The organism is Mycolicibacterium chlorophenolicum (assembly GCF_001044235.1).
Lineage (GTDB): Bacteria > Actinomycetota > Actinomycetes > Mycobacteriales > Mycobacteriaceae > Mycobacterium > Mycobacterium chlorophenolicum.
Genome location: NZ_JYNL01000010.1, coordinates 115,343 through 170,240, shown reverse-complemented (window position 1 = coordinate 170,240; position 54,898 = coordinate 115,343). Strand labels below are relative to the sequence as shown.

The 54,898-nt window shown below is 69.2% G+C and carries 62 protein-coding genes, 1 tRNA gene and 1 pseudogene (2 of these 64 cut by a window edge); 40 read left to right on the top strand and 24 right to left on the bottom strand.

Features of this window, described 5'->3' with window-relative positions:
* From scpB to MCHLDSM_RS06240, 6 genes are all read left to right on the top strand, one after another.
* A protein-coding gene (gene scpB, locus MCHLDSM_RS06265; protein WP_048469361.1) for an SMC-Scp complex subunit ScpB crosses the window boundary here: on the top strand, positions 1-62 show its end. Its footprint begins 610 nt before the window's first position; the window shows 62 of its 672 coding nt (coding positions 611-672); its start codon lies beyond the left edge, outside the window; the stop codon is at positions 60-62.
* A 2-nt stretch (positions 63-64) separates the two neighbouring features.
* Positions 65-808 (top strand): pseudouridine synthase, encoded by a 744-nt coding sequence (locus MCHLDSM_RS06260; protein WP_048469360.1) that lies wholly within the window; start codon positions 65-67, stop codon positions 806-808.
* Positions 805-1,491, top strand: a complete 687-nt coding sequence (gene cmk / locus MCHLDSM_RS06255) for a (d)CMP kinase (protein ID WP_048469359.1) — start codon at positions 805-807, stop codon at positions 1,489-1,491. The genes MCHLDSM_RS06260 and cmk overlap by 4 nt, the downstream gene beginning before the upstream one ends.
* A complete protein-coding gene (gene der, locus MCHLDSM_RS06250) occupies positions 1,488-2,897 on the top strand; it encodes a ribosome biogenesis GTPase Der (protein WP_048469358.1) in 1,410 nt (469 codons plus the stop codon). Before cmk ends, der begins: the two co-directional genes overlap by 4 nt.
* 25 nt (positions 2,898-2,922) lie before the next feature.
* Complete coding sequence (locus tag MCHLDSM_RS06245; protein ID WP_048469393.1) at positions 2,923-3,690, top strand: sulfite exporter TauE/SafE family protein; 768 nt, start codon at positions 2,923-2,925, stop codon at positions 3,688-3,690.
* A 211-nt stretch (positions 3,691-3,901) separates the two neighbouring features.
* Complete coding sequence (locus tag MCHLDSM_RS06240) at positions 3,902-4,828, top strand: sulfite exporter TauE/SafE family protein (RefSeq protein WP_048469357.1); 927 nt, start codon at positions 3,902-3,904, stop codon at positions 4,826-4,828.
* A 4-nt stretch (positions 4,829-4,832) separates the two neighbouring features.
* Here the strand turns inward: MCHLDSM_RS06240 and MCHLDSM_RS06235 are convergent, their stop codons facing one another.
* The gene (locus tag MCHLDSM_RS06235) at positions 4,833-6,314 is read right to left on the bottom strand and encodes a cryptochrome/photolyase family protein (protein ID WP_048469356.1); all 1,482 of its coding nucleotides are present in this window, start codon (positions 6,312-6,314) and stop codon (positions 4,833-4,835) included.
* A 104-nt stretch (positions 6,315-6,418) separates the two neighbouring features.
* Between MCHLDSM_RS06235 and MCHLDSM_RS06230 the strand changes: the two genes are divergently transcribed.
* Positions 6,419-6,492 (top strand) — tRNA-Pro (locus MCHLDSM_RS06230).
* 72 nt (positions 6,493-6,564) lie between these two features.
* On the opposite strand, the gene MCHLDSM_RS06225 is transcribed toward MCHLDSM_RS06230, so the two are convergent.
* Entirely contained in the window at positions 6,565-7,707 is a 1,143-nt protein-coding gene (locus tag MCHLDSM_RS06225) for a tyrosine-type recombinase/integrase (RefSeq protein WP_048469355.1), read from the bottom strand.
* Positions 7,708-8,067: 360 nt separating this feature from the next.
* Here MCHLDSM_RS06225 and MCHLDSM_RS38055 point away from each other — a divergent pair, with 360 nt between their 5' ends.
* The 14 genes from MCHLDSM_RS38055 to MCHLDSM_RS06175 all read left to right on the top strand — a co-directional run bounded on the left by MCHLDSM_RS38055 (position 8,068) and on the right by MCHLDSM_RS06175 (position 15,115).
* Positions 8,068-8,271 (top strand): helix-turn-helix domain-containing protein, encoded by a 204-nt coding sequence (locus MCHLDSM_RS38055; RefSeq protein WP_060937643.1) that lies wholly within the window; start codon positions 8,068-8,070, stop codon positions 8,269-8,271.
* Positions 8,268-8,462: a hypothetical protein gene (locus tag MCHLDSM_RS06220; protein WP_048469354.1), complete on the top strand. Its 195-nt coding sequence runs from the start codon at positions 8,268-8,270 to the stop codon at positions 8,460-8,462. The genes MCHLDSM_RS38055 and MCHLDSM_RS06220 overlap by 4 nt, the downstream gene beginning before the upstream one ends.
* A gap of 787 nt (positions 8,463-9,249) precedes the next feature.
* Entirely contained in the window at positions 9,250-9,465 is a 216-nt protein-coding gene (locus tag MCHLDSM_RS37685) for a hypothetical protein (protein WP_131722605.1), read from the top strand.
* A gap of 3 nt (positions 9,466-9,468) precedes the next feature.
* Entirely contained in the window at positions 9,469-9,795 is a 327-nt protein-coding gene (locus MCHLDSM_RS06215) for a hypothetical protein (protein WP_048469353.1), read from the top strand.
* The gene (locus tag MCHLDSM_RS06210; RefSeq protein ID WP_048469352.1) at positions 9,792-10,181 is read left to right on the top strand and encodes a helix-turn-helix domain-containing protein; all 390 of its coding nucleotides are present in this window, start codon (positions 9,792-9,794) and stop codon (positions 10,179-10,181) included. The genes MCHLDSM_RS06215 and MCHLDSM_RS06210 overlap by 4 nt, the downstream gene beginning before the upstream one ends.
* Before the next feature lie 32 nt (positions 10,182-10,213).
* Positions 10,214-10,528, top strand: coding sequence for a hypothetical protein (locus MCHLDSM_RS06205; RefSeq protein ID WP_131722604.1), 315 nt, complete (start codon positions 10,214-10,216; stop codon positions 10,526-10,528).
* Between the two features lie 13 nt (positions 10,529-10,541).
* Positions 10,542-11,306 carry a hypothetical protein gene (locus tag MCHLDSM_RS06200; protein WP_048469350.1) on the top strand — a complete coding sequence of 255 codons (765 nt, stop codon included), beginning with the start codon at positions 10,542-10,544 and terminating at the stop codon, positions 11,304-11,306.
* Positions 11,307-11,422: 116 nt separating this feature from the next.
* Entirely contained in the window at positions 11,423-11,557 is a 135-nt protein-coding gene (locus MCHLDSM_RS40060) for a hypothetical protein (protein ID WP_268781296.1), read from the top strand.
* A 4-nt stretch (positions 11,558-11,561) separates the two neighbouring features.
* Positions 11,562-11,840 (top strand): HNH endonuclease, encoded by a 279-nt coding sequence (locus MCHLDSM_RS06195; protein WP_048469349.1) that lies wholly within the window; start codon positions 11,562-11,564, stop codon positions 11,838-11,840.
* Positions 11,841-11,937: 97 nt separating this feature from the next.
* A complete protein-coding gene (locus MCHLDSM_RS39085) occupies positions 11,938-12,171 on the top strand; it encodes a hypothetical protein (protein ID WP_234713898.1) in 234 nt (77 codons plus the stop codon).
* Between the two features lie 41 nt (positions 12,172-12,212).
* A complete protein-coding gene (locus MCHLDSM_RS06190; protein WP_234713897.1) occupies positions 12,213-13,589 on the top strand; it encodes a terminase large subunit domain-containing protein in 1,377 nt (458 codons plus the stop codon).
* A gap of 32 nt (positions 13,590-13,621) precedes the next feature.
* Positions 13,622-14,599 carry a hypothetical protein gene (locus MCHLDSM_RS06185; protein ID WP_048469347.1) on the top strand — a complete coding sequence of 326 codons (978 nt, stop codon included), beginning with the start codon at positions 13,622-13,624 and terminating at the stop codon, positions 14,597-14,599.
* 100 nt (positions 14,600-14,699) lie between these two features.
* Positions 14,700-14,912, top strand: a complete 213-nt coding sequence (locus MCHLDSM_RS06180; protein ID WP_048469346.1) for a ribosome modulation factor — start codon at positions 14,700-14,702, stop codon at positions 14,910-14,912.
* Positions 14,913-14,914: 2 nt separating this feature from the next.
* Complete coding sequence (locus MCHLDSM_RS06175; protein ID WP_048469345.1) at positions 14,915-15,115, top strand: hypothetical protein; 201 nt, start codon at positions 14,915-14,917, stop codon at positions 15,113-15,115.
* Here MCHLDSM_RS06175 and MCHLDSM_RS06170 read toward each other — a convergent pair.
* The 3 genes from MCHLDSM_RS06170 to MCHLDSM_RS06160 all read right to left on the bottom strand — a co-directional run bounded on the left by MCHLDSM_RS06170 (position 15,112) and on the right by MCHLDSM_RS06160 (position 17,685).
* A complete protein-coding gene (locus MCHLDSM_RS06170; protein WP_201780360.1) occupies positions 15,112-16,002 on the bottom strand; it encodes a tyrosine-type recombinase/integrase in 891 nt (296 codons plus the stop codon). The genes MCHLDSM_RS06175 and MCHLDSM_RS06170 overlap by 4 nt on opposite strands.
* The gene (locus MCHLDSM_RS06165) at positions 15,999-16,358 is read right to left on the bottom strand and encodes a hypothetical protein (RefSeq protein ID WP_048469344.1); all 360 of its coding nucleotides are present in this window, start codon (positions 16,356-16,358) and stop codon (positions 15,999-16,001) included. The genes MCHLDSM_RS06170 and MCHLDSM_RS06165 overlap by 4 nt, the downstream gene beginning before the upstream one ends.
* A gap of 463 nt (positions 16,359-16,821) precedes the next feature.
* Positions 16,822-17,685, bottom strand: coding sequence for a DMT family transporter (locus MCHLDSM_RS06160; RefSeq protein ID WP_053082922.1), 864 nt, complete (start codon positions 17,683-17,685; stop codon positions 16,822-16,824).
* 163 nt (positions 17,686-17,848) lie between these two features.
* Here MCHLDSM_RS06160 and MCHLDSM_RS34935 point away from each other — a divergent pair, with 163 nt between their 5' ends.
* Together MCHLDSM_RS34935 and MCHLDSM_RS06150 are read left to right on the top strand one after the other, a co-directional pair.
* Complete coding sequence (locus MCHLDSM_RS34935) at positions 17,849-18,400, top strand: MarR family winged helix-turn-helix transcriptional regulator (protein WP_053082921.1); 552 nt, start codon at positions 17,849-17,851, stop codon at positions 18,398-18,400.
* Positions 18,401-18,686: 286 nt separating this feature from the next.
* Entirely contained in the window at positions 18,687-18,929 is a 243-nt protein-coding gene (locus MCHLDSM_RS06150) for a helix-turn-helix domain-containing protein (protein ID WP_234713896.1), read from the top strand.
* Between the two features lie 28 nt (positions 18,930-18,957).
* Here MCHLDSM_RS06150 and MCHLDSM_RS06145 read toward each other — a convergent pair whose 3' ends face one another.
* A complete protein-coding gene (locus MCHLDSM_RS06145) occupies positions 18,958-19,215 on the bottom strand; it encodes a hypothetical protein (protein ID WP_048469342.1) in 258 nt (85 codons plus the stop codon).
* Positions 19,216-19,318: 103 nt separating this feature from the next.
* Positions 19,319-20,113 carry a bestrophin-like domain gene (locus MCHLDSM_RS06140; protein ID WP_048469341.1) on the bottom strand — a complete coding sequence of 265 codons (795 nt, stop codon included), beginning with the start codon at positions 20,111-20,113 and terminating at the stop codon, positions 19,319-19,321.
* 192 nt (positions 20,114-20,305) lie between these two features.
* On the opposite strand from MCHLDSM_RS06140, the gene MCHLDSM_RS06135 reads away from it, so the two are divergent.
* Positions 20,306-20,584 (top strand): hypothetical protein, encoded by a 279-nt coding sequence (locus tag MCHLDSM_RS06135; protein WP_048469340.1) that lies wholly within the window; start codon positions 20,306-20,308, stop codon positions 20,582-20,584.
* Here MCHLDSM_RS06135 and MCHLDSM_RS06130 read toward each other — a convergent pair.
* Entirely contained in the window at positions 20,581-21,495 is a 915-nt protein-coding gene (locus MCHLDSM_RS06130; RefSeq protein WP_048469389.1) for a DMT family transporter, read from the bottom strand. The genes MCHLDSM_RS06135 and MCHLDSM_RS06130 overlap by 4 nt on opposite strands.
* 112 nt (positions 21,496-21,607) lie before the next feature.
* Here MCHLDSM_RS06130 and MCHLDSM_RS06125 point away from each other — a divergent pair, with 112 nt between their 5' ends.
* Positions 21,608-23,467 carry an alkaline phosphatase family protein gene (locus MCHLDSM_RS06125; protein ID WP_048469339.1) on the top strand — a complete coding sequence of 620 codons (1,860 nt, stop codon included), beginning with the start codon at positions 21,608-21,610 and terminating at the stop codon, positions 23,465-23,467.
* Here MCHLDSM_RS06125 and MCHLDSM_RS06120 read toward each other — a convergent pair.
* Positions 23,464-24,108, bottom strand: coding sequence for a VldE C-terminal domain-containing protein (locus MCHLDSM_RS06120; RefSeq protein WP_109788758.1), 645 nt, complete (start codon positions 24,106-24,108; stop codon positions 23,464-23,466). The two genes, MCHLDSM_RS06125 and MCHLDSM_RS06120, sit on opposite strands and share 4 nt — an antisense overlap.
* A 223-nt stretch (positions 24,109-24,331) precedes the next feature.
* Here MCHLDSM_RS06120 and MCHLDSM_RS06115 point away from each other — a divergent pair, with 223 nt between their 5' ends.
* Positions 24,332-25,648 carry an amino acid permease gene (locus MCHLDSM_RS06115; protein WP_109788757.1) on the top strand — a complete coding sequence of 439 codons (1,317 nt, stop codon included), beginning with the start codon at positions 24,332-24,334 and terminating at the stop codon, positions 25,646-25,648.
* A gap of 1 nt (position 25,649) precedes the next feature.
* Here MCHLDSM_RS06115 and MCHLDSM_RS06110 read toward each other — a convergent pair whose 3' ends face one another.
* Complete coding sequence (locus MCHLDSM_RS06110; protein WP_048421586.1) at positions 25,650-25,979, bottom strand: cupin domain-containing protein; 330 nt, start codon at positions 25,977-25,979, stop codon at positions 25,650-25,652.
* Between the two features lie 216 nt (positions 25,980-26,195).
* Here MCHLDSM_RS06110 and MCHLDSM_RS06105 point away from each other — a divergent pair, with 216 nt between their 5' ends.
* The 5 genes from MCHLDSM_RS06105 to katG all read left to right on the top strand — a co-directional run bounded on the left by MCHLDSM_RS06105 (position 26,196) and on the right by katG (position 33,800).
* Positions 26,196-28,433 (top strand): NADP-dependent isocitrate dehydrogenase, encoded by a 2,238-nt coding sequence (locus MCHLDSM_RS06105; protein ID WP_048469337.1) that lies wholly within the window; start codon positions 26,196-26,198, stop codon positions 28,431-28,433.
* Between the two features lie 157 nt (positions 28,434-28,590).
* Complete coding sequence (locus tag MCHLDSM_RS06100; RefSeq protein WP_060937644.1) at positions 28,591-29,631, top strand: DUF7159 family protein; 1,041 nt, start codon at positions 28,591-28,593, stop codon at positions 29,629-29,631.
* Between the two features lie 58 nt (positions 29,632-29,689).
* Positions 29,690-30,994, top strand: a complete 1,305-nt coding sequence (locus tag MCHLDSM_RS06095) for an acyltransferase family protein (RefSeq protein WP_048469335.1) — start codon at positions 29,690-29,692, stop codon at positions 30,992-30,994.
* An 88-nt stretch (positions 30,995-31,082) separates the two neighbouring features.
* A complete protein-coding gene (locus MCHLDSM_RS06090) occupies positions 31,083-31,520 on the top strand; it encodes a Fur family transcriptional regulator (protein WP_048421572.1) in 438 nt (145 codons plus the stop codon).
* Between the two features lie 33 nt (positions 31,521-31,553).
* Positions 31,554-33,800 carry a catalase/peroxidase HPI gene (gene katG / locus MCHLDSM_RS06085; protein WP_048469334.1) on the top strand — a complete coding sequence of 749 codons (2,247 nt, stop codon included), beginning with the start codon at positions 31,554-31,556 and terminating at the stop codon, positions 33,798-33,800.
* A 1-nt stretch (position 33,801) separates the two neighbouring features.
* Here katG and MCHLDSM_RS06080 read toward each other — a convergent pair whose 3' ends face one another.
* Complete coding sequence (locus MCHLDSM_RS06080; RefSeq protein ID WP_201780359.1) at positions 33,802-34,554, bottom strand: STAS domain-containing protein; 753 nt, start codon at positions 34,552-34,554, stop codon at positions 33,802-33,804.
* 167 nt (positions 34,555-34,721) lie between these two features.
* Here MCHLDSM_RS06080 and MCHLDSM_RS06075 point away from each other — a divergent pair, with 167 nt between their 5' ends.
* Entirely contained in the window at positions 34,722-35,885 is a 1,164-nt protein-coding gene (locus tag MCHLDSM_RS06075) for a glycosyltransferase (RefSeq protein WP_048469333.1), read from the top strand.
* A gap of 8 nt (positions 35,886-35,893) precedes the next feature.
* Here MCHLDSM_RS06075 and phoU read toward each other — a convergent pair whose 3' ends face one another.
* Positions 35,894-36,559, bottom strand: coding sequence for a phosphate signaling complex protein PhoU (gene phoU / locus MCHLDSM_RS06070; protein ID WP_048469332.1), 666 nt, complete (start codon positions 36,557-36,559; stop codon positions 35,894-35,896).
* A 69-nt stretch (positions 36,560-36,628) separates the two neighbouring features.
* Positions 36,629-37,279 carry a UdgX family uracil-DNA binding protein gene (locus MCHLDSM_RS06065; protein WP_048469331.1) on the bottom strand — a complete coding sequence of 217 codons (651 nt, stop codon included), beginning with the start codon at positions 37,277-37,279 and terminating at the stop codon, positions 36,629-36,631.
* 174 nt (positions 37,280-37,453) lie between these two features.
* Here MCHLDSM_RS06065 and MCHLDSM_RS06060 point away from each other — a divergent pair, with 174 nt between their 5' ends.
* The gene (locus MCHLDSM_RS06060; RefSeq protein ID WP_048469330.1) at positions 37,454-39,796 is read left to right on the top strand and encodes a Tex family protein; all 2,343 of its coding nucleotides are present in this window, start codon (positions 37,454-37,456) and stop codon (positions 39,794-39,796) included.
* A gap of 5 nt (positions 39,797-39,801) precedes the next feature.
* Positions 39,802-40,446 carry a sensor domain-containing protein gene (locus tag MCHLDSM_RS06055; RefSeq protein WP_234713895.1) on the top strand — a complete coding sequence of 215 codons (645 nt, stop codon included), beginning with the start codon at positions 39,802-39,804 and terminating at the stop codon, positions 40,444-40,446.
* Here MCHLDSM_RS06055 and MCHLDSM_RS06050 read toward each other — a convergent pair whose 3' ends face one another.
* Positions 40,447-41,100, bottom strand: coding sequence for a VldE C-terminal domain-containing protein (locus MCHLDSM_RS06050; protein ID WP_048469329.1), 654 nt, complete (start codon positions 41,098-41,100; stop codon positions 40,447-40,449). It abuts the gene before it with no gap.
* A 230-nt stretch (positions 41,101-41,330) separates the two neighbouring features.
* On the opposite strand from MCHLDSM_RS06050, the gene MCHLDSM_RS34930 reads away from it, so the two are divergent.
* A complete protein-coding gene (locus MCHLDSM_RS34930; protein WP_131722603.1) occupies positions 41,331-42,317 on the top strand; it encodes a hypothetical protein in 987 nt (328 codons plus the stop codon).
* A 36-nt stretch (positions 42,318-42,353) separates the two neighbouring features.
* Positions 42,354-43,523 (top strand): acyl-CoA dehydrogenase family protein, encoded by a 1,170-nt coding sequence (locus MCHLDSM_RS06040; protein WP_048469328.1) that lies wholly within the window; start codon positions 42,354-42,356, stop codon positions 43,521-43,523.
* A gap of 10 nt (positions 43,524-43,533) precedes the next feature.
* Here the strand turns inward: MCHLDSM_RS06040 and MCHLDSM_RS06035 are convergent, their stop codons facing one another.
* Positions 43,534-44,811: an HNH endonuclease signature motif containing protein gene (locus MCHLDSM_RS06035; protein WP_048469327.1), complete on the bottom strand. Its 1,278-nt coding sequence runs from the start codon at positions 44,809-44,811 to the stop codon at positions 43,534-43,536.
* A 225-nt stretch (positions 44,812-45,036) separates the two neighbouring features.
* Here MCHLDSM_RS06035 and MCHLDSM_RS06030 point away from each other — a divergent pair, with 225 nt between their 5' ends.
* Positions 45,037-45,312: a DUF3303 domain-containing protein gene (locus MCHLDSM_RS06030; RefSeq protein ID WP_048469326.1), complete on the top strand. Its 276-nt coding sequence runs from the start codon at positions 45,037-45,039 to the stop codon at positions 45,310-45,312.
* Between the two features lie 7 nt (positions 45,313-45,319).
* Here MCHLDSM_RS06030 and MCHLDSM_RS06025 read toward each other — a convergent pair whose 3' ends face one another.
* The 5 genes from MCHLDSM_RS06025 to MCHLDSM_RS06005 all read right to left on the bottom strand — a co-directional run bounded on the left by MCHLDSM_RS06025 (position 45,320) and on the right by MCHLDSM_RS06005 (position 50,254).
* Complete coding sequence (locus tag MCHLDSM_RS06025) at positions 45,320-45,970, bottom strand: class I SAM-dependent methyltransferase (protein ID WP_082168759.1); 651 nt, start codon at positions 45,968-45,970, stop codon at positions 45,320-45,322.
* A gap of 2 nt (positions 45,971-45,972) precedes the next feature.
* Positions 45,973-46,320, bottom strand: a complete 348-nt coding sequence (locus tag MCHLDSM_RS06020) for a DUF732 domain-containing protein (RefSeq protein WP_048469325.1) — start codon at positions 46,318-46,320, stop codon at positions 45,973-45,975.
* Positions 46,317-49,217 carry an MMPL/RND family transporter gene (locus MCHLDSM_RS06015; protein ID WP_048469324.1) on the bottom strand — a complete coding sequence of 967 codons (2,901 nt, stop codon included), beginning with the start codon at positions 49,215-49,217 and terminating at the stop codon, positions 46,317-46,319. Before MCHLDSM_RS06015 ends, MCHLDSM_RS06020 begins: the two co-directional genes overlap by 4 nt.
* Entirely contained in the window at positions 49,214-49,642 is a 429-nt protein-coding gene (locus MCHLDSM_RS06010) for an MmpS family transport accessory protein (RefSeq protein ID WP_048469323.1), read from the bottom strand. The genes MCHLDSM_RS06015 and MCHLDSM_RS06010 overlap by 4 nt, the downstream gene beginning before the upstream one ends.
* A 207-nt stretch (positions 49,643-49,849) precedes the next feature.
* Positions 49,850-50,254, bottom strand: a complete 405-nt coding sequence (locus tag MCHLDSM_RS06005) for an Rv0313 family protein (RefSeq protein ID WP_048469322.1) — start codon at positions 50,252-50,254, stop codon at positions 49,850-49,852.
* Positions 50,255-50,361: 107 nt separating this feature from the next.
* Here MCHLDSM_RS06005 and MCHLDSM_RS06000 point away from each other — a divergent pair, with 107 nt between their 5' ends.
* Both MCHLDSM_RS06000 and MCHLDSM_RS05995 read left to right on the top strand, forming a co-directional pair.
* On the top strand, positions 50,362-51,168 hold the full coding sequence (locus tag MCHLDSM_RS06000; protein WP_048469321.1) for a nuclear transport factor 2 family protein: 807 nt from the start codon (positions 50,362-50,364) through the stop codon (positions 51,166-51,168).
* A gap of 59 nt (positions 51,169-51,227) precedes the next feature.
* Complete coding sequence (locus tag MCHLDSM_RS05995; protein WP_048469320.1) at positions 51,228-51,806, top strand: hypothetical protein; 579 nt, start codon at positions 51,228-51,230, stop codon at positions 51,804-51,806.
* Positions 51,807-51,819: 13 nt separating this feature from the next.
* On the opposite strand, the gene MCHLDSM_RS05990 is transcribed toward MCHLDSM_RS05995, so the two are convergent.
* The gene (locus MCHLDSM_RS05990; protein WP_048469319.1) at positions 51,820-52,593 is read right to left on the bottom strand and encodes an SGNH/GDSL hydrolase family protein; all 774 of its coding nucleotides are present in this window, start codon (positions 52,591-52,593) and stop codon (positions 51,820-51,822) included.
* A gap of 10 nt (positions 52,594-52,603) precedes the next feature.
* A complete protein-coding gene (locus MCHLDSM_RS05985; RefSeq protein WP_048469318.1) occupies positions 52,604-53,416 on the bottom strand; it encodes a hypothetical protein in 813 nt (270 codons plus the stop codon).
* 33 nt (positions 53,417-53,449) lie between these two features.
* On the opposite strand from MCHLDSM_RS05985, the gene MCHLDSM_RS05980 reads away from it, so the two are divergent.
* Complete coding sequence (locus MCHLDSM_RS05980) at positions 53,450-53,935, top strand: NUDIX hydrolase (RefSeq protein WP_048469317.1); 486 nt, start codon at positions 53,450-53,452, stop codon at positions 53,933-53,935.
* Between the two features lie 22 nt (positions 53,936-53,957).
* Here MCHLDSM_RS05980 and MCHLDSM_RS39080 read toward each other — a convergent pair.
* Positions 53,958-54,338 (bottom strand): annotated as a pseudogene (locus MCHLDSM_RS39080) (nuclear transport factor 2 family protein); the annotation flags it as partial.
* 53 nt (positions 54,339-54,391) lie between these two features.
* Positions 54,392-54,898, bottom strand: the final stretch of a protein-coding gene (locus MCHLDSM_RS05975) for a PDR/VanB family oxidoreductase (RefSeq protein WP_048469316.1). The gene runs 597 nt beyond the window's last position; 507 of the gene's 1,104 nt are visible here — the last part of the coding sequence; the start codon falls outside the window, past its right edge; the stop codon is at positions 54,392-54,394.

Genomic DNA, 54,898 nt, shown 5'->3' with positions numbered 1-54,898 from the left:
TGAAGCTCAACGGCACACCCACCCCGCAGGCCGGGGCCTCCTTCGACGTGGATCGAGACTGACGATGACCGATGACGACGGCGTGCGCCTCCAGAAAGTGTTGTCCCAGGCGGGAATCGCCTCCCGCCGGGTCGCCGAGAAGATGATCCGCGACGGCCGCGTCGAGGTCGACGGCGTGGTGGTCACCGAACTCGGCACCCGGGTGGACCCGCAGGCGTCGCTGATCCGGGTGGACGGTGCGCGCATCGCGGTCGACGACGACCGCGTCTACCTCGCCATCAACAAGCCGCGCGGGATGCACTCGACGATGTCCGACGACCGCGGCCGCCCCTGCGTCGGCGACCTGGTCGAGCACCGGGTCCGCGGCAACAAGAAGCTGTTCCACGTCGGACGGCTGGACGCCGACACCGAGGGCCTGCTGCTGCTCACCAACGACGGGGAACTCGCGCACCGGCTCATGCACCCCTCCTACGAGGTGCCCAAGACCTATCTCGCCACGGTGCTGGGCGCGGTGCCGCGCGGGCTGGGCAAAAAGCTCCGGGCGGGCGTCGACCTCGACGACGGACCGGTGCGGGCCGACGACTTCGCGGTGGTCGACACGGTGCCCGGGAGATCGCTCGTGCGGGTCACGCTGCACGAGGGTCGCAAACGCATCGTGCGCCGGCTGCTGGCGGAGGTGGGCTTCCCGGTGCAGGAGCTGGTGCGCACCGACATCGGCGAGGTCACGCTCGGTGACCAGCGGCCGGGCAGCATCCGGGTGTTGACCCAGAAGGAGATCGGCGACCTGTACAAGGCGGTGGGACTGTGAGCCGTACCACGGTGATCGCGATCGACGGTCCGGCGGGAACCGGAAAGTCCACGGTGGCAAGGGGATTGGCGACGTCGCTGGGTGCCCGGTACCTGGACACCGGGGCGATGTACCGCATCGTCACGCTCAGCGTGCTGCGCCGCGGCGTCGACATCGCTGATCCCGCCGCGATCGTGGCGGCCGTCGGCGACGTGGACCTGGCGGTCGGGCACGACCCCGGTGAGGACCGGTCCTATCTGGCCGGCGAGGACGTCTCAGCGGAGATCCGCGGCGACGCCGTCACCAAGGCGGTGTCGGCGGTCTCGGCGGTGCCCGAGGTGCGCAGCCGGCTGGTCGCGCTGCAGCGGGCCCTGGCCGACGGGCCGGGACGCGTCGTCGTCGAGGGCCGCGACATCGGCACGGTCGTACTGCCCGACGCCGACGTCAAGATCTTCCTGACCGCCTCGGCCGAGGAACGGGCCCGGCGGCGCAACGACCAGAACGTCGCGGCCGGCCTGCCCGACGACTACGCGGCCGTGCTCGCCGACGTCCAGCGCCGCGACCACCTCGACTCCACCCGGGCGGTGTCGCCGCTGCGCGCCGCCGACGACGCGGTGGTCGTCGACACGAGCGACATGACCCAGGACGAGGTGATCGGCCACCTGACCGAACTCGTCGAACAGAAAGCCGGTGCGACCCGATGAGCGATGGTGACGGCACGTGGGTCGACGAGGGCGACTGGGAGGTCGGGGCCGAGGACGTCGCCGAGGCGATCGAGGAGGCGTCGTCACCGCCGCCGGTGCTCGCCGTCGTCGGGCGCCCCAACGTGGGTAAATCCACGCTGGTCAACCGGATCCTCGGACGCCGGGAGGCGGTCGTGCAGGACATCCCCGGTGTCACCCGCGACCGGGTCTCCTACGACGCGTCCTGGTCGGGCCGACGGTTCGTGGTGCAGGACACCGGCGGGTGGGAGCCCGACGCGAAGGGCCTGCAGCAACTGGTCGCCGAGCAGGCGTCGGTGGCGATGCGCACCGCCGACGCGATCGTGTTCGTCGTCGACTCCGTGGTCGGCGCCACTGCCGCCGACGAGGCCGCCGCCAAGATCCTGCAGCGCTCCGGCAAGCCCGTCTTCCTGGCCGCCAACAAAGTCGACAACGACCGCGGGGAGGCCGACGCCGCCGCCCTGTGGTCACTGGGTCTCGGTCAGCCGCACCCGATCAGCGCGATGCACGGCCGCGGGGTGGCCGATCTGCTGGACGCGGTCCTCGAGGAACTGCCGGCCATCTCCGAGATGGGCGGCGGGGGCGGCGGCCCGCGCCGCGTCGCGCTGGTGGGTAAGCCGAACGTCGGCAAGTCCTCACTGCTCAACCGGCTCTCCGGGGACGAACGGTCGGTGGTGCACGATGTGGCCGGCACGACCGTCGACCCCGTCGACTCGCTCATCGAGATGGAGGGCAAGCTCTGGCGCTTCGTCGACACCGCCGGGCTGCGGCGCAAGGTCGGGCAGGCCAGCGGCCACGAGTTCTACGCCTCGGTGCGCACGCACGGCGCCATCGACGCCGCCGAGGTGGCGATCGTGCTGATCGACGCCTCCCAGCCGCTGACCGAACAGGATCAGCGGGTGTTGTCGATGGTGATCGAGGCGGGCCGGGCGCTGGTGCTGGCCTTCAACAAGTGGGACCTGGTCGACGAGGACCGCCGCTATCTGCTCGACCGCGAGATCGACCTGCAGTTGGCGCAGATTCAATGGGCGCCCCGGGTCAACATCTCGGCGAAGACGGGCCGGGCGGTGCAGAAGCTGGTGCCCGCGCTGGAGACGTCGCTGGCCTCATGGGACAAGCGGATCACCACCGGGCAGCTGAACTCGTTCCTCAAAGAGGTCGTCGCGGCGACGCCGCCGCCGGTGCGGGGCGGTAAGCAGCCGCGGATCCTGTTCGCCACCCAGGCCACCGCGCGGCCGCCGACCTTCGTGCTGTTCACCTCCGGATTCCTGGAGGCCGGCTACCGCCGGTTCCTGGAGCGCCGGCTGCGGGAGACGTTCGGCTTCGAGGGCAGCCCGATCCGCATCAACGTGAGGGTGCGCGAAAAGCGGGGCGCCAAGCGCCGATAGGGTGAGTCGAGTGCCCGTCGTCGACATGATCCTCATCGCCCTCGCGGGCGTCGGCGCCGGCGCCATCAACGCGCTCGTCGGCTCCGGCACGCTCATCACGTTCCCGACCCTGGTGGCGCTGGGCTACCCGCCGGTGACCTCGACGATGTCCAACGCGGTCGGTCTGGTCGCCGGGGGAGTGTCGGGCACCTGGGGTTACCGGCGCGAGTTGCGCGGTCAGTGGCACCGGTTGCGCTGGCAGATTCCGGCCTCGCTGATCGGGGCCGGCTGCGGCGCATGGTTGCTGCTGCACCTGCCCGAGAAGGTGTTCACCCGGGTGGTCCCCGTGCTGCTGGTGCTGGCGCTCGCGCTGGTGGTCATCGGGCCGCGGATCCAGACGTGGGTGCGGCGACGGGCCGAGGCGTCGGGCCGCTCCGTCGACCACATCTCCGGGGCGCGGATGACGGCGCTGGTCGCGGCGACGTTCGCCGTCGGGGTGTACGGCGGCTATTTCACCGCCGCGCAGGGCATCCTGCTGATCGCCGCGATGGGGGCGCTGCTGCCCGAGGACATGCAGCGGATGAACGCCGCGAAGAACCTGCTGTCGCTGCTCGTGAACATCGTCGCGGCCGTCGCGTACACCACGGTCGCATTCGACCGGATCAGCTGGCCGGCGGCGGGGCTCATCGCGCTCGGCTCGCTGATCGGCGGTTTCCTGGGCGCGCACTACGGTCGCCGGCTCTCACCCAATGTGCTGCGGGCGGTCATCGTGGTGGTGGGATTGATCGGGCTGTACCGACTGTTGACCGTGTAGGCTGACCGCAGTTTCGCCGGGAGCCAGACAGGGGAGGGCAGTGGCCGAGCAGCCGTACGGCAGTGCGCCCTCGGACGTCGCTGCGCTCGAGCCGTTCTGGCCGTCTCGCAGGCTGCTCGCCTTCGATGAATTGTGTTGTTCGCGCTGACTTTTCGCGCCCACACTGTCATCCCCGGCTGACCGGTAGCCGCTGATCGAAAGCCTCGGTCCCATGCGTTCTCTCATCATTTTCGCCCTCGTCGGTGTCGGCGCCCAACTCGTCGACGGCGCCCTCGGGATGGCGTTCGGCGTCACCGCGTCGACCCTTCTGGTCCTCAGCGGGGTCGCCTCGGCGCAGGCCAGTGCCGCTGTTCACCTGGCCGAAGTCGGCACCACGCTGGCGTCCGGCCTGTCGCACTGGAAGTTCAAGAACTTCGACTGGCCGACCGTCGCGAAGCTCGGTGTGCCCGGCGCGGTCGGCGCCTTCCTCGGCGCCACCTTGCTGTCATCGCTGTCGACCGAGGACGCCGCCCCGTTGATGGCGGCCATCCTGCTCGCGATCGGCGTCTACGTTCTGATCCGGTTCTCGCTGGGCCGGCCCCCGGGGCTGGCCACCACCCACACCCCGCACTCGGCGAAGTTCCTGGCGCCGCTGGGGCTGTTCGGCGGCTTCATCGACGCCTCCGGCGGCGGCGGGTGGGGGCCCGTCACCACCAGCACGTTGCTGTCGCGGGGAAAGACCGCGCCGCGCACGGTGATCGGCTCGGTGAGCGCGTCGGAGTTCCTCGTCGCGGTGTCGGCCTCGCTCGGCTTCCTGGTCGGTCTGCGCGAGGAGTTCCTGGACAACCTCCCGATCGTGCTGGGCCTGGCGGTCGGCGGTGTCATCGCCGCGCCGCTGGCGGCGTGGTTGGTGAGCAAGGTCAGCCCGGCGCTGCTGGGCACCGCGGTCGGCGGGGTCATCGTGCTGACCAACAGCCAGAAACTGGTCAAGTACTTCGGCATCGAGGCACCGTGGTCGACGGCCACCTACGCGACGATCGTGGTGGCGTGGGCCGCGCTGGTGCTCTACGCGTGGCGCACCTCTAAGGCACCGCAGTACGTGCCCGACGAACTGCGGGCCGAGACGGACACCCCGGCGGCCGAGGACACCACGCGCTGAGCCATCAGAACCGGTCGCGCGCTGACTCCTGTTCGAGCACGGCGTCGAGGTCGCCGAGGCGTTCCATCGACGACACCGCCCGCCGGGTGCGCATGTTCTTGGCGAGCAGATCCTGGTGGCGGTGCGTGAAGGCCCAGTAGCCGGCGGTGAACGGGCAGGCGTCGTCACCGAGGCGTTTCTTCGGGTCGTACGCGCACGTGCCGCAGTGGTCGCTCATCTTGTTGATGTATGCGCCGCCCGAGGTGTAGGGCTTGGTGGCCAGCAGACCGCCGTCGGCGTGCTGGCTCATGCCGACGACGTTGGTCGGCATCACCCACCGGAAGCCGTCGACGTAGGTGGTGGCGAACCACTCGGTCAATTCGTCGGGCCGGTAGCCGCGCTGTAAAGCGTGGCTGCCCAAGATCATCAGCCGCTGGATGTGGTGGGTCCAGCCGCGGTCGCGGACCCCTTTGAGGGCGTGGTGCAGGCACTGGGCGGTGACGGTGTCGGCGTCCAGATCGGCCCACCACTGCGGCAGCGGGGTGCGGGCCTTCAACTCGTTCTTCGCGGTGTAGTCGGGGCCGAAGTGCCAGTACAGGTGCCACATGTACTCACGCCAACCGAGGATCTGTCGGATGAAGCCCTCGACCGCGGCCAGCGGAGCCTTGTCGTCGCGGTAGGCCCGTTCGGCGGCCTCCACGGCGTCGAGGGGATGCAGCACACCGAGATTGAGGGGCACCGACAGCAGCGAGTGCGACATCGCCCAGTCGCCGCCCATCATGGCGTCCTCGTAGCGTCCGAACAGCGGAAGCCGATGCTCGATGAAGCGGCTCAGCGCCCGCTTGGCTTCGGCGGGGGTGACGGCGAACAGGCGCGGTCCGTCGGCGCCGACGGTGTCGAGCTGCATCTGGTCCAGGTCGTGACGGACCTGCTCGTCGATGTCGTCCTCGCGCGGCTTGTACGGGGCGGGCACCTCGAGGTGGTCCTGCTTCTTGGGCGGGGACTCGCGGTTCTCCTCGTCGTAGTTCCACCGGTTGCCGACGGGATCGGCGCCGTTCATCAGCACATCGAAGCGGCGCCGCTGATCGCGGTAGAAGTCCTCCATGCGGAACCGGGTGCGCTTGCCGGCCCACTCCTGGAAGTCCTTGCGCGGCAACGCAAACGTCGGTGTCGGCAGAACGTCCTCGACCAGCCCCCGCTCGTTGAGCCGGTTGACGAACCGTTCGGCGGCGTGCGAGGTCGGTTGATGGACGAGCACCGGGCGCTCGAACTGCGTCAGCGCGTCGGTGTAGGTGTCCGCCTTGATCAACGTCGCGCGGTCACCCAGATCACGTTCGGCGTGCCGCAGCGCGGACAGGACCAGGTGCAGCTTCTGCCGGTGATACCGGCGTTTGGTCAGCGCCGAGGTGGCCTCGACGAGCAGCACCTCGCGGTGGGCGTGCTCGCCGCCGTAGACGGCGGGACCGAGCTGATCGGCGAACAGCCACAGCGGAGTGTCGTCACTCATTCCTCCACGGTAGGCGTCGGCGGTGACAGGGCCGGGCGGTTGGGATCCGGGGCGGGGGCTGAGGTAGGCTTTCGACCGCCTACCGGCGATCCCGGGAGGCACCGCGGGCTGTGGCGCAGCTTGGTAGCGCACTTGACTGGGGGTCAAGTGGTCGCAGGTTCAAATCCTGTCAGCCCGACGCAGGTAAGAGGCGGTTTCCGATCATCGGAAGTCGCCTCTTTTGCGTCTGTACGGCCTTTCTATACCGCCTTCATAATCCGAGTGCATCGCCGAGCCCTCTTACCGCGGCCCGCGCGGCGTCGTCGCTCGTGTGCCCGTACAAATCGCCGGTGATGCTGATCGACGCGTGGCCGAGTAGGTCGGCCGCGGCCTTTATGTGAACACCTGATTCCAGCCAGCCGACGGCTGCCGAGTGACGCAGCGTGTGCGCGCCGACGTTCTCAATCTTGGCCTTCTTCGCCGCCAACTCCACAGTGCGCAGCAGGTTGCGCGGGTCAACCCACCCGCCTTGCTCAGTGGCGAACACGGCGCCCGTTTCGGTCCACTGGTCGCCGGCGTGCAGTCGCTCGGCCACCTGCGCCTTGCGGTGCGCCTTCAGCTCGGCCACGACGCCGGCGGTCAGGGGGATACGCCGGCGCGACCGATCGGTTTTCGGCGCGGTCCACGTCAAAGCACCGGCGACGCGCACGACGATGCCCGCCACGGTTAACTCACACTTGCTCAGGTCCACATCGGACCAGCGGAGTCCGGCGACTTCACCGCGGCGCATTCCCGTCGCCGCCATCACCAGCACAGCCCGCCGGTAGCGCAGCCCGTCCAGATGACTTAGGAGCAGCCGCACATCGTCCGTGGACAGATAGCGCGCTTCTTTCGGCGCGACGGCCGGACGTTTCACTTTGGCGGTGGGATTGGCAGCGAGCAGGCCATCGCGGACCGCTACGTCGAGTGCGGCCCGCAGCACCGTGTACACCTGTCGCACTGTGCTGTCGGACAGGCTCTTGCCGCGCAGGCGCAAGACGAGCGCTTCGACGTGCGTCGGGCGGATCTGATCGAGCCGCAGGGCCGCGAGAGCGGCGTCGCCTTCTAGATGCTTCCGGCACAGGCCGGCGTAGAGCTCTTGGGTGGTCGCCTTGCGGGACGACGCCGGCAACGCTGTCGTCCGCCAGGTCTCCAGCCACGACCCGATCGTCTGCTTGTCGTCGCGCGGGGGAGCACCCTCGGCGATCCGCTTGCGGGCCTCGTTGAGTTTCCCGCGCGCCTCAGCGCGATTTTTGCCGTACACGCTGAGCCGTTTCCGCTCCCCATCCGGCGCGGTGTACCGGGTGGATGCTTCCCAGAGCCCGTTCGGTCGCTGCCGGTATGAGCCTTCACCATCGGCCCGCCGTGTCGCCATAAACCGCCCCCTACGAGTCAAGTGGTCGCACAAAGAAGGATAGGGGCAGACACGCGCAGCGGTCGCCGTTAAACGCCATGCAGCGGCAGGCGTGTACAGTCGGGAACCACAATCGAACACCGACGCTAATCACGGCTCACAGGCGACACGCTGCTACACAGGCAGATTCGACCGGCGCACAACCCACCGGGAACCCCGGACCGGCGAGATCGTAGGGGCCAAGACCAACGGCGCACACCCCGAACCGGGGTTCACCCGCTGAGTCCCAAACTGGGACTTGCTGAACCGGCAGCCGAGCACAGACAAGACCCAGATGGTCTACCTGTTGCTCGGCTGTTCCCGTTCAGAAGGGAAAACGCTGTGCGCGAAAATCCGACGCCAGCCCAGCGCAAGTTGTGCACCATCCCCGACGCCTGCGGACAACTCAGCGTTGGCCGCAGCACCGTGTACGGACTGATCGACGACGGCACTCTACGTCGCGTGAAAATTGGTGCGCGGACATTGATTCCGCAAGCTGACATCGACAAGTTCGTTGCCGGCCTGCTCAACGGCGGCGCCGCGTGAACAAGCCGCCTGATCAGCCCGCGATCCATATTGCCGCCAATGCGGCGCGGCCCGGCCTGGTGCTCGTCGCCATCGGATCCGGCACCGATCCGTTCTCCGTGAGTCCTGAGTTCGCGAACGAACTAGCCGGCCAACTGCTCGACGCCGCCACCGCAGCCCGCGACGCAGAGACGTACGCGCGGGATGCTTGATGACGGGCGGATCGGGGTCGTTCGACAAGTTCGGATGGCTCAAGGCGCTGCATTCGGATACGACACTGCCAGATAAGCACTTTCGTCTGGCGGTCGTGATCGGCGTGACTTACACCCGCGCCGACGGCTCAGGGTGGTTCGTCGAACTCGACGCGCTCGCGGCTGCGCTTCCTGGCGGCCTGTCCCGCCGGCGGTTAGTGGAAGCACTTCGGGGGCTGGAAGAACGCGGCTATCTGGTGGAGTCAGATCGGTCGGGCGGCGGTCGCGGCGTAACCGCTAAACGATGGTTCAACCTTCGTAAACCCCCGACGCCAGCGTCCGGGGTTTCAGTCAATCGCGACCTGTGGACAACTACCGAAACCCCTGACGCCAGCGGTACGGGTTTTGGAGAAACCCCTGACGCCAGCGTCCGAAACCCCCGACGCCAGCGTCCGAAACCCCTGACGCCAGCGTCGCACAAAGTAGCCTTTGACCAGCACGAACGACCCCCTACAGGTACTTCTACAGGGACTTCATCAGGGGGCGCGCCGTCGACGTCCGACGCTGAACCGGCACCTTTCTGCCCGCGCCACCCCGCCGGCACTCAGGAGAACTGCCCCCGCTGCGGCGATCACCGGCGAGCACACGATGCGTGGGAGGCGCGGCGGCGCAGCCGGTCCTGTGACGCTAAACAAGCCCGCCGCGACGCAATCGAGCAGTGCCCAGACTGCGACGAGTTCGGACAGGTCGACTGCGGTAACGCGGTGGCGAACTGCCGGCACCCGAATCTGGCACGCGAGGAGTCGGCGTGAGCCGCCGCAGCGCCGTCGACCAGTCCGCGCGTGAGGCGCGGATAGCAGCAATCCGTGCTTGCCGCGGCTGCGATCCCTGTGGGTGGCTGCTCGGCGGGGACCGCACACCCATCGACCCGGCCGTGCGCTGCACGCATGGCACCACCGCCGCACCGTCCGCGGTGCGCGACATCACCGAACCGATCCATCAAGTCGACGACACCGAGGACTGAACTGTGAACTGGGAAGACGTGACGGGGCTACTCCGTGGGATACCGGACCTGCCGGGCGCCCGCTGTAAGGGCAAGGCGCAGCTGTTCGAGGCAACGATCGGCGAGTATCGCCACCGCGCCGGCCGGCCGCCGACAAGCGACGAGCTCGGCCACGCCCGACGCCGAGCCCTGAGCGTGTGCCGCGCCTGCCCCGCGCTCAGCCTGTGCCGCGCATACCTGGACGGCCTGCCGCTCGCGCAGCGCCCGCGAGGCGTCGTCGCCGGCCTGATCATCAAATCGTCTGGGCGACCGTGGAACACCGTCGCGCCGGAACGCGAGGCTGGCCGATGAGCGCGCAATCCGGGGTGATCCGCGCCAGCGCCGCCGTCATCCTCACCGGGCCCGCGCTGCGGTTCGCGCTCGACTGCGCGCTCATCGCGCTCAGGCAGCGCAAGAGGTCCGGCCTGCCGTTCTCAACCGAGCCGTACGAGGCGCTGGCCTGCGAACTCGCCGCAGCCATGGCCGCCGACGGCCACTCGGACGTCCACTCAACGCCAGTAAGGGACGCTGTCGCCGTGGAGAAACCGACCGTGCCGATCCCCGAGGTCGCCGAGCGCCTGGACGTCTCGCCAAGGCAGGCTCGCCGGCTGGCCCCACAGCTTGGGGGCCAACAGATCGGCGGCCGTTGGTTTGTCGACGAAATCGCATTGCGTGAGCACATCGGAGGACGCCAGTGAACCGCCAAGAACGGGAACGAATCATCGCCTCCATGACCGACGGCGAGCTAGAAGAACTCGTCGACAGCCTGAGCGACGACCAGCGAGAGCAGCTACACAAACGCGCTGCCGCCCCCGAAGATCCGGCGCGGCAGTTCCTCCGCGCCGTCATGGCCGAACGGGAACGCGACTGGTTCGCAGAAGTCGTCGACCGGCTCTCCGCACCGTCGCGACCCAAGACCAGCCGCGGTAACCACGTCGCGCGCGAAGGTGGCAACCCCGGAAAACCTGGCCCGCCCACCGACCGACAACGCCTCGCGGACTTCGCCCGAACCATCGCTGATCCCACGCACGACCCGATGTACTGAAAGGACCGACATCATGCAACCCACCCCGCGCCTCTACGCATCGCAGGTCAGGAAAGGCGCCGAAACGCTCGGCGTACCGCTGCCGCCAGCACTCGTCGAGCAGCTGGACCACGCCGACAACCTCACCCACACCGCCGAAACGATGCTCCGCGGTGCTGGCGACCTCAACGAGGCGGTCCTTGACGCCATCGAAGCCGGCCGCGCCTTCCACACCGACAAGGCCGTCCAGCGACTCGTTATTGAGCGGATGCTCGCCAATCAAGGGCACGGCATCGCGGACGCGGCCCGCCGGCGCAGTATGCAACAGCAGCGGGCCACCCTCGTCGAGTTCGCCGACGTCGTGCTCGACGAGTGGGCAGACGCGCTCAGCGAGCACTCCGCGGCGCTGACGATCGCCGCGACCGAGCTCGGGGTCGACAACCTCGACGACGTCCGGAGCGTCATCACGCGCGGGCCCGCCGCCGTCCAGCAGTGGAGCGACGCCCAACGAGCCACCACCATGTGGGCCGCTGCCGTCCAAGGGTTCACCGGGTTCGCCGACGCCGCCAGGATCGACTACAGCGGGCACAAGGCACTGATATTCGCCGACGCCGACGCGGCCGGCCTGACAGCCGTACGGCAGACGGCCCGCCGTCTCGACGCCTGGAACCTCGCCCGCCACGGCCTGCCGCTCGAGCTCGCCACTCTCGACGAGTTCCGTGCACGCGTCGAACGACACGAAGGCGCGGCCGACGACTACGAGCAGGAGTTCGAGCTCGCCGACAACCGCATCGGCTGACCCAATCCAGTGGCGTAGAGAGCGCCACTACCGACAGCCTCGCGGCCGGCGCGAACGGAGTTCCCGATCCGCGACCGCGCCGCCGCGAGGTCCACCACGACGATGAGGACCAGGACATGACCCCCAACCCGAAATGCGCACCCGACGGCGACCACTGCACCCGATGCAACGGCGTCCACAACCCACAACCCGGCGTCACATTCGTCACCAGCCGGACATGGGGCGACGACGAACAGGTCGACGAGGACTGACCCGATGCCGTTCGCGTCCAAGGCCATCCGCGACCGAGCACGTCGCCGCATCGCGCTCCGCGTCCGCGCCGGCGAACCGTGCTGCTTCTGCGGCCGACCCATCGACCTCGCCGTGCCCTGGCCCGAACCCGACTCGTTCGTCGTCGACCACGCCACCCCCACCAGCCACGGCGGCGACGACCACGGCCACGGCCAGCTGCGCCCAGCACACAAGCACTGCAACGAACGCCGCAGCAACCAACCCGACGGCACCGTCGGCCGCAACAGCGGCGCACTCGGATGACAACCCCCGACCAGCCCGAACAAAGACCAGGGGGGAGTCTCCTTCGAGCACGATCCAAGCGACCCCCCCTGGCATAGGGATACATCTGGAGCCCCAAGTGACCACAGCAAAGAGGAAGCCGAAACCGACGACTGATCGGGGCCGTCTGGAAGCCCTGCGGGACCGTTTGGCGGGCATCATCGACAGCCCGGAAACGTCGCCGCGCGATGTGGTGTCGGCCTCGCGGGAGTATCGGATCGTGGTCGCTGCGCTCGGGCAGACGGCACCGCCGGCTGCTGGGTCGAAGCTCGACGAGATAGCGGCCCGCCGGCGCCGCCGCGCGGCACGATGAGGACCAGGACGAGGCCAGCGACGGCGCCGACGTTCTCGCGGGTGCCCGACGGCAGCGACCTGACGGGTAGGGATTGCGTCGAGCTCGCCGCCGCGTACGGGGTTCCGCTCGACGGCTGGCAGGCCGACATCGTGCGCGGCATCCTGCGGGAGTCAGACGGAACGTGGTCAGCGTCGCAGGCCGGCGTCGTGGTGGCCCGCCAGTCCGGCAAGGGCCAGATCCTGTTGGCGCTGGAGCTCTTCGGGCTATTCGAGCTCGGCGAGCAGATCTTGCACACCGCACACGCGGTGAAGACGTCGAGCGACGCGTTCCGCCGGCTGTGGTCGGTGATCCAGTCCGACGCCGACCTCGCGGGCCGGGTACGCCGGCACTCGCAGATGATCGGCGCCGAGTACGTCGAGCTCGACACCGGGGCGCGAATCGCGTTCACGACACGCTCGGCGTCGGCCGGCCGCGGACTGACCATCGACCGGCTCATCGTCGACGAAGCCGAGGATCTGCCGGCCGCCGAGGTCGGCGCGCTGCAACCCACCGTCTACTCCCGGCCGCGGGCACAGTCGTTGTTCTTCGGGACCGCGCCGGGACCGACGCACGACTCCGAAGCGTTCACCACGATGCGCAAGTCGGCACGCGACGGACTGAACTCGCGGCTCGCCTGGTGGGAATGGTGCGCCGAGTGGGGCGACGACATCGACGACCACGACGTGTGGATACGCACGAACCCGGCCGTGGCGACCGGCCGCGTCCCGCTACAGGCCATCATCGACGACCGGGCCGTCCTGCCACCGGACACGTTCCGGGCCGAACGACTGTCGATGTGGGTTCCGCGCGCCGCCGGCGATCAGGTTTTCGACGCTTCCGTGTGGGAGGCGCTGACCGACCCGAGCTCAGTGCCCGCGGCCGATCTTGCGATCGGCGTCGACGCGGGGCCGTCGCGCGACGCGGCAACAGTGTGCGTCGCGGGCCGGCGCAAAGATGGCCGGCTACACGTCGAGTGGTACATGACGGCGCCAGGAGTGACGTGGCTGCCCGGTTGGATCGCGGGGCATATCGGGCCGCGGGTGCGCGCCGTCGTCATCGACGAGCGCGGCGCCCTGGCTGAGCTCGACTGGACCGGCGCGCGGGTGCGCCCGACGCGGGTCGGGCACCGCGACGTCGCGATCGCCGCCGGCCAGTTCGTCGACGCCGTCGCCGACGACGAACTGAAACATCGCGGTCAGGTCGAACTATCGCGCGGCGTGCTCGCGGCGAAGCAGCGGCCGATGCTGGGCGGGCAAGCGTTCGGCTGGGACCGCAAAGCCCCCGGCTCGTCGGCGCTCATCGCAGCCTCGCTGGCGCTGTGGGGTGTCGGCTGCGTACGGCCGGCGCGCCCGTATGGGCGCCGAACGAGCCAGCGGGAAGCCATCATCCTCTCCTGAGTGCAATCCCGTCGTGGCGTACCTTCGGCGATGTGGACACCCCTGACCACCAGGAAGACGCTGACGACGACACCGACGCGACCACCCATAAGTCGCCATTCGGGGAGATGATGGACAGCCGGAACGCTCACCTGGACGCACTGCCGGGCAAGATGTACCGGGACTGGTTCGAACAGCTGAACCGCGCGTCTAGCGTCTTCGCTGGCAACAGCGTTGAACTAGAGAAGCACTTCACTCAATTCGTCGGGACGCAGATGTTCGTGAGTGAGTTGCCCGAGGACTTCGGGAGCGAAGCTGCCCGCCTGCTGCACAACTACCTGGCGGCACTGGCGACACTCCGCGACGTCATGCGCGGCATCCACCGCCGAGTATGGCCTGAGCGTCACGCACCGGGCACCGACGACAAGCGCACCAAGTGGGAGGTGGATGTCTGGACACCGAAAGTCGACGAGCTACTGAGCGACGAGCCGACCACATTCCTGGTTGACCTGCGGAACTACTCTCTGCACTACGCCATACCGGTCACGTCTATGACCACGAACTTCTCCAGTACCGGCCGTGGCGGCCCGACAGCCCTGTGGAACACCATCACCGTCGACCGCGCCGAGCTCCTCAAGTGGGACGGCTGGCGGTCCAAAGGGCGCAAGTACATCACGTCGCACAGCGGTGACAACGTCGACGTCATGACCCCCATCGCGACCTACTCGACTCAAGTGCGGGAGTTCTTCGGGTGGTTTTGGCAACAGATTGAGAACACAAACCGTATCGCAATCGACGAATATTTCTGCAAGTCAATGGAATTCGGCCTGTACCTGCAACACGACTCGATGCTTGGGCGATTCGGTCCCGACGGCCGCGGCGTTCTCCGGCCGAAGCTGGCCGAAGCGCGTCGTCAACGCGCGGAATTCGGAACGCGCGGCTGGCGACTAATCACCCTCGACGAGAGCGGCGAATGGGTAGTCGGAGAGCGGGACCCCGACTGGCCGCCGTTGCCACCTGGCCCACGATGAGGGCGATCAACCACAGTCCAGCGCCGACACCATTTCCGCGCGGACCTCGTCGTCGGCGTGGGACCGCCGCGGCGGGCCCGCATGCCCGCATGATTGCCCGGTGACGAAACGCGCGGAATACACCTTCGCGCTCTACTGCGGGTCGCTCGCAGAACCCGGCGACCGTAACCCCTACGCCGGCCACTCACTGGTCCTCGCGAAGCTGTGGATGCGCGGGTACATGCGGATGCTGCGGGTGAGGATCGAGACGGGGCCAGCGATGCAGCGCCACCGGGCGGCTCGGCAAGCCGTTGAAGGCAGAGAGGGAAGCTGATCGTGCGAATCAAGGTCGAGTACGGGACAAGCACCTATGACATCGGCGATACGCCGGACAATCGGGACGCGCTGAAAGAGGTCGGCGAACTAGTCTCGGAGGGGCGTTCGGAAAACCTGATACTGGAACTTGCGGACGGCGGCACGGTCATATTCGTAGTCGGTCCGGCAATTCCATTGGCGGTCTCTTACCTCGACATCTAACCGAGCGCAGCCATTGCCGCGGCCCGTATCTCGTCGTCGTCGACCGCGGTGTACCGCTCGGTTGTCGCGACCGATGAGTGCCCGAGCAGCGTTTGAACCGCGCGCAGGTTCCGCGATCCGCGGTAAGCCCTGGTGGCGAACCGGTGCCGCAGGGTGTGGGCGGTCCAGTGATCGGGCAGCGCGCCGGCCATCAGCTTGCCGACCCACCGCGGCGACAGGTGCCCGTCGTCGGTGCCGGGGAACAGGTAGCCCGGAAGGGTGTCCGTTGAGTGGACACCCCTTGTGACACCAATACCCTCCGCTCGACTGAGGGTATTCGCGCCGGCGATCGCCGCGGCCAGGTCGTCGCCGACCGGCACGACGCGCAGCTTCCCGCCCTTGCCATGGACCAGGAGCTCGGCGCCGGCCGGCCCGCGTGTGAGGTCGCGGCGATGCACGCGCGCTATCTCCGCGCGGCGTAAGCCGGCCTCGGCCGCGAGACGCAGCATCAGCCGCACCCGCGAATCTGCGCCGGCCATCGCAGCGGACCAGGCCGCGTCCGGCGCCGGCCGGGGCGCCGGCGCTGCCGCACGCATCACCGGAAGATCCGCAGCTGGGTCCGTCGGCAGGTAGCCGGCGCGGTGCGCCCATCCGAAGAACGAGACGGCGGTGTTGCGGTGGCTGCGACGCGTCTCGACACTCCAGGCCTGCCGGCCGAACCACGCGAGGATGCCGGCCGTCGTAACCCGCGCCGGCGCGCACCGCAGCCCGCGCGCCATGAACGCCAGATGCCCGCGCCGGGTCGCGATCGTGGCCGGCGACCGGCCGGCGCCGGCCTGCGCCGCGAGGTACGCGCCGATCAGGCCGGCCCACGCCGGCGGAAGCGGGCGCGTCGCCGGCCCGCTCACATCACGTCCAGCACGGTCGCGGCGCCATCGAGCGCCTGCGCCAGGCCGTGGGGGTTGTCGGAATTGAACTCCGACAACCGGCAGCCCGCACGCATCGCGGCGGCACGTATCCGAAGTGCGCCGACGGGATCGTCGGCCGTGCAGGCTGCTTCGGCGATCGCCGCGGCGGCGAGGCGCGCGTCCGCCACGGTGGTCAGGCTGGCGAGCGCGCTGTCGAGTTCGAGGGCGCCGGCGAACTGTTGCAGCGCGGCCCGCATTGCAGGGGCGCCGCCGGGAAGTGCTTCGGCGATCCGAACCAGGAGGTCGAGTGCGGCGGATTCAGGGTTGGCCGGTGGGGTGTTCGCGGTGGTTGTCATGCACCAAAGCTAACCCCGTAGCAGTCAAGTTACCAAGGGCTGCAACAGAAGTCGTACATATGCTGCTGCCAGCGCAAATATCCGAATCGGGCATATGTCGCGGCGCGGTGATATGTCGTCGCCTGATGGCGAGTACCCGACATTGCTTACGCCGCCTAGTACCGCCTTTCGTACCGCCATTGCGTCGATTTGACCGCGATTTCCCGCATCTGTTCGCCACCGTCCGCGTGCGACTTAATCCGTTGTGCCACAGAGACATGAACGGACTCTGGCGGACACCCACGCATACCGCCATTTAGCCTGGGGGTCAAGTGGTCGCAGGTTCAAATCCTGTCAGCCCGACGCTGTGATGTCGCAAGACATCGGAATAGCCGCGGACCTACTTCAGGTCCGCGGTTTTTTCCGTTTGGGGCCTTTGGGTGCTCGCACTCTCGTCTCGGAGGGACGCAACGGCGAGCGGGTTTTACGACCCGGCGGCGATCATGGCGACTCCGGTGATGGCGCCCAGGACACCAGCATTCTGTGATCGCGACATTCTTTCGTGGTCGATGACACGCGCCAAGAGCACTGTCGCAGACGGATAGAGAGATCCCAGTACGGCCACCACGGAAAGAGCGTCCGAGACACTCGCCTGGGCGAACAAGAGGTTGGCACTGACGTCGGAGATGCCGATGGCGGTCAGCAGGGCGATCACCTTCGGTGGGAAGCGCTGTGCGGGTTCGGGATTTCGGCGTCGTGAGCGCAGTGTCATAAGGGTTCCCAGGGCTAGCAGCGGAACGGACGTGCACCGCATGATGACCATCGTCATCACCGTCGAGTGCGCCGCCCCGCCGGAAATCGCGTACTGCAGTAACCCGAATCCCGCTGCGACGCCGATCGCCAACAGGATCGACAGGGCATGCCGCTCTGTGCGGGCCGCAATACCTGCGGGTCGCGCCGTGATGACCACGCCACCGATCGCGACCACGATTCCGACCAGACATAGTGCCGAAGGCACGGCGCCACTGAACACCCCAATGACGACGGGGATGATGACGCCGAGCGCAGCGATGGGAGCCACTATCCCCATCGTTCCGATCGCCAACGCCTGATAGAACAGCAGAACCGCCGAGGCACCGGCCAGGCCCGCCCCGATGGCCCACGGTACGTATCCGGCCGGCGCGACAAAGGAACTCGACACGATCGCGACAAAGACCGCCACGAGTAGCCCCGCCATCTGCGAGATCAAGACCACCACCACCGTGGAGCGGCCGCGCGAGGTCTTGCCCCCGAAGTAGTCGGCCACTCCCCACATCAGTGACGAACCCAGCGAAAGCAGAAGCGTCACCGAGCGCTACCCGTCATGGGCGTCTCTGCGGCGCCGGTGTCACGACGCGGCGAGCGACCCACGAGCGTCGGGCTCAACCAAGCGTGGTCCGGACCCGCGTCCTGCGTCACGACACCCCCGACGACGACACGGGACAGCGCAATCCTTCGATGTAATATGACTCATGCATATCAATCAGGGTAGCCGTGATCGCAACGTGCTCGCAGCGTGGGCGATCGCGCTCTCCGACGTCGTGCGTACCGCAGTCGAGCACGCCACCGGCATGGCCGGAAGCGGCCCCGCAGCCTTGGTCGCCATCGTCGCCGACCCGGGAATGAGCATCAACGAACTGCGGCGAGTGCTGGACCTCACCCACCCCGGGACCGTGCGACTCGTGGATCGCCTCGTCGAGAAAGGCTGGGTCCAGCGTGAGCACGGCCCCGGTCGCACAGTGCTTCTGGCGCCCACACCGGTGGGCATAACAGTCGAACGCCAATTGGCCGCAGCACGGGAGCAAGCTGTCGCCGACGTTCTGACTGCCATGCCAGAACATGATGTGCACATCGTGGCCGGACTCGTGGAGCCCGTGCTGGGCGCCACCATCAATGACGTCGATGCCATGCGCCGCCTCTGCAGACTCTGCGACCGCAACGTCTGCACAAGTTGCCCAGCCGAACTACCGGACACAGGTGACAACAGCAACGACGGGCGACTACGTGAGACAGGAGCCGTTTGATCTCGGCTCTTGAGTTGTCAGACCGGCGCACCGCGCTTCTGGCACCCGAATTGCCATTAGCCGCACTGTCGTTGCCCCACTGGGTGATCACCCCGCGGACGGCGGCCGCATTGCCGGTGTGCAGCCCGCGCGGACCGACCGTCATCAACGCCGCTGCTCTCGGGCGGGGACGGTGATGTGGTGGTCCTGGGCGTCCTTTCAGGTCGGCCCGACCAAACGCACACGACGAGGGCTTCCCGCAGTGGTGCGGACGCGAACGCTGCACGGCCCCGGCGTAATTCCGTCCATGTCCGAGATCGCCGACGAACTGGGCATGGCTCAGAGGACCCTGCGCAGAAAGCTCGCCGCGGACGGCACGACGTATCGCCCTCTGCTCGACGAGGTCCGCGCGACGTTAGCCGCGGAACTACTCGATTCCGGCATGACGGTCGAGGCGACCGCCCACCGACTCGGCTATACCGAGACCTCCGCCTTCACCCACGCCCACATCCGATGGAACGGCCGGCCGCCCAGCAGGCGAGCCAGGTGAGGGCGTCCCCGACACCCGGGAAACGGCTTCAGCAGGGGTCGCCGGGGGGCGTGTAGTACGGCGTGCCCTGCACCGTGTAGCAGGGAATCTCGTTGGGAACGTACGGATAATCCTGCGACGCGATGGCCACGGCCGCGGCGTCACCGGCCACGTTGGTGCAGCCACCCACCGAGAAATGGCGTCCGCCTGCCGCGGCGCAGACGTCGGCCTGGGCCACGGGCATTGTCACCATCGGCGCCAGGGCCATCCCGGAGGCCATCACCAGCACTGCTGCCAGCTTCTTCATGGTCGAACCCTTCGCCGAGGTACGGAGCGCTCTGAGTATCGCAGTCAGGGTTCCTTTTGGCCCATGATTCGCGATGGCGGTCGGCGGGACCTGGACGCGTCCCCTACGTCCGGTTGGCCTCGAGGATGCTGATGACCTGCTGCAGCGGATCGGACACCGTCGAGACCGCGCCCACATAGGGATGCGAGAGCTCGACGACCAGGAAGAGTTGCGCGCCGACGAGGGTGCCGATGATCGCGACCATCGCGTAGTGATTGGCCGGCTTCTCGACGCCGTAGATGATCGCGCAGCCCAGCAGCAACCCACTGGTCACGAAGATGACCGCCCACAGCGACCACGGCGGACCGGTGTCGGTGCGGGCCTGGAGCACCCGCTCGGTGCGCGCCTTGCTCAGATCATTCAAGTTGCTGAAAGACGTTGACAGCAACGTCTTCTGCGCGTCGGTGCTCGGCCGGACACTCTCGTAGGCGCCGTAGAGCCGGTTCAGCGCCTGATCCGCCTCGGGGTACATCCGGCCTTCGTTGGCCTCATCCCACTCCCTGATCGCGGCCTGCTCGTATTCCAGCAGGTGCTGGCGGATCCGATCCCGGTCCGGCGCGTCGAAGATGTGGGAGTCGCGGGCCAGTTGGGCCCCGGCCGCCCCTTCGGTGCGGACGACGGTGTCGGCGTGACTGATCTGCCCCCACATGGCCGACACGACGAACCCGATGAAGAATGCGAACACGAAACCGACCACACCGAACGCGAACTTGGTGACGTCGTTGTGTTCTTCACCGCGCAGGCCGGGAAAGCGGCGCCGCACGAACGTCTGCACGAGGATGGCGACGCCCGCGGTGCACGCGACGAGAAGGATCAGCAGCAGCCACGCCGGCACGTGGGTCACCAACCACTCACTCATGAGCCGCCCCCTCGTGTCGACCCTTGACTCTAGGGGGCGACGTCGACGGCGGAGGCCAGATGCGCGAGCAACCGTGCCGCTGCCGGTGGCTCACACTCTGTGAAAGGCCTGTTCGGACCCTGACCGGCAGGTCTACCATCGACTCGTACGGTTCCGCGATATGGAGCTCGCGACCGTGCGCAGGAGGCCGCGATGCGGCTCATATCTTTGGTCGTCGCTCCGGTCGTCATCGCCACCGGACTCACCGCCACGCCCATGGCATCAGCAGACTGCACCAGCACCGCCGGCACCACCGTCTGCTCGCAGGGCGACGTCCGGGGCGCGAACACCGGGCAGGGTCCCGGTTCGGTGCCGTCGTTCAACCCCAACCAGTGCTGGTGGTGCAACAACGACGGCTGGGGGCTCACCTTCGTCATCGTGCGGCCACCGCGTCCGCGTGGTGGCGGCGGCGGTCACCAGGGCTCACGCTAGGCGTGATCTGGCTCCGGTGCAGTTGGAACAGTCTGCACCGCAGCTGATGTGGCGCGCACGGCGAGCAGTCCGCCGCCGATGACCAGTGCCATCCCCAGATACGTCGACAGAGTGGGACGGTGGTCCCAGAACAGCCAGTCGATCAGTGCGGTGAACACGATGACCGAGTAGATGAACGGACCTAGCTTCTCCGCCGGCGCGAAGCGATAGGCGATCACGATGAGCAGCTGCGAGAGCAGCTGCGCGACACCGACGGCGAACAGCCACGGCCATGCCTGCGGCTCGACCGCCCGGAAATCCAGCGCCGCGACCGGAACCGACATCACCGTGGAGAGCAGGAAGTAGTAGAACAGGATGCGCAACGTCGGCTCGGTGGCCCCCAGCCACCGCACCGACATCATCGCCACGGCCAGCAGCACCGCCCCGGCGAAAGCCGACAGTTCGCCGATGCTCACCCCGTGCCCCTGCGGTCGCAGCACCAGCACCACTCCGGCGAAGCCGACGCCGGCGCCGATCCAGGTGGCCGCGGCGACCCGCTGCCGGGTCACCGCCCACGCGATGAGTGGCATCCACAGCGGCGCGCTGTAGGTCAGCAGCGTCGCATTGGCCAGCGGGATCAGCGTGATCGCGAAGAACAGCGCATACCAGCAGGCGGTGCCCGTCGCAGCGCGCAGCAGATGCAGCCCGAACCGCTGCGTCCGCATCGGGCCCCACCCGTGACGCAGGGCCACCGGCGCGACGGCCACCAGACAGATCGCGTTCTGGGCGAGCAGCAGCACACCGGTCGAGGTGTGGTGCCCCGCGACCTTGGCCAGCGCACCGACCAGGGCGACACAGAAGAACGCCGCTGTGGTGAGAGCAGCCCCGAGGACCAGGTTCTCGGTGCGGTATCCCGCTCGGTCACCCGGCATCGGCCGACTGTAGACCGACACGGCGCAGATCTGAGCCAAACACCGCCGTCGTTCGCTGACGGCGGCGTAACTTACGACCCACATGGGCGGCGGTCGGGCAAAGGGGAGTCTCATGAGTCACGCCAGGTACATCGGACGGGTCGGGGCACTGGCCGTCACGCTCGGAGTCGGCTGGGCGGTGGCCACCGCAGCGCCCGGTGTGGCGTATGCCGACGACTCCGCCACCGCCTCGAGCGCCGGCGACACCACGTCGGCGTCCGCGTCCGCGTCCGCGTCAGCGGACACCGGCACCACGGCCGCATCGGCGGCGTCAGCGCGTTCCGAGCGGCGAGCCCGCGCCGAGCAGCGACGCCAGGAAGTTCGCGACGCCGCAGCGGACCGACGGGCACAGCGCCAGGCCGCACGCGAGGCCCGCGCCGCCGACACCGACACCGACACCGACACCGACCAGCCCGAGCGCAGCGTCACCGCCGTCAGCGTGGCGACCGTCCCGGCGTCGTCGCTGTCCGAATCGCAGGCCGAGTCGCCGTCCGACTCCGATCCCGCCGCCCCGCTCGCGGCCACCACCCTGCTGACCGCGGCGGCCGCGTCCCGAGAGGAGCGGCAGGCCCTGCGGCGCGCCTCCGTGGCACCGCAACCGCAGGTGAGCGCGCTCGCCGCCGACGACACACCCAACATCCTGGTGATCGGCGTGGACGGCACCAACCTGAGCAAGATCCTGGCCAACCCCCTCAACACCAACCTGTTCAGCCTCATGCAGGGCGGGACGACGGCCGCGTCGACGATCGTCGGGCACACCACGATCTCCAACCCGTCCTGGACGTCCATCCTCACCGGGGCGTGGGGCGAGAAGACCGGCGTGATCAACAACGTCTTCACGCCGTGGACCTACGACAAGTGGCCGACGGTGTTCAACCAGCTCGAAGGATTGAACAGCGCGATCGAGACCACCGCGATCTCCGACTGGGACGTCATCGCCGGCATCGCGGGCGCCGGTTCGACTCCGGTCGACAACAACGTCTACTTCACCCAGGTCACCGGCGACACCGACTGGTCGAAGACCGACGACCGGGTCGGCGACGCCACGGAGGCCGCGATCGCGGGCGCCGACCTCACCGTGCCCAACTTCATCTTCAGCTACTTCGTCGGAGTCGACGAGAACGGGCACATGCACGGCGGTGATTCACCCGAGTACGCGGCCGCCATCCAGAACGTCGACCGCAACGTCGGCGAGATCCTGGCCGCGGTGGCCGCCAGCGGGGAGCAGTGGACGATCCTCGTCGTCACCGACCACGGCCACCAGCCGCAGAAAGGCATCGGCCACGGCTTCCAATCCCCGCCCGAGACATCCACATTCGTGATCGCCAACGGGGGCGGCTTCGACCCGGGAGCGATCAACCTGACCTACTCGATCGTCGACATCACCCCGACGGTGGTGACCCTGTTCGGTGGCCAACCCTCGGCGGACTCCGACGGCGAGTCCCTGACCGATCAGTCCGACAGCAACGTCTACCCGATCAACGACGACGGAGCGCTGAGGGCCGGACTGCTCGACATCATCGCCAAGTACGGCTACCCCGACACCGGCACCGAGCTCAGACTCGGCCTGCGGACCATCGTCACGTCGGTGCCCTACTTCGTGTTCGGCGCCACCACGCAACTCACCGCGGGCCTGCAGGGCCTCGTCGACCAGGGCATCCCGCTGATCAGCCTGGTCGCCAAGATCGCCATCATCCCGGTGCAGTTCGTCGGCGATCTCGCCTACGTGGCCACCAACCTCGCCGCGCAGATCGTCGCGAAGCTGACCGGAGTGGAAGGCGCGAGCATCTTCCCGCTCTGGCCGCCGGCCCCGCCGTCCATTCAGCCGCAGCCCGACGAGGGCACCACGCTGGTCGATCTGTTCGCGGTGTGCGGCGACGACCCGGCCTCCGCGAGCTTCCTGCGGTGCGGAGCGCCGAGCATCGCGGTCTAACGCTGCATCGACCCGATGAAGTAGGACTCGTGTCCGGTCGGGTAGCCGCCACCGTCGGTGGCGATGTGCACGTGATCGAAGTGATTGGCGGTCTCGTTGCCGTAGTCGGCCGTCCAGCTCGGCGCGCCGATCCCCGGGTAGATGGCCTGCCGCCAGATCACGTGCAGCACCCCCCAGCGCTTCGCGTTCGCCAGCGCGTACCCGGCGATCTGATTGCCGAGCTCGATGCCGTCCTTGGAGTGGTAGTTCGGGATCATCACGTCGATGGCCAGCCCATTGGGATGCCACTTGAGCGGATCCTGCCGGTAGCCGCCGATGGTCGTGATCTCCGGGAACATCATGCTGATCGCGCGCGCCGCCCAGATGGTCTTGACCTGCAAACCCTGCTCCGGGGCGACCCCGCGGGGCAGGGAGAGATCGAACACCCGCGAATCGACCGGCGCACTCGCGGCCAGCAACTCCGCTGCGGGCGGCGGTGCGGCCGCCGCGCTCGACGGCGCAGCGGCCGAGGGGACCGGCGCCGGGAGGGCCGGGGCCGGCCGCTCGGTGTCCTGCGCGTAGAACATGCCGGCCGAGATCACCAGCGAGGCCGCGACCGCCAGCCAGCGGCCACGGCCGTTGGCTAACAGGTTCGCGGGCACGATCAGCACCTTAACGCCGCGTGGCGTGCGCGCGGGCAATGTTCGGCCACGGCGCGTTTGGATTTTCGCCGCCGTGGGCAAGCTCTGGGTCTGTTTCCGTGCAAGGGGGCACGCATCTGCCGAACGAAAGGCGTATGTGGTGAGCGAAGTCGCAACAGGCTCTACGCAGACCGGAGCCGACGGACGCAAGCTGGGGACCAGCCTCAAATCCCGTCACATCACCATGATCTCGATCGCGGGGATCATCGGCGCCGGGCTGTTCGTCGGCTCGGCCAACGCGATCGCCGAAGCCGGTCCGGCCGTGCTCATCTCCTACATGCTGGCCGGCACCCTGGTGGTGCTGGTGATGCGCATGCTGGGGGAGATGGCCACGGCCAACCCGGACACCGGCTCCTTCTCGGTGTACGCCGACCGCGCGCTGGGCGGCTGGGCCGGCTTCTCCATCGGATGGCTGTACTGGTGGTTCTGGGTGCTGGTCATCCCCGTCGAGGCCACGGCCGCGGCGAACATCCTGACCGACCTCATCGGTGGCGCGCAATGGATCTGGGCGCTGGCCGTCACGTTGCTGCTCACCATCACCAACCTCGCCAGTGTCGGCAACTACGGTGAGTTCGAGTTCTGGTTCGCGCTGATCAAGGTCGTCGCGATCATCGCGTTCATCGGCGTCGGTGTGGCCGCGATCGCCGGCGTCATCCCCGACTCGCAGGTCAGCGGGATCGACCACCTCTGGCAGCCGGACGGCTTCATGCCCAACGGTTTCGGCGCCGTCATCGCCGGCATGCTGATCACGATGTTCTCGTTCATGGGGACCGAGATCGTGACCATCGCGGCCGCGGAGTCACCCGATCCGCAGCACGGGATCAGCAAGGCGGTGCGGACCGTCATCTGGCGCATCTCGCTGTTCTACATCGGCTCGATCTTCGTGATCGTGGCCCTGATGCCCTACGACTCCCTGTCCAGCGGGTCCTACCAGTCGACGCTGCAGGCGATCGGCATCCCCGGCTCCAAGATCATCATGGACATCGTCATCCTGACCGCGGTGGCCTCCTGCCTGAACTCGGCGCTGTACACGGCGTCGCGAATGTTGTTCTCGCTCAGCGAGCGTCACGACGCGCCGCGGGCCGTCAGGAAGATCGCCCGGAACGGCGCCCCGTGGGTGGCGGTGGTGGCCTCGACCGCGGTCGGGTTCCTCGCGGTGATCGGCAACTACCTGCTGCCGGAGAAGATCTTCGGGTATCTCCTGGCCACCAGCGGCGCCGTCGCCCTGTTCGTCTACCTGGCGATCGCGGCCAGTCAGTTCGTCCTGGGCCGCCGGATGCGCGCCGAGGGGGAGCGTCCGCCGGTGAAGATGTGGCTGTTCCCCCACCTGACCATCGTGGTGATCGTCGCGATCGTCGCCATCCTGGTGTTGATGGCCTTCGACCCCGACCAGCAGCAGGCGATCGGCCTGTCGGTGGTGTCGGCCGTCGTGATCGTCGCCCTGGGGGTTTTCGTGCACCGGCGGCACGCCCGCACGGAGGACTCCGCAACGGCCACCTGACTCAGGGCCGCTTGGCGACCGTCAGCAGGATCGCGGAGTCGTCCAGCGCGAGCAGCGAGTGGCGGCTGTCGGGGATCATGAGCAGGTCGCCGGTGCGGCCGTCCCACTGCTGATCGCCGGCGATCAGCCGCACCGACCCCTTGAGCACGTAGATGGTCGCCTCGCCCGGGTTCTCGTGTTCGCTCATCTCCGAACCCGCCGTCATGCCGACGACGGTCTGCCGGAGGATGCGCTCGTGCCCACCCACCACCGTGTCGGCCGCGTTGCGCCCACCGGCGAGGGCGCGCTCGAGTTGTTGGCGGGCCAGGGCTTCGATCGACACCTTCTGCATGACTGCCATTCCATGCCCGCGGATCGGGCACGTCAACCACCGAACGGGAGGCCTTGCGCGGAAGTGACCCGTCCCGCGGGCGGGCCCGTTCGGTAGGCTGCGCCAGAGGGTGGCGATGCCATCGAGAAGGCGCCGAGACAGGCACCTCCGGTGCCGTCGACACCCCCACAAGACGTGCCCCAGTACTGACCGAAACTGACGCCGGGAGACCACCACATGAGCGCCGAGCAGCCCACCCTCTTCTACACGCTGACCGACGAGGCGCCACTGCTCGCGACGTACGCCTTCCTTCCGGTGGTCCGCGCCTTCGCCCACGCCGCCGACATCGACGTCAAGTCCCGCGACATCTCGGTGGCCGCCCGCATCCTCGCCGAGTTCTCCGACCGCCTCACCGAAGAGCAGCGGGTGCCGGACAGCCTCACCGAGCTGGGGGAGCTGACCCAGTTCCCCGAGACCAACATCATCAAGCTGCCCAACATCAGCGCCTCGGTGCCTCAGCTGCTCGCTGCGATCAAAGAGCTCAAGAGCAAGGGCTACGACCTGCCCGACTACCCCGGTGAGCCGAAGACCGACGAGGAGAAGAAGATCAAGGAGCGGTACTCCAAGATCCTCGGGAGTGCGGTCAATCCCGTTCTGCGCGAGGGTAATTCAGACCGCCGTGCCCCCAAGGCGGTCAAGGAGTACGCGCGCAAGCACCCGCACAGCATGGGCAAGTGGTCGATGGCGTCGCGCACCCACGTCGCGACGATGAAGCACGGCGATTTCTATCACGGCGAGAAGTCGATGACGCTGGACAAGGCGCGCACCGTGAAGATGGTGCTGGAGACCACGAGCGGCAAGACCATCGTGCTCAAGCCCGAGGTCAAGCTCGACGAGGGCGACATCATCGACAGCATGTTCATGAGCAAGAAGGCGCTCTGCGAGTTCTACGAGGAGCAGATGCAGGACGCCTTCGAGACCGGGGTGATGTTCTCCCTGCACGTCAAGGCGACCATGATGAAGGTCTCGCACCCGATCGTGTTCGGGCATGCGGTCAAGGTGTTCTACAAGGACGCCTTCGCCAAGCACCAGGCGCTCTTCGACGAGCTCGGCGTCAACGTCAACAACGGCATGTCCGATCTCTACGACAAGATCTCCTCACTGCCGGCCTCGCAGCGCGAAGAGATCATCAACGACCTGCACGCCTGCCACGAGCACCGGCCCGAACTGGCCATGGTCGACTCCGCCCGCGGCATCACCAACTTCCACTCGCCCAGTGACGTGATCGTCGACGCCTCGATGCCGGCGATGATCCGCCTCGGCGGCAAGATGTACGGCGCGGACGGCCGGACCAAGGACACCAAGGCCGTCAACCCGGAGTCGACGTTCTCCCGGATGTACCAGGAGATGATCAACTGGTGTAAGACCAACGGCCAGTTCGACCCCACGACCATGGGCACCGTCCCCAACGTCGGGCTCATGGCGCAGAAGGCCGAGGAGTACGGCAGCCACGACAAGACCTTCGAGATCCCCGAGGACGGCGTCGCCAACATCGTCGACGTGGACACCGACGAGGTGCTGCTCAGCCAGAACGTCGAAGAGGGCGACATCTGGCGGATGCCGGTGGTCAAGGACGCCCCGATCCGGGACTGGGTCAAGCTGGCCGTCACCCGGGCGCGCGCGTCCGGCATGACGGCGGTGTTCTGGCTGGACACCGAGCGCCCTCACGAGGCCGAATTGCGCAAGAAGGTCAAGGAATACCTGAAGGACCACGACACCGAGGGCCTCCACATCCAGATCATGCCGCAGGTGTGGGCCATGCGGTACACGCTCGAGCGCGTGGTCCGCGGGCAGGACACCATCGCGGTGACCGGCAACATCCTGCGCGACTACCTCACCGATCTGTTCCCGATCCTCGAGCTGGGCACCAGCGCCAAGATGCTGTCGATCGTGCCGCTGATGGCAGGCGGCGGGCTGTACGAGACAGGGGCCGGCGGCTCGGCGCCCAAGCACGTGCACCAGTTGGTCGAGGAGAACCACCTGCGGTGGGACTCGCTGGGCGAGTACCTCGCGCTCGGCGCCAGCTTCGAGGACATGGGTGACAAGGCCGGCAACAAGAAGGCCTCGATCCTGGGCAAGACGCTCGACGCCGCCATCGGCAAGCTGCTCGAGAACGACAAGAGCCCGTCGCGCAAGACGGGGGAGCTCGACAACCGGGGCAGCCAGTTCTACCTGACCCTGTACTGGGCCCAGGAGCTGGCCAACCAGAGCGAGGATCAGGAGCTCGCCGATCATTTCGCTCCGCTGGCCACGACGCTGGCCGAGCAGGAACAGACCATCGTCGAGGAACTCAACAGGGCGCAGGGCGATGCCGTCGACATCGGTGGCTACTACTACCCGGACCGGGAGAAGACCACCGCGGTGATGCGGCCGAGCAAGACGTTCAACGACGCGCTGGAGTCGCTGCCGAGCTGACTTCCGCATCAGCTATCCCGCCGGATTCGCCGCGACGGTTAATTGCAATTTCGCCACGATCCGGGAAACCGCCTTGCGGACTGAGTAACATCCGTCACAGACGCGCCGATAAAGGGCCAACACCGGCCGTCGTCTAGGGGTAGCTATGCGCGTGGTTATGGGTCTCTCGTTGACGGCCAAGAGTGCTGTGTGGGCGCTCGTCGACACCAAGGACGGCACCATCCTCGCCGACGAGGTGGTCACCCTCGACTCGGCGAACGAGATAGCCAGGGCGGCGGCTCGCAGCATCCAGTCGTTCGCCCTGCAAAGCGAGCGCGACATCGACGGCGTCCGGATGACGTGGAGTGAGGACGCCCGTGCGCACGGGATCCGGCTACGGACCAAGCTGCGGCTGTTCGGTTTCGAGACCGTCGAGACGGTGTCGCAGGACGCCGCCCGCGAGGGTCGCAATCGCACCGCGCGGCACATCGCGCCGCACCTCGTCCTCGCCTACGGCGCCGCGCGCGCCGATATGCACGGTGACGACCACCGCAACATGCTCGTCCGCCTCGTCTCGCGGGTGCCCGTCGCCATGGGCGCCGCCGCCGCGGCCGGCGTGGCCGTGGTCGCCGGTGTCGGCATCTACGCGCTGACCGGTGGCTTCTCCGCGACGACGCCGGTGACCGACGCCGCCGCGCCGGCACCCGCACCCGCCCCCGCCGCGGTCCCACCGGTCGCGGCTCCGGCCCCGGCGGCTCCCATGGCCGCCCCCGTTGCCCAGCCCGTCGAGGCGGCCCCGCCGACAGCCGTCGAGGTGGCGACGGTCAGCCCTGAGGAGACGCCCGAAGCCTCGGCGATGGCCAGCGTCGACACCGCCGTGCCGACCGCCAGCCTGCCGACCGCCAGCCTGCCGAGCGCCACCGACTCGGGCGACACCCCGTCGAGCGCGGCCGTGCCGCAGGTCGCCACCGTGCAGGACGTCCAAGAGGTCCCGGCCGCCACCGCCGCCGCGGCCGGCATCACCGCCGGCGAACCGCAGACCCTCTCGACCATGATCGGCGAGCCCCACCTCACGGGCTCGCAGCTGGCCGCCGGTCCGGTGCAGGCGGTCGTCGCCCCCGTGCCCGTGGCCGCCGGGACGACGCCGACCGCGACGACACCGACCCCGACCGAAGCGTCGAACGGGCCACTGAGCGTCTTCCTGGGCGCACTGCCCTGAGCGCACCGGCGTAGTACTACTCATTCGCCGAGGCCCGTCGAGCGGGCATGCTGGCGCCATGACCACCACGACCCCCGATCGCGACCGGGCTGTCGACGTCGCGCGAATCGCCGCCCTCGTCGTCGTGATGTTCGGGCACTGCGCGCTCCTGCTCGCGACCGTGGACGAGCGCGGCGTGCACATCGGCAATCTGATCGGCGCGCTGCCCGCCATCGCGCCCGTCACCTGGCTCGCGCAGGTGATGCCGTTGTTCTTCCTGGCCGGCGGCGCGGCAGGCGCCTACGGGTATCGCGCGGCGACGCCGTGGGGGGCCTGGCTGTTCACCCGGGCACAACGGTTGTGCCGACCGGTGTTCGTCTACCTCGCCGCCTGGACGGCGGGCCTCATCGTGATCCGCGTGCTGCTCGGGGCGGAGTCGGCTGACCGGGTGGGGCGCGAGAGCGTGGCGCTGCTGTGGTTCCTCGGCGTCTACCTCCTGGCGCTCGCCTTCGTGCCGGCGCTGACGCGGCTGAGAACCGGCCGTGCCGTGGGGATCACGCTCGCCGGCCTGCTGGTCGCGGCCGCTCTCACCGACGCAGCCCGCTTCGCGAGCGGTGATCCGCTGGCGGGCGTCTCCAACTTCCTGGTGGTCTGGTTGATCCCGGTGCTCTTCGGCGTGGCCTACGCCCGCCGACTCCTCGACCTCCGCGTCGCCGCGTCGATCGGGGTGTGCGCCTTCGCCGCGCAGGTGCTGCTCGCCGCAGTCGGACCCTATGACGTCTCCCTGGTGGTGACCGGCGCGGAGCACGTCTCCAACGTGTCGCCGCCGACGCTGCTGCTCGCGCTGCACTGCACGTGGATGTCGTGCGCGTTCGTGCTCGGCGCCCGGGGACTGCAGCGCTGGGCGCAGCGACCGCGGGTATGGCGGGTGGTGGCCGCGGGCAACGCCGGGGCGATGACGCTGTACCTCTGGCACATCCCGGCGATCGCGGTCGCGACGTTCGGCCTGAACGCCGTCGGCGCGGACGCCTACGACGTGCACGCCCCGAACTTCTGGACGCTGCTGGCCCTGCGCGCCGTCGTGTTCGCGGTCGTGATGAGTGTGTTCTTCGTGCTGCTCTCCCCGCTGGAGCACCGCCGGTTGCCGTGGTGGGATGCGCCCGTGCGGGCCGTCGGCGCGCGCGCCGGTGTCACCGGAGCACTGGTCTGTGCGGCCGGGGTGGCGCTCGTGCTCACCGCGAAGTTCGGGCTCTCCGGATGGGGGTGGGTCGCGCTCGCGGCGTTCGTGGCGATGCTCGTCGGTGCGCGGGTCTGCGCGCCGGCCGGCGGCACGCCCGCCGGGACCGCGCCGGAGCCACGACCGGTCGGCCTCCGGCAGCCTTGATCACGTGACGTGACGCTGTGACGGATTGTGGCCAACTGATTTTCGGAAAAACTTGATCCCATCCAGAAAAGGGACCAAGATCGAACCGATGGCCGACGATCCTCAGTACGCGGACGCGCTCAAGTCAGTGGGGCTGCGGGTGACCCGCCCCCGGATGGCGGTGATGCACGCCGTCGAGCACCATCCGCACGCCGACACCGAGGTCATCATCAACGCCGCGCGGGACGAACAGCCCGACATCTCCCGCCAGACCGTCTACGACGCGCTCAACGCGTTGACCGCGACCGGTCTGGTGCGGCGCATCCAGCCCGCCGGCCACCTGGCCCGCTACGAGTCCCGCGTCAACGACAACCACCACCACATCGTGTGCCGATCCTGCGGTGTGGTCGCCGACGTGGACTGCGCCGTGGGTGAGGCGCCCTGCCTGACCGCGTCGGACGATCTCGGGTTCGACGTCGACGAGGCCGAGGTCATCTTCTGGGGCCTGTGCCCCGACTGCACCCTGCAGACCCGATCACATCCGTGATCAGCTCGTCATCCACCACCGAAAGGGAATGTTGTGTCCTCTGATACGTCCGATGCCCGCCCGCCGCATTCAGACACCAAGACCCACAGCCACAGCGAGAGCGAGAACCCGGTCATCGACGCGCCGGAGCCCAAAGCCCATGCGCCACTGACCAACAAGGACTGGTGGCCCGAGCAGGTCGACGTCTCGGTGCTGCACAAGCAGAACGAGAAGGGCAACCCGCTCGGTGAGGACTTCGACTACGCGACCGAGTTCGCCAAGCTCGACGTCGAGGCCTTCAAGCGCGACGTGCTCGACGTCGTCACCACCTCTCAGGACTGGTGGCCCGCCGATTACGGCAGCTACGCCGGCCTGTTCATCCGGATGAGCTGGCACGCCGCCGGCACCTACCGCATCTACGACGGCCGCGGCGGCGCCGGCCAGGGCTCACAGCGGTTCGCCCCGCTCAACAGCTGGCCCGACAACGCCAACCTGGACAAGGCCCGCCGTCTGCTGTGGCCGATCAAGCGCAAGTACGGCAACAAGATCTCCTGGGCCGACCTGATCGCCTACGCCGGCAACGCCGCGCTGGAGTCGGCCGGATTCCAGCCCTTCGGCTTCGCGTTCGGCCGTGAGGACATCTGGGAGCCCGAGGAGATGCTGTGGGGCCAGGAGGACACCTGGCTGGGCACCGACAAGCGCTACGCCGGAACCAACGACAGCGACCGCAAGCTGGCCGAGCCGTTCGGCGCCACCACCATGGGCCTGATCTACGTGAATCCCGAAGGGCCGGAAGGCAAGCCGGATCCGCTGGCGGCGGCGCACGACATCCGCGAGACGTTCGGCCGGATGGCGATGAACGACGAGGAGACCGCCGCGCTGATCGTCGGTGGCCACACCCTCGGTAAGACCCACGGCGCCGGACCGGACGACGGGATGGGCCCCGAGCCCGAGGGCGCCCCGATCGAGGATCAGGGCCTGGGCTGGAAGTGCCCCTTCGGCTCCGGTAAGGGCGCCGACACCATCACCAGCGGGCTCGAGGTGGTGTGGACGACCACGCCGGCGAAGTGGAGCAATGCCTACCTCGAGTTGCTGTACGGCAACGAGTGGGAGCTGACCAAGAGCCCGGCCGGCGCCTGGCAGTTCGAGGCCAAGGACGCCGAGGCGATCATCCCCGATCCGTTCGGCGGACCGCCGCGCAAGCCCACGATGCTGGTCACCGACGTCTCGATGCGCGTCGACCCGATCTACGGCCAGATCACCCGGCGCTGGCTCGATCATCCCGAGGAGATGAACCAGGCCTTCGCCAAGGCTTGGTACAAGCTGATGCACCGCGACATGGGGCCCGTCAGCCGGTACCTCGGACCGTGGGTCGCCGAGCCGCAGCTGTGGCAGGACCCGGTCCCGGCCGTCGACCACGAGCTGGTCGACGAGGCGGACGTCGCGTCGCTGAAGAGCACGGTCCTGTCCTCGGGACTGTCGGTGCCCCAGCTGGTCAAGACGGCATGGGCGGCGGCCGCCAGCTTCCGCGGCACCGACAAGCGCGGCGGCGCCAACGGGGCACGGCTGCGCCTGGAGCCCCAGCGCAGCTGGGAGGTCAACGAGCCGTCCGAGCTGGACAAGGTGCTGCCGGCGCTGGAGAAGATCCAGCAGGACTTCAACGCCTCGGCGTCGGGCGGCAAGAAGATCTCGCTGGCCGACCTGATCGTGCTGGCCGGATCCGCGGCGGTCGAGAAGGCCGCTAAGGACGCGGGGTACGAGATCGACGTGCACTTCGCCCCGGGTCGCACCGACGCGTCGCAGCAGGACACCGACGTCGAGTCGTTCGCGGTGCTGGAGACCAAGGCCGACGGGTTCCGCAACTACGCACGGCCCGGGGACAAGACCCCGCAGGAGCAGTTGCTGGTGGACAAGGCGTACCTGCTCGACCTGACCGCACCGGAGATGACCGCGCTCGTCGGCGGTCTGCGGGTCATCGGCGCCAACCACGGGGGCAGCAAGCACGGTGTGTTCACCCAGACGCCGGGCGCGCTGACCAACGACTTCTTCACGAACCTGCTCGACATGAGCACGCAGTGGAAGCCGTCGCAGGCCACGGAGAACGTCTACGAGGGATTCGACCGGGCGACCGGTGACCTGAAGTGGACGGCCACCGCCAACGACCTGGTGTTCGGCTCGAACTCGGTGCTGCGCGCCATCGCCGAGGTGTACGCGCAGGACGACAGCCGGGGCAAGTTCGTCGAGGACTTCGTCGCGGCCTGGGTCAAGGTGATGAACAACGACCGGTTCGACCTGCGCTAGGTCAGAGCCGGTTCTCAGGACCGAGTAACGCCCACACCGTCTTCCCGCCCGCCGTGGGGCTGCAGCCCCAGGCACGGCTGACCGCCGTGACCACGGCGAGGCCGGAGACGGTGTGGGCGCCGGTCTTCGGCGCCTCCTGACGTACCGCCGGCCGGGGATCGGAGTCACTCACCGCGACGGTCACGACGTCGTCGACGGTCTCCACGAGCACCACCGGTCTGCTCAGGGTGTGCGTGAGCACGTTCTCGACGAACACCGTCACCACCGTCGACGCGGTGAGGACCATGTCCGAGTGCCCCCAGGCCGTGAGGCAGTCTTCGGTGAACCGGCGTGCGGCGCGCATGCTCGACGGCGTCGCGTCGAACTGGGTCTGGGCGCGCCGGCGGCGTCGGTGATCGTCGCCCGCCGCGGCGACCGCGGCCGCCCGGTCACCGAGCACGGGCACATACCGCGTGACGCCGCTGCGCCGGATCCGCGCACGCCCGACCTCGCTGTCGCAGACCAGCAGAACGGGTACGGCGGGCCAGGTCAGGACGTGCCAGCGTGCGCTGGTGAACGCCGTCCACGCGCTCACCGCGGGCGCGTCGAGCCGGCTGACGTCGACGATGACTGCCGCCAGTCCGGTCACCGCGGCCTCGATCACGCTGTCGCGGACCCGGCGATAGGTCCGGCTGTCCAAAGTCCCGGTGATCGCCATGACCGTGACACCCGACGATCGGCCCGCCGAGATCACCAGGTCGTGGTGGTCAGTCATCCGGGGATCTCCGGCGCAGGCACATTTCCAGGGCAGTACCCCGATACCGCGGAGGCATTCCCCGATCGACCGATCCCGTCATCCACGGCGCGAATCGTCCGGTCCGCTGAGCGAAGTGCTCGCAGTCGTTGCGTTTGGCGCCTACTGCGGCGGGACTCTCCACACTCATGAGGCTGGCGATAGTGGGCGACCTGCCCGGCCGCGTCCCGATGGCCCCGGGCACCTATGACCTGTCGAGCCTGGCGGCAGCGCTGACACGGCGGGGGCACGACGTGCGCGTGCTCACCGCCTCGCGGGTCGACGCAGGGGCGGCGGGCGGCGGCTACCGCGTGCTGCCCCTCCCGGGGGAGTCGGCGGACGACAGAAGCAACGAAGATCTGATGCCGATGATCGGCGACATCGGCCGGTTCCTGATCGACGACTGGACCGGCGACCCGCCCGACGCCGTGCACTGCCACGGCTGGGCGTACGGCATGGCCGCGCAGCTGGCCGCCAAGCAGCGACCGGTGCCGATCGTGCAGGCCTTCCCTCAGCTCGCCACGCGACAGCAGCCGGGCGGGGACGCGCCGGCGACGCACAGCACGGGCGTCAAGCTGGAGACGCTGCTGGCGCGCAACGCCACCCTGGTGACCACGGCCTGCACCGACGAGATGCACGAGGTCATCCGGAGGGGATGCCCCCGCGTCCGGGTGAGCGTGGTGCCCTCCGGCGTCGACGTCGACGCCGACAGCGTGGACGGCGACATCGCAGCACGCGGTCCAGAGCGCCATCGCATTGTCGCTCTCGCACAGGACTTTTCATCCGCGCAGGGCCTTCATCAGGTACTCGGGATCCTGCCGTCGCTGCCGGCCGCCGACCTGGTGGTCATCGGCGACAGCGGTCCCGATCACGACGACGCCCGGCGGCTGCGCGCCACCGCGGAACGTCTCGGGGTGAGCGGTCGCGTGCAGACCGTCACCACGTCCGACGACCGTGAGGTCGCCTCCTGGTTGCGGTCCGCCGATGTCGCGGTCTGCCCGGCGCCGTACGACCCGGACACGCGAACGGTGTTGCGGGCGATGGCCTGCGGTGCCGCGGTGATCGCCACCGAGAACGGTGGACCGCGGGACGCGGTCATCTCCGAGGTGACGGGGCTGCTGGTACCCGCGGACAACCCGGCCGCGCTGAGCCGCTCACTGCGCTCGATGCTGGCGCAGAACGTGCTGCGGCAAGGGATGGGGCTGGCCGGGCGCGCCCGGGCGCGCTCGCGCTACTCGTGGGACCGTGTCGCCACCGATGCCGAGGTGGTCTACGACGCTGCCGCGCGGCGTGCCGCCGCGATCTCGGCCTGAGCTCGCAACTACGAGAGACCGACCGGTTGCGCAGCCAACTGTGCGCCGGTCGCCTGGAAGTAGACGCGCCGGGCGATCTCCACGGCGTGGTCGGCGAAGCGCTCATGGAAGCGGCCGAGCAGCACCACATCGGCAGCGCCCATCGGGCCGTGACGCCAGTGCGGCCCCACCACGCGCACGAACAGTTGCCGGTGCAGGTCGTCCATCCGCTCGTCACCCACGCAGATCCGTTCGGCCAGTGCGGTGTCACGGGCACGCACCGCGTCGCGCGCGTCGGCGGCCAGTTGCACTGCCGTCGCGCCCATCTCGGTGAACAGGTCGGACACCTCGTCGGGGACGGCCCGTTCCGGATACCGACGCACCGCGGTGCGCGCCACGTGCGAGGCCAGCGCCCCCATCCGGTCGGCGTCCGCGCCGATGTGCAGAGCAGACACCACGGTGCGGAGATCGCGCGCGACTGGTGCCTGCAGGGCGAGCAGGTGATAGGCGCGGTCGTGCACCGACGTGCCCAGGGCGCTGAGCTCCGGCAGCTCGACGCGCAGATGCTCGGCCTCGGACAGATTGGCGTCGAGCAGCGCCGTCGTCGCGGATCGCATCATCGCCGAGGCACGGCCACACATCTCGGCGAGATCGGTGACCAGGCTCTCGAGTGTGTCGTGGAATTCAGTGCGCATGGGGTACCCCGCGAGTCGATCGGTGCGATTGCGGTACCCGGACGTGCCGATACCAAACCTGCAGGCCCCTCAGCCGGTCAGCAGCGTCGCCGCGAACCGGAGATCGGCGACGAGCGAGGCGAAGGACTCGTCGCGGGCGTCGGCCGGCCCGCGCAACACCGCCGAGGGGTGCAGCGTGACGACGACCGAGGGATCGACACCCTCGGGCGCGTCGTCAGGAGGCAGGCGCAACACCTCACCACGGTGGGCTGTCAGTCGGAAGTCATTGCCCAGCAACGCTTTTGCAGCTGTCGCCCCCAGCAGGACCACCACCTCGGGCGTCACCGCCTGCAGTTCGGCGAACAGCCAAGGCCGGCACGAGACCACCTCGGTGCGGCTCGGTGTCTTGTGAATACGCCGCACACCCCGTTCGGCCGGGACGAACTTGAAGTGTTTGACGGCGTTGGTGACGTACACGGGTTCCCGAGGCACCTCGGCCTCCCGCAACGCCTTGTCGAGCAACTTCCCGGCCGGGCCCACGAAGGGCTCGCCGGCGACGTCCTCGCGATCACCGGGCTGTTCGCCGACGAGCATCAGCCGTGCGTCGGCCGGGCCCTGCCCGAAGACCGTCTGGGTGGCGTCGGCGAACAGATCGCAGCCCCGGCAGGCCCGCGCGGCGGCGGTGAGATCGCCGAGATCTCTGCTCGGCGGCACATAGTCGGCGGCGGTGACGGACGGCATGCCGCGATGAGTACCCCGGGTGTGGGCCGTCGAACGAACCGGATGGGCATCTCGCAGATGCACGTGTCGCGGCTGCCGGCCCAGTCCCTGCGGGCGCACGTCGCGTAGCCCCGGGGGAACCCACCCGGTGCGTCCGGCGCCGAGCTGTCGGCGATCTTCGGTAGGGTCCTGCGCGTGACGACGAGCACCGCCGCGATCTCCGGCCCGACAAGCGTAAACGCCCGCCTCGCTGCGGAACTGGCCGTCGGAGAAGGACAGGTCGCGGCCGCTGTGCGGCTGCTCGACGAGGGCGCGACCGTGCCGTTCATCGCCCGCTACCGCAAGGAGGCCACCGGCAGCCTCGACGACGGCCAACTGCGGTTACTCGCCGAACGGCTCGCCTATCTGCGCGAGCTCGATGAGCGCCGCAACGCCGTGCTGGCCTCGATCGCCGAGCAGGGCGCGCTGACCGACGAGCTCAAGGCCGCGCTGATGGCCGCCGACACCAAAGCGCGTGTCGAGGACATCTACCTGCCGTACAAGCCCAAGCGCCGCACCAAGGCGCAGATCGCCCGCGAGGCCGGGCTCGAACCGCTGACCGACCGGCTGCTCACCGACCCCGGCGTCGCTCCCGAGCAGGCCGCAGCCGCGTTCGTGTCCGACGAGGTCGCCGATGTGGCCGCCGCGCTCGACGGGGCGCGCCACATCCTGGTGGAACGTGCCGCCGAGGACGCCGAACTGGTGGGCGCCGTGCGGGAGAGGTTCTGGCAGAACGGCTCCGCGCGGACGAAACCCGCCTCCGACGCCGTCGGGACCTCGGCCGCGGCACAGAAATACCGCGACTACTTCGACTACACCGAGCCGCTGGACACCATGCCGTCGCACCGCGTGCTCGCGGTGCTGCGCGGCGAGAAGGAGCAGGTGCTCGCGCTGTCCCTCGACGGCGGCGACGACGTGGTCTATCAGGCGATGATCGCCGAAGCGCTCGGCATCGACCTGACCGCGGGCGCTGCGGCCACCCCGTGGCTGGCCGGTGCGGTGGGGTTCGCGTGGCGGACCCGGCTGTCGGTGTCGGCGTCGGTGGACGCGCGGGTGCGGCTGCGGCTGCGCGCCGAGCAGGACGCCGTGTCGGTGTTCGCGCGCAACCTCAAAGACCTGCTGCTCGCCGCGCCCGCCGGTAACCGCACCACGCTGGGACTTGATCCCGGCTTCCGCACCGGGGTCAAGGTCGCGGTCGTCGACGGCACCGGCAAGGTGCTCGACACCTGTGCGGTCTTCCCGCACCAGCCGCAGAAGCAGTGGGACGCCGCCAAGGTCGCGCTGGCCGCGCTGATCGCCCGGCACGGCATCGAGCTGATCGCGATCGGCAACGGCACCGCATCGCGGGAAACCGATGCGCTGGCAACCGAACTCATCGCCGACATCCGCGCCACCGGCGCCGGCGCCCCGACCAAGGCCATGGTCAGCGAAGCGGGCGCCTCGGTGTACTCGGCGTCGGCCTACGCCGCGCACGAGCTGCCCGACCTCGACGTGACGCTGCGCGGGGCGGTGTCGATCGCGCGCCGGCTGCAGGATCCGCTGGCCGAGCTCGTCAAGATCGAGCCGAAGTCGATCGGCGTGGGCCAGTATCAGCACGACGTGACGCCGGGCATTCTCGCGCGCAGCCTGGGCGCCGTGGTCGAGGACGCCGTGAACGCCGTCGGCGTCGACCTGAACACCGCGTCGGTGCCGCTGCTGTCGCGGGTCTCGGGCATCACCGAGACCCTGGCCGAGTCGATCGTCGCCCACCGCGACCGGACCGGGCCGTTCCGCAGCCGCCGCAGCCTGCTCGACGTGCCGCGGCTGGGCCCCAAGGCGTTCGAGCAGTGCGCCGGGTTCCTGCGGATCCGCGACGGCGACGATCCCCTCGACAGCTCCGGGGTGCATCCGGAGTCCTACCCGGTGGTGCGCCGCATCCTCGACCGGGCCGGGCTGAGTCTGACCGAGATCATCGGCAACGAGCGGGCACTGCGCGGGGTGCGGCCCGCCGAGATCGCCGACGACCGGTTCGGCGTCCCCACGGTCACCGACATCCTCGCCGAGCTGGAGAAGCCGGGCCGCGACCCGCGGCCGGCGTTCACCACCGCGAGTTTCGCCGCGGGTGTGGAGAAGGTGTCCGACCTGAAGGTGGGCATGATCCTGGAGGGTGTCGTCACCAACGTCGCCGCGTTCGGCGCGTTCGTCGACGTCGGCGTGCACCAGGATGGTCTCGTGCACGTCTCCGCGATGGCCGACCGCTACGTGTCCGATCCGCACGACGTGGTGCGCTCCGGGCAGGTGGTGCGGGTCAAGGTGGTCGACGTGGACGTCGACCGGCAGCGGATCGGGCTGAGTCTGCGGCTGACCGAGCAGACCCGTCCCGCACGCCCGGCGGCCGGCGCCAAGCGCCGGCCCGACAAGACCCCGCGCAGCTCGGGTTCGCCGCGGCGGGGGAAGGAGAGCCCCCGCGCCGGCGGATCCATGGCGCAGGCGCTCCGGGACGCCGGCTTCGGGCGGTGATCCCGGTGGCCCGGCTGGCACCGGTGGCGGCCGCGACGGTCGCCATCGCCCTCGCCGCCGGGTGCACGCGTCAGATCGACGACGCGCGGCCCCAGCCGGCGGCGCTGGCCGCGCCGATCACGGTGCTGCAGGTCGGGGATCTGCTGAGCCCCGCCGTGAAGCGCGAGGAGGGCAACCTGTTCACCACCGCCACACCCGAGGAGTGCGCAGGGCCGGCGCGTGAGGTCGATCCGCCCTTCATCACCGCCGGCCGGCCGTTGGCCACCGCCGGTGGCCACTGGACCAGCGACGACGGCGCCGTGTTCGTCGAGGAGATGGCCGCGGTGTACCGGTCTGACTTCGACCCGGCCGCCGCGCTGAAGACCGTCGGCGAGACGGTCCGGTCCTGCCGCGGCACGCGGGTGACCGTCACGACGATGAGCGGGCACTCCTACGTGTTCGACGTGGCGCCCTCGGCGGCGCAGGCGCCGCGCGACAGCGTGCTGTGGAGCCTGCGCGCCGCCGACTGGAACTGCGACAACACATTCGTCGTTGCCTACAACGCCGCCGTGGAGATCACCGCGTGCGGCGCCGGCGGCGGACCCGACACCGCCGCGCTCGCCGAGCAGGCGCGCCGGCGCATCGAGGCGCTGGCCCACACGACCGCCTGATCAGCCCAGGTACAGGCCGTGGCCGTCCGGATAGCCGCCGCCCAGGGTCGCGATGTGCACGTGGTCGTAGTGGTTCGCGGTGTCCGAGCCGAGGTCGCTCATCCGGTGCGGGGTGCCGTGCGCGGGATACATCGTCTGGCGCCAGATCACGTGCGCGACGCCCAGCCGGTCGGCGTTGCGCATCACGAACGCGAGCACCGCGTCACCGAGCGCGATGCCGGCGGGGCTGCGGTGATCGGGGATCATCACGTCGATCGCCAGACCGTCGGGATGCCATCGCAGATAGTCGGGGCGGACGCCGCCGATGCTCTGGATCTCCGGGAAGATCGCGCTCACGGCGCGAGCCACCAGGATCGTCTTCACCTGGAGCCCCGCCTCGGAGCCGACCGTCGGGGGCAGGGCGGTCTCGAGGTCACGGTGCATCGAGCGCGAGGCTGCCAGCAGCAACCCGTCGTCGGCCGGGGTGGTGCGGTACTGCGTGGCGGCAGGGGGTTCGGCGATCAGCTCGGCGCAGCACGCCGACGGCGCGTCATGGGTGGTCGCCGACAGCGAATCCGCGCCGACGGATACCAGGGCGAGCGCCGGCAGCGCAACCGCGGCCGCGGGCGCCGACCATCTGCGGCGCCGTGGCGTGGCTAAGCGATGTCTGCCCACGGGCGGGCACTTTACCTGCAGTTCTGTCGAACCCAGCAATCGTGGCGACGGGCGGCGGCGCCGTCGGCGCTGTTTGGGCAGGTCAGCCGGGGGAGTAGCGGACCCGTTCGCCGGGCGGGAATCGGCCGGCAGCACTAGGCTCCCCGGCGGTGAGCAGCTGCAACCGCTGTAACAGTGGTCACAGCTCGCCCGATGAATCACAGACACCGGCTTCGACCGAAGGAGATGCCGTGGGCGCAGTGCTGGGGTTGTCGTTGACCGCGACCGAGGTGGTCTGGGCGCTGGTGGACGAGGCAGCGCGCACCGTCGCCGATCACGACGCGGTCGAGTGGGACGCCGACCCCGCCACCGCGGCGGCCGCCGCACGCGGCGCACATGCCCTGGCCCGGGCCTGCGGGCTCGACGTCGAGCGGGTGCGCCTGGTCTGGACCCCCGACGCCCAGGCACACGGCCAGCGGCTGCTGTCACATCTGGGCTCGCTCGGCATCGACGCCGAGGCGGTCCCGCTGACGTGCGCGACCCGCGTGCTCGTCGACCCCGGGCAGTGCGACATGCCCCCGCTGGTGGCCCTCGCCTACGGCGCGGCGCTGGCCGAGGTGGATCCGGCCGAGGCGCTCACCGTCCCGCTGCCGCGGCAGACCCCCGCCCGGCGCCCGCGCCGGCCCGCCCGCGTGCTGGCGGCCGCACTCGGGGTGGCCGCGGCCGCCGCGGTGGGTGCGGTGTTCCTGACCGCGGGTTCGGTACCGCAGGTCGAGCCGGCTGCCAGTGCGGTCGTCCCGCCCGCCGGCGCCGACCCCGGCTGGGTGAGCGTCACCGCGCCGGCCGACGGCACGACGAAGCAGCAGCGCAAGGTCGTCACCGAATCCAGCGAGCCTGCGACCGGATACGTGCAGTACGCCGCGCCGGTCAAGGCCGCCCCGGTCTCCGCCCCGATTCCCGAGGCGATCCCGGCGGCCGCACCGGCGCCGGAGGCGGTGCCGGCACCTGAGGCCGTGACCGTTCCAGAGGCCGCGCCCGGTCCCGAGACTGCTCCCGTTCCCGAAGTCGCGCCTGTTCCTGCGGGCGCCCCCGAGCCGCACCTGCCGGCCAGCGACCAGCAGCACCTCCCCGGCGCGGAGCCGGTGGTCGCGCCGCTGCCCGGCCCGGACGCCGAGACGCCGCAGCTGCCCGACACCCAGATGACAGTTCCGGTGAATCTGTTCACTGCGCTGCCCTGACCCGCTACCGTCGAGGCCGTGACAGCGGTCCCGCAGATGGCTCGTGATCAGGTGGTCGGACTGGCCCGCGACATGCGCGACGTGGTGCGCGCGCACGCCGCCGAGTCCGAGGCTCTTCGCACGCTGGCCCCCGGCATCGTCGACGCGATGTGGTCGACGGGCCTGATGTCGTCCTTCAACCCCGCTCCGGCGGGCGGCACGGAACCGTCCTTCGCCGAGATGATCGACACCTGGATCGAAATGGCTTGGCAAGACGGTTCTTTCGGCTGGATCGGGATCGCCAACATGCCGTCCTCGTTCGCGGCCGCCACCTACTTGCCCGACGACGGCTTCGACGAGGTCTTCACCGCGCACGACAACCACGTCACGATGGGCGGACAGTTCTTCCCCAACGGGCAGGGCGTCGCCGTCGAGGGCGGCTACCGGCTCACCGGATCGTGGAGCTTCGGGTCGGGCACCGGGCACGCCGAGTACGTCGCGGCGGGATTCCTGCCGATGGTCGACGGGGAGATGCAGTGGGTCAGCGAGGGGGTGCCCGACATGCAGGTCGCGATCGTGCCCCGCGCCGAGGTCGAGTTCCTCGACGGCTGGCACGTGCAGGGCCTCAGGGGCACCGGCTCCTACGACTATGCGATCCATGACGTGTTCGTCCCGCACCGGCGCACGTTCGCGCTGTTCACCCGTGAACCGCGGCGGGGGAGCTCGCCCGCGACCCGGATGGGCATGATGCCGGTGACCGCGGCGGGTCATGCCGCGTGGGCGCTCGGGGTGGCCAAGAGCATGCTCGACGACGTCGCCGAGCTCGCGGCCACCAAGTTCCGGATGAGCGACATGGCCTCGCTGGCCTCCCGGCCCACCTTCCAGAAGGGCCTCGCTCACCATGTCGCGGGATGGCGGGCGGCACGGCTGCTGGTGCTCGACGCCTTCGGCTCGGCGGAGGCCGCCGTCGCCGCCGGCGACGACCTGACCCCGACGATGCGGGCCGACATGCGGGTCGCGGCGGTGTTCGCCACCGACACCGCCCGCACGTGCGCCGAATGGGCGCATCTGGCGGCGGGTACGACGTCGATCCGCGAGGGCAGCCGGCTCGAGCGCGCGTTCCGCGACATCTACACCGGCACCCAGCATGCCTTCATCAGCGAGAAGGTGGCGATCGACGCGGCCCAGGTCTGGCTGGGCATCGTCGACGACCAATTCGGCCTCTAGCCTTCGCCTTTCACCCTCCGCGGGCGGGCGGTGGCTTGGGTTCGAACGGTTGGTACCACCACCACTGGGCGCGTTCCCCGGTGGGCCCGGAGCACGGAGGGACGTCGGGTGGGGGTTGGGTCGGCGGCCGGGCCAGGGATGCCGACGTCATGGGTCGGCCGGCGTGGTCGGTGACGACGAGGTGGTCGGCGGGCCCACTGATCGTGATGAGCCCGCGGTGGTGGGCTCGGTGGTGATACGGGCAGACCAGGGCGAGGTTGGCCAGTTCGGTCAGGCCGCCGTCCTCCCAGTGCTTCAGATGATGGGCGTGCAGGCCGCGGGTGGCCCCACAGCCGGGCACCACGCAGGTCCGATCTCGATGCTCAAGAGCCCGACGCAGCCGTCGGTTGACGGTGCGGGTGGATCGGCCCGCTCCGATGGTGCGGCCGTCGCGCTCGAACCACACCTCGCACGTCGCGTCACAGGTCAGGTAGCGCCGGTCCGCGTCGGTGAGCAGCGGGCCCAGGTGCAGCGACGCGACCCGATCTTTGACGTCGACGTGCACGACGACGGTGGTGCGCTGCCCGTGCGGGCGGGCGGTGGCCTCGGCGTCCCACCCCGCGTGCACCAACCGTAGAAAGGCGTCCGCGGTGCTGGGCATCGGCGCAGAGGTGTTGCCCGCCTGCTGTTTCCAGTCGGCGAACAGTGCGTCCCGGTGCGACTGCAGCGCCGCCTCGAACGCCGCAGCCTCGACGTGGGGGAGCCGGATGTGCCAGTGGGTGTACTGCTCGTCGGAGGTCGTCGTGATCGAGGGTTCCGGGCCAGGAGCCGCTGCGGGCTTGGGCTCCGACTCATCGTCGGGCTCCGGGTCCGGCGCGGGCTCAGGTTCCGGCTTGGGTTTCGGTGCCAGGTTGAGCGCGGTGCGCAACTGCGCCACCGTGGCGCTGGCGGCCAACTGCGCGTAGTGCTCGTCCGAGCCGTCGGCCGCCCGCTGGGCGATGACGCCGACCTGATCCAGCGACAGCCGGCCTTCCCGCAACCCGGCCACACACTGCGGGAACTCGTCGAGCCGATTCGCCACCGCGGCAATGGTTTCCGCCCGCGACGGGGACACCCCGGTCTTCCATGCCACCAGATGCGCCGCCGACCTGGCTCCGGTGATGCCGCGCAACTCGTCGCGCTCGATCTCCGCCACGATCTCCACGATCCGCCCGTCGATCGCATTGCGCTGCCCGGTCAGCTCCGCCAACTCCTCGAACAGCGAGTCGATGCGCTCCGAGGGCGAAGCGACACGGGCGGTGGGGGACATGACTCCACCCTCACCGAGCGGACCGACAGATCGCCCGCGCCGAGCCCACGCCTGGGGATGGATCCGGCTTTGGGGATGAATCTGAGATCGCGTGCATCGTCGACGGGGCGCGGCGTCGGCGGCCAGGCGGGACCTTGGGCCCTACTCTCGGAGATTCATGATCAATAACGTCGAACACGTTTCGGGTCAACGGAGGTCATCAGCAACATACTGAAGGAGTCGATCATGAAGTTCTTGATGTCATGGACACTGCCGCACGGCGACGCCTATCGGGCAGCAGTCAAGAGATTTCTCGAGACCGGCGGCTCTCCTCCCGCCGGCGCTCAATTGATCGGTCGCTGGCATGGCTGTGATGGCAAGGGCTTCGCCATCGCAGAAAGCGATGACCCGAAAGCCATCTTCCATTGGATGGCGCAGTGGTACGAATTCATGGACATCGAAGCCACCCCTCTCGTCGACGACGCAGACGGAGGGGCTGTACTCCAGTCGCTCTACGGTTGACGACGAATCAGGCTGTGGGGGTGGGTTTCACGCCGATCGTGATGAGGTCGGACAGCACCTGCGTCCACAGCGGACGCCGCACCCGGTGCTGATCCTCCACGGTGAAGCCGGCGGCGGTGAACATCGCGCGCATCGTCGCCGGGGACGGGGCGTCGTAGGCCGGCAACCGCACTGCCGCCAGCATCTGCTCGGGCACATACCGGCGCGGGCTCAGCGTCGCCACCGCGGCGATGCCCCCGGGCGCCAGCACGCGGTGGAACTCGCGCAGCGCCGCTGGCTGGTTGAACCAGTGGAACGCCGACGTGCTGACCACCGCGTCGAGGCTGCCGTCGTCGAACGGCAGCGCCTCGGCCGGCGAGGTCAGCCACGACACCGCCGTCGACCGCTGCGCGGCCTGCGCCAGCATCCCCTCGGACAGGTCGACCCCGTACACCGCTTCGGGGTGCACCTCGCGGGCGATGCGGTCAGCGAGAATGCCTGTGCCGCAACCGATATCGGCGACGCGCCGAGACCCGTGCGCGGTGAGTGCGGCGATCACCTCGTCCTGGGCCGGGCGGTACACCCAGCGCTGGACGACCGCGGTGTCGTAGACCGGAGCCGCGAGGCTCCAGAAGCCGGTGACCGCCTCGTTGAACCGCCTGCGGGTGGCGGACGGCACGGTCAGCCGGCCGGGCGGTTGGCCGCCGCCTCGAGGATCGGCAGCTTCTCGGGGCAGTAGGTGCGCAGACCGGCGGCGACGAACTGGTACGCCTGGTCGGTCGTGGTGCCCTTCTGCAACTGGTTGTGCACGAAGTTCGCGGTGGCGAACACATCGGGGTCCACCCCGGTGTACACCCGCTTGCACATGATCTTGCCGATCCAGGCGTTGTAGTCCTTCTGGCCGTAGATCCCGTAGACGTGCAGCTCGTTGGCGAAATCGGTGTCCGGGTCGGCCACCGCGGGTGCGGCGGTGCCCAGCGCACCCACCGTCATGGCCGCCGCGGCGATCCCCATCAGAATCCGCTTCATGCTCTCACTCCCTCTGCCGGATCGGACTGTAGACCACCGGGCCGCGGCCACGGCTCCGGAACGGGCCGCCTGCGCACCCGCTGCGGCCACCAGAACCACGGGCCCATCAGCGCGGCGATCGACGGTGTCATGAACGCGCGGATCACGAGCGTGTCGAACAGCAGACCCAGACCGATCGTCGTACCGACCTGCCCGATCACGGTCAGCTCGCTGACCGCCATCGACATCATCGTAAGCGCGAACACCAGACCCGCGGCCGTGACGACCGAACCGCTGCCGCCCATCGCGCGGATGATGCCGGTGCCGATGCCGGCGTGGATCTCCTCCTTGAGGCGCGACACCAGCAGCAGGTTGTAGTCCGCGCCGACCGCCAGCAGGATGATCACCGCCATCGCGAGCACCATCCAGTGCAGCGGCTGGCCCAGGATGTGCTGCCAGAACAGCACCGACAGGCCGAACGACGCGCCCAGCGACATCACCACCGTGCCCACGATGACGGCCGAGGCCACGACGGCCCGGGTCAGGATCAGCATGATGATGAAGATCAGCCCCAGCGCGGCGATACCGGCGATCAGCAGGTCGTAGTTGTTGCCTTCCTGCATGTCGGCATACGTGGCCGCGGTGCCGCCGAGGTAGATCTTCGCGCCCTCCAGCGGGGTGCCCTTGATCGCCTCCTTGGCCGCGTTCTTGATCTTGTCGATGCGGGCGATGCCGTCGGCGGTCAGCGGGTCGCCCTCGTGGGCGATGATGAACCGCACTGACTTGCCGTCGGGGGACAGGAACTGCTCCAGCCCGCGCTGAAAGTCCTTGTTGTCGAAGATCTCTGGCGGCAGATAGAACGAATCGTCGTTCATGGAGTTGTCGAACGCGTCCCCCATGGCGTCCGAGTCCTCCTGCATGGCCGCCATCTGGTCCTGCTGACCCTTCTGAGTCTGATACATCGTCAGCATCATCGTCTTCATGGTCTTCATCGTGGAGATCATCTCGGGCATGAGCGCGACCATCTGCGGCATCAGGCTGTCGAGGCGTTTCATCTCCGGGATGATCTGCTTGAAGTCGTCGGTCATCACGTTGATGCCGTCGAGGGTGTCGAACACCGACCGGATCGCCCAGCAGACCGGGATGTCGTAGCAGTGCGGTTCCCAGTAGAAGTAGTTGCGGATCGGCCGGAAGAAGTCGTCGAAGTTGGCGATGCTGTCCCGCAGCGCCTCGATGTCGACGACCATCGCGTCCATCTTCGTCACCATCGCGTGGGTGATCTCCGACATCTGCTTGGTCAGGCCGGCCATCTTCTCCATCGTGGCGATGGTCTTGTCCATCTCACCGGCCTGCACCAGCATGTCGGCCATCCGGTCCTGCATGTACTTCTCGTTGAGCCGCTGGGTGGTGCCCTGCATGCTCATCTGGAACGGGATCGACGTGTGCTTGATCGGCTTGCCGTCGGGACGGGTGATGGCCTGCACGCGCGCGATGCCCTCGACCCGGAACAGGGCCTTGGCGATCTTGTCGATCACCAGGAAGTCCGCCGAGTTGCGCATGTCGTGGTCGCTCTCGACCATCAGCAGTTCCGGGTTCATCCGGGCCTGCGAGAAGTGCCGGTCGGCGACGGCGTAACCCTCGTTGGCCGGCAGGTCGGCCGGCAGGTAGTTCCGGTCGTTGTAGTTGGTCTGGTAGCCGGGCAGCGTCAGCAGGCCGACCAGCGACAGCGCGATGGTGCCCACCAGGATCGGCCCGGGCCAGCGGACGATCGCGGCGCCGATCTTGCGCCACCCGCGAATTCGCATCGCGCGCTTGGGTTCCAGCAGTCCGAAGCGGGTGGCCAGCGAGATGATCGCCACCATCAGCACCACGCCGGCGAGTACCACCACGACCATGCCGATCGCCAGCGGCACACCGAGGGTCTGGAAGTACGGCAGCCGGGTGAAGCTCAGGCAGAACGTCGCACCCGCGATCGTCAGACCCGAACCCAGCACGACGTGCGCGGTGCCGTGGAACATCGTGTAGAACGCGGACTCTTTGTCCTCACCGAGACTGCGCGCCTCTTGATAGCGGCCGATCAGGAAGATCGCGTAGTCGGTCGCCGCGGCGATGGCCAACGTCACCAGCAGGTTCGTGGCGAACGTCGAGAGCCCGATGATCTCGTGGTAGCCCAGGAACGCGACCATTCCGCGCGCGGTGGCCAGCGACAGCACCACCATGACCAGCGTGATCAACACCGTGACGATCGAGCGGTAGACCAGCAGCAGCATGATGATGATGACCGTGAACGTCGCCGCCTCGATGAGCGTCATGCTGCGGTCGCTGGCGATGTGCTGGTCGGCGGCCAGCGCGGCCGGACCGGTGACGAACGCCTTCACGCCGGGCGGCGGCGGCACGCTCTCGACGATCTTCTGGACGGCCTCCACCGACTCGTTGGCCAGCGTCTCGCCCTGGTTGCCGGCGAGCTTCACCTGGACGTAGGCGGCCTTGCCGTCGTTGCTGGTGGAGCCGGCGGCGGTGAGCGGATCGCTCCAGAAGTCCTGCACCGACTGCACATGGGTGTCGTCGGTCTCGAGTTTCTTGACCAGCTGGTCGTACCAGGCGTGCGCGTCGTCGCCGAGGGGTTTGTCGCCCTCGAAGACGATCATCACCGAGCTGTCGGAGTCACCCTCCTTGAAGGCCTCACCGACCTTCTTCATCGAGATCAGCGACGGCGCGTCGTCCGGGCTCATCGACACCGCGCGCATCTGGCCCACGGTCTCCAACTGCGGGACCACCGTGTTGAGGATGACGATCACCGCGATCCAGCCCAGCACGATCGGCAAGGCCAGCGTGCGGATCAGCCGGGGGATGATCGGCCGGGGCGGGCGAGGGGGCGGGGGAGCGTCAGGGGCAGCGTCTCGGACCGGCGCGCTCATGCCGACTTCACGAAGCAGAAGGTCTGGGCATTGAGCCCGTCGGTCGTACGCTCGTCCTTGAGCTCGTCGTCGACGAGGATCCGGCAGGTGATCGAGCTGCCGTCACCCTGGGCGACGATGTTCGGGGCCGCGGACGGCTCGGTGGTGCTCAGCGTCAGGGACCACGGAAGCGCGGCGTTGTCGACCCGCTGCGGCTTGGCGTCCAGGTCGAGATAGTTGATGTCGGCGTAGCTGCCGGTGCCGGTGATCTCGTAGCGGACCACCTTCGGGTCGAACGGCTCGGGCAGATCGGCGAAGTTGCGCGGTGTCTCGATGATGCCCTCGGAACCGAAGAAGGTCCGGATCCGCGACACGGTCAGCCCGGCGACCACCACGACGAACACGATGAGCAGCGGCAGCCACACCTTCCTGGCGACCTTGATCACGACGCGTGTCTCCCCACGTGCCCCTGACGTTTGCCGCGCAATCTGACCCCTGGCCTCGTGTCCGCTGTTTGGCTGATCTTAACTTAGCCCGTATAAGTTCTCACTCGGCGACAGATTAGCTCAAGTGAATGTGGCGCTGCTAACTGCTTTCCCGGCGGTGCGGGCCACGTCACGGAATGGCCGGGGTGACGTTGGACGCCGGAGCGCCTACTCGGCGGTCGTGCCCTGGCCCGATTCGGTGCTGCTCTGGCCGGCGTCGAGCACGCTGACCGCGATGCCGTAGGGCAGGAACCGGACGCGGCGCGTGGCGTCCGTGTTGTTCTTGTTCGCGCGCAGCGCGTCCAGCTCGGTGGGGAACACCTGCTCGATGTGCGCGCCGCCGGACTCGTCGACGGTGTAGATCGTCCACACCCCGTCGCCGGTCTCCCCGGTGGTCTCCGGGCGGCGCGGCCGGCCGCCGCGGGCCAGGTCGTCGAAGAGCACCGACCACCCGGCGCGCTCGCCCGAGGTCGTCATGAACTTGCCGAGCGCGTCGCGCAACCCCTCCCCGGCTTCACGCACCACACGGTCGAAATCCTCGGGATCGAAGCCGAAAGGCCCGTTACCGCTCATGGCGTTCCTCCTTGCGAAGCTGTGCCCGCAGCACAGCGGATGACACCAGTGTGCCCGCGGCGGCGGGTGCAGTCGACTCCCTGCCGCCCGAGGTGGTAGGCAACCGTATGCCCTTCACGCGCGCCGACGTGCTCTCGGCCGCCCGGCGCTCCCTCGCCGCGGCGTCCGCACACGACCGCGACGGGTGGGTCGGGCTGTTCACCGTCGACGGGCGGGTGGAGGACCCGGTCGGTTCCGCGCCCCACCGCGGCCGCGTGGCCATCGGGCATTTCTTCGACACGTTCATCGGGCCCCGCGAGATCAGCCACCGTTCCGAGGCCGACATCGTCGTCGGCGCCACCGTGATCCGGGACCTCACCCTGGAGATCCGGATGGCTTCGGCGCTGACGATGGAGGTGCCCACCTTCATCCGCTACGACGTGAAGGACACCGCGGAGGGCCTCCGGATCGCGGCGCTGTCGGCGTACTGGGAACTGCCCGCGATGATCCGTCGCTTCCTGCGCGGTGGCGTCGCCGCGGCGCCGGCCGGGCTGGCGCTGGGCCGGGCGATGATCACCCATCAGGGCGTCGCCGGCAGCCTGGGCTTCCTGCGCGGGTTCGCCGGCACCGGCACCGGCGCCGCCGGGGTGTTCGCCCGGCTCCTCGACGACGCGTGCGGGGGCGACGAGGTCGGTGTCCGGCGGCTCACCGGCGACGTGCCGATCACCGCCGGCGACGACGAGCCCCGCAGCGCGTCGGATCTGCTGCGGCTGCTCGGGGGCGGGCAGTGGGACAAGCTGATCCGCTCCGGACGGTCGGTCGCCGCGAGGGTCCAGCGCGACGAGGGGCGCTGCGTCGTGATCGGCGAGGTCGGCCGGCGTGGTGAGGACCGCGCCGCGCTGACGCGGCTGCGGGTCTTCGGGGAGATCGCTTAGCTGCCGGGACGGCCGGGTTGTCGCGCCCGGCACCGGGAACGTGAGAACGTAGCAGGACCATGGACACCACTGGCCGCGCTCCGGACGCATACATGAGCTACGAAGAGTTCGGCCGGCGGTTCTTCGAGGTCGCGGTGACCGAGGAGCGGGTGGGCGACGCGATCGGTCAGATCGCCGGCGAGGCGTTCGAGATGGGTCCGATCGCCCAGGGGCCCGGCAAGCTGGCGAAGGTGACGGCCAAGGTGCGGATCATGCCGCCGCGGGTGAACCGGCGGGTGGCCGACGAGATCACGTTCGCGATCCGGATACCGCTGGAGATCGACATGGTCGTCGACCTGCGGATCGACAAACCGAAGTTCATGGTGTTCGGTGAGATCTCGCTGCGCGCGGTGGCCCGGGCCGCCGAACCGCTGCTGCTCATCATCGACGTCGAGAAGCCGCGGGCCGCCGACATCGCGATCCATGTGACGTCGAAGTCGTTGCGCGCCGAGGTCGTGCGCATCATCGGCGGCGTGGACGCCGAGATCAAACGGTTCATCGCCGCGCATGTCGCCGGGGAGATCGAGAGCCCGGCGTCGCAGAAAGCCAAGGTCATCGACGTCGCGACGGAACTCGACGCGACGTGGACGGGCATCTGAGCGGATCAGCCCGCTACGTCGGTGAGCAGTCGGTGAGCACCGGCCGGCGCGGCGCCCGCGCGTCACCGACCGACCGCCCGCGCAGGTGATCCCACAGCCACGGCATCAGCATGTTCTGCGTCCACAGCAGCTGCGAGTAGGTCCGCGAGCGCAGCGACGGCGGCCGCGCCTGCGGGTCCGCGGTGGCCCAGGCGTGGCTGCTGCCCGGCAGGCCGAGCGCTTCGGCCGCGGCCTCGGCGAACAGCATGTGCCCCCGCGGCGAACCGTGCACCCGGTCCGGGCTCCAGGTGTCCGGCTGCGTCATCGACGGCGCCGTGTAGAGGTCCACCAGCGCGAAGCCGTGCCGCCGGGCGGCGGACCGGATCTCCTCGTTGATCGCGAGCACCCGCCGGCCCAGCACCCGCCCGATCGGCAGGATCCGGGCCAGGTCGGGGAACGTCGTGGTCACCACGGTGGCACCGGAATCCGCCAGCCGGGAATGCAGCTCGTCGAGCTGGCCGAGCGCCTGCTCGAAACCGCGGCCGGGCCGGGTCATGTCGTTCATGCCGATGCACACGGTGATCAGGTCCGCACCCATCGCCAGCGCGTGGGGCAGCTGTGCGTCGAGGACATCGCGGATCTGGTTCCCGCGCACGGCCAGGTTGGCGTACTGCAGCCCGGGGGACAGCGCGTCGAGTCTCTCGGCGAGACGGTCGGCGAAACCCCGCAGACCGGAGGTGTCGTCGCCGTCCCACAGGCCCTCGGTCTGGCTGTCGCCGAGCGCGACGTAGCGGGCGTAGGAAGCCACGCAGGGGACTCTAACGCGAACGGCCCAGCCGGGTCAGGTTGAGCGCCACGCCGACGCTGAGCTGGGTGATGATGTCCTCCAAGCGTTTCCGGTCCAGCTCGGTGCGCCACTGGGGCAGCGTGCCGGACACCCGCACCACCCCCGGCGCGAACTCCACCCGGGTCAGGGTCAGGCCGTGCGCCAACTCGGGCAGCCGCACCGGGTAGGCCGGGGTGCGGGCCGGCAGCCGCCAGCGGGTGGTCCCGACGGCCACCGTGTGGGCCTGCAACCACAGCGTCGACCCGTCGACGCGGGCGTCGATCTCGAGGTGCCCCAGTCGCGGGCGCCGGGCGAACCGGATGCGCGCCACCCCGTCGGCCCCGACGTCGCCGGCCAGCCGCGGCGCAGCGCGGCCGAACAGCTCGTCGAGCACCGGCGTCGGCACCTCCAGCGTGAGGTCCACCGGGGCGGCCACCAGCACCGGGGGCGCTCCGGGCCGGACGTGGACGTTGTGCAGCACCACCGTGGCGGTATCGAAAACACTTGTCCGCCAACGAATGTCACCGGCCACCAGGCGGACGTCGTTGAGCTGGCCGACCGACAGGCCCCGCATGTCGAGACGGGAGTCGAACCGGGCCACCGTCAACGTCAGATCGCCGTCGTCCAGGCGCACCGTCAGGCGCCTGCCGACGACCAGGCGGCGCACGGTCACGAACAGGGCCCGGTAGGCAGCCGCGGCACTGCTGTTGACCGGCACCATCGCGGTGGCCGACCACAGCGAGGTGAGCATGTCGAGCGGCCGGAACGGGTCGAACCGGCGCACGGACCGCGCGGGACGGGTCATCACGGTCCATCCTCGCACGGGTTATCGTCGCGCATGCCCACGCTCAGCGCCGGCCTGCTGCTCTACCGCGGCGACGGCACCGGTCTCGAAGTCCTCATCGGGCATCCCGGCGGCCCGTTCTGGGCACGCAAAGACGAAGGCGCGTGGTCGATTCCGAAAGGCGAGTACGCCGAGGGGGAGGACCCGTGGGAGGCGGCGCGGCGGGAGTTCACCGAGGAGATCGGCACCCCGCCGCCCGAGGGGCCGCGCATCGACTTCGCGCCGCTGCGCCAACCGAGTGGCAAGATCATCACCGCGTTCGCCGTGCGCGGTGACCTCGACGTCTCCGGCGCCGTCAGCAACACGTTCACGATGGAGTGGCCGCCGCGGTCGGGCCGGCTCAAGGAGTTCCCGGAGATCGACCGGGTGGCGTGGTTCGATCTGGAGGCGGCTCGCGCCAAGCTGCTGAAGGGCCAGCGCCCGCTGCTGGACCACCTGGTGCTCGCAACCGGCGGATCGGACGCGTCTCGATCGCGTTGACGGTCAGCGCCCGGCCGTTGATGCGCCACCCGGACCGGGTCCTCAGATACTCGTCGTCGTAGCGCAGATGCCACACCACGTCGGTGTCACCCGTCCAGTGGTGCGCGATGCAGGTGATGCGGCCGAGCGCGTGATCGGGATGCCGCCCGGGGGCGTACACCTCGCCGACGATCGCATGCTCGGTCCGGGTGACCGCGGTCAGCGCCGCCAGCGCGGTGCGCACGCCGTCGTGACCGTGGTGCACGTGCACCGGCTCGAGGATGTCCGGCGGCGCCGGCAGGTGGAATTCGGCTGTCGCGGTGAACAATTCGGGCACGCCGTCGAACCGGCGGTCGTCCACCGCCGATGCGTAGAGGTGCACCAGGTCGGCCAGCGCCAGCCGGTCGGCCACCGCGAGGGTCATGGCAGCGATGTCGCGCCCGGAGCCAACGGCATCACCGGATCCTACCGGCGTGCCTACAGATCCAGAGTCAGACGCGAGGTGCCGGCGGCCCGGGACACGCAGGTCAGCATCTGGCCGGCGGCGCGTTCGGGATCGGTGAGCAGCGTGTCGCGGTGCTCGACCGCACCGTCGAGCACCCGGATGCGGCACGTCCCGCAGAACCCCTGCTGGCACGAGTACGGCGCCGGCACCCCGGCCCTCCGCAGGGCGGCCAGCAGCGTCTCGTCGGCGGCCACGGCGACCGGCGCGCCGGTCGAGGCCACGGTCACCTCGAACGCCCGGCCGTCGACCACCGGCGGCGCGGCGAAGCGCTCGAAGTGCAGTTCGACGTCGTCGCGCTCGACCAGCGCCGCCCGCACCGCGCTCAGCATCGGCGCCGGACCGCACGCATACACCGCGGTGCCCGTCGGACAGTCGCCGAGAAGGTCTGCCGCAGTGGGTAACCCGAACTCGTCATCGGTGCGGATCTGGACGGCGGAGCCGTGCGCCGTCACCTCGTCGAGGTACGGCAGGCTGTCGCG

Excerpts from the sequence above, each read along its gene's own strand:
- MCHLDSM_RS06165 (WP_048469344.1), bottom strand. The coding sequence starts at position 16,358 with ATGACAACCACCGCGAACACCCCACCGGCCAACCCTGAATCCGCCGCA.
- MCHLDSM_RS06145 (WP_048469342.1), bottom strand. The coding sequence starts at position 19,215 with ATGAAGAAGCTGGCAGCAGTGCTGGTGATGGCCTCCGGGATGGCCCTG.
- MCHLDSM_RS06125 (WP_048469339.1), top strand. The coding sequence starts at position 21,608 with ATGAGTCACGCCAGGTACATCGGACGGGTCGGGGCACTGGCCGTCACG.
- der (WP_048469358.1), top strand. The coding sequence starts at position 1,488 with ATGAGCGATGGTGACGGCACGTGGGTCGACGAGGGCGACTGGGAGGTC.
- MCHLDSM_RS06205 (WP_131722604.1), top strand. The coding sequence starts at position 10,214 with ATGACCGACGGCGAGCTAGAAGAACTCGTCGACAGCCTGAGCGACGAC.
- MCHLDSM_RS06130 (WP_048469389.1), bottom strand. The coding sequence starts at position 21,495 with ATGCCGGGTGACCGAGCGGGATACCGCACCGAGAACCTGGTCCTCGGG.
- MCHLDSM_RS06005 (WP_048469322.1), bottom strand. The coding sequence starts at position 50,254 with ATGAGCGGTAACGGGCCTTTCGGCTTCGATCCCGAGGATTTCGACCGT.
- MCHLDSM_RS06095 (WP_048469335.1), top strand. The coding sequence starts at position 29,690 with ATGACCACCACGACCCCCGATCGCGACCGGGCTGTCGACGTCGCGCGA.
- MCHLDSM_RS06100 (WP_060937644.1), top strand. The coding sequence starts at position 28,591 with ATGGGTCTCTCGTTGACGGCCAAGAGTGCTGTGTGGGCGCTCGTCGAC.
- MCHLDSM_RS06150 (WP_234713896.1), top strand. The coding sequence starts at position 18,687 with ATGTCCGAGATCGCCGACGAACTGGGCATGGCTCAGAGGACCCTGCGC.
- MCHLDSM_RS06015 (WP_048469324.1), bottom strand. The coding sequence starts at position 49,217 with ATGAGCGCGCCGGTCCGAGACGCTGCCCCTGACGCTCCCCCGCCCCCT.
- MCHLDSM_RS06195 (WP_048469349.1), top strand. The coding sequence starts at position 11,562 with ATGCCGTTCGCGTCCAAGGCCATCCGCGACCGAGCACGTCGCCGCATC.
- MCHLDSM_RS06075 (WP_048469333.1), top strand. The coding sequence starts at position 34,722 with ATGAGGCTGGCGATAGTGGGCGACCTGCCCGGCCGCGTCCCGATGGCC.
- MCHLDSM_RS06020 (WP_048469325.1), bottom strand. The coding sequence starts at position 46,320 with ATGAAGCGGATTCTGATGGGGATCGCCGCGGCGGCCATGACGGTGGGT.
- MCHLDSM_RS06035 (WP_048469327.1), bottom strand. The coding sequence starts at position 44,811 with ATGTCCCCCACCGCCCGTGTCGCTTCGCCCTCGGAGCGCATCGACTCG.
- phoU (WP_048469332.1), bottom strand. The coding sequence starts at position 36,559 with ATGCGCACTGAATTCCACGACACACTCGAGAGCCTGGTCACCGATCTC.
- MCHLDSM_RS06030 (WP_048469326.1), top strand. The coding sequence starts at position 45,037 with ATGAAGTTCTTGATGTCATGGACACTGCCGCACGGCGACGCCTATCGG.
- MCHLDSM_RS05980 (WP_048469317.1), top strand. The coding sequence starts at position 53,450 with ATGCCCACGCTCAGCGCCGGCCTGCTGCTCTACCGCGGCGACGGCACC.
- MCHLDSM_RS06105 (WP_048469337.1), top strand. The coding sequence starts at position 26,196 with ATGAGCGCCGAGCAGCCCACCCTCTTCTACACGCTGACCGACGAGGCG.
- MCHLDSM_RS06115 (WP_109788757.1), top strand. The coding sequence starts at position 24,332 with ATGATCTCGATCGCGGGGATCATCGGCGCCGGGCTGTTCGTCGGCTCG.
- MCHLDSM_RS34935 (WP_053082921.1), top strand. The coding sequence starts at position 17,849 with ATGCATATCAATCAGGGTAGCCGTGATCGCAACGTGCTCGCAGCGTGG.
- MCHLDSM_RS06135 (WP_048469340.1), top strand. The coding sequence starts at position 20,306 with ATGCGGCTCATATCTTTGGTCGTCGCTCCGGTCGTCATCGCCACCGGA.
- MCHLDSM_RS06080 (WP_201780359.1), bottom strand. The coding sequence starts at position 34,554 with ATGACTGACCACCACGACCTGGTGATCTCGGCGGGCCGATCGTCGGGT.
- MCHLDSM_RS06260 (WP_048469360.1), top strand. The coding sequence starts at position 65 with ATGACCGATGACGACGGCGTGCGCCTCCAGAAAGTGTTGTCCCAGGCG.
- MCHLDSM_RS06210 (WP_048469352.1), top strand. The coding sequence starts at position 9,792 with ATGAGCGCGCAATCCGGGGTGATCCGCGCCAGCGCCGCCGTCATCCTC.
- MCHLDSM_RS06110 (WP_048421586.1), bottom strand. The coding sequence starts at position 25,979 with ATGCAGAAGGTGTCGATCGAAGCCCTGGCCCGCCAACAACTCGAGCGC.
- MCHLDSM_RS06040 (WP_048469328.1), top strand. The coding sequence starts at position 42,354 with ATGGCTCGTGATCAGGTGGTCGGACTGGCCCGCGACATGCGCGACGTG.
- MCHLDSM_RS06225 (WP_048469355.1), bottom strand. The coding sequence starts at position 7,707 with ATGGCGACACGGCGGGCCGATGGTGAAGGCTCATACCGGCAGCGACCG.
- MCHLDSM_RS06245 (WP_048469393.1), top strand. The coding sequence starts at position 2,923 with ATGATCCTCATCGCCCTCGCGGGCGTCGGCGCCGGCGCCATCAACGCG.
- MCHLDSM_RS06000 (WP_048469321.1), top strand. The coding sequence starts at position 50,362 with ATGCCCTTCACGCGCGCCGACGTGCTCTCGGCCGCCCGGCGCTCCCTC.
- MCHLDSM_RS05985 (WP_048469318.1), bottom strand. The coding sequence starts at position 53,416 with ATGACCCGTCCCGCGCGGTCCGTGCGCCGGTTCGACCCGTTCCGGCCG.
- MCHLDSM_RS06140 (WP_048469341.1), bottom strand. The coding sequence starts at position 20,113 with ATGAGTGAGTGGTTGGTGACCCACGTGCCGGCGTGGCTGCTGCTGATC.
- MCHLDSM_RS06200 (WP_048469350.1), top strand. The coding sequence starts at position 10,542 with ATGCAACCCACCCCGCGCCTCTACGCATCGCAGGTCAGGAAAGGCGCC.
- MCHLDSM_RS06090 (WP_048421572.1), top strand. The coding sequence starts at position 31,083 with ATGGCCGACGATCCTCAGTACGCGGACGCGCTCAAGTCAGTGGGGCTG.
- MCHLDSM_RS05995 (WP_048469320.1), top strand. The coding sequence starts at position 51,228 with ATGGACACCACTGGCCGCGCTCCGGACGCATACATGAGCTACGAAGAG.
- MCHLDSM_RS06235 (WP_048469356.1), bottom strand. The coding sequence starts at position 6,314 with ATGAGTGACGACACTCCGCTGTGGCTGTTCGCCGATCAGCTCGGTCCC.
- MCHLDSM_RS06065 (WP_048469331.1), bottom strand. The coding sequence starts at position 37,279 with ATGCCGTCCGTCACCGCCGCCGACTATGTGCCGCCGAGCAGAGATCTC.
- MCHLDSM_RS40060 (WP_268781296.1), top strand. The coding sequence starts at position 11,423 with ATGACCCCCAACCCGAAATGCGCACCCGACGGCGACCACTGCACCCGA.
- MCHLDSM_RS06240 (WP_048469357.1), top strand. The coding sequence starts at position 3,902 with ATGCGTTCTCTCATCATTTTCGCCCTCGTCGGTGTCGGCGCCCAACTC.